Origin of the sequence: Mycolicibacterium palauense, assembly GCF_002592005.1 — a bacterium.
Taxonomy (GTDB): Bacteria; Actinomycetota; Actinomycetes; order Mycobacteriales; family Mycobacteriaceae; genus Mycobacterium; species Mycobacterium palauense.
This window is the reverse complement of sequence record NZ_NVQF01000007.1, coordinates 1-54,237: the sequence shown is the minus strand read 5'-3', so window position 1 is coordinate 54,237 and position 54,237 is coordinate 1. Positions and strand designations below refer to the sequence as shown.

Below are 54,237 nucleotides of genomic sequence, written 5' to 3'. Positions count from 1 at the left end.
TGCGGATGAGTTACACAACGCCAGCAACGGCGAGCGACCTCAAGCACCGGTTCAAGTTTCACGCTGCTGAGACGCGAGACAGGCGCGTTGCCCACGAAAGTGTGCGATCGGAGCTGTACATAACCGCATTGGAACTGGACCGGATTGTCCCACCGGGCCGTGAGAAGTCTCTGGCAATAACCAAGCTCGAAGAGGCGATGTTCTGGGCCAACGCCGCCATCGCTCGACACACAACGGAGTCCTGATGCCGATCCGCGCCGAGGACACGGTCCTCATCAAGCAGCTCGAGGATGTACTCATCGCCGAGCTTGACCGCCAGTATCTCGATGACGAGATCGAAGCCAGTGCAACCGAAGACAGTTACTTCGATGCGATAGACGGAGAGCTGAACGGCCGCCCCGACTGGTTCAAGGTCGTGACGAAGGTAATGGAAGCCTACTGGGAAGAGGAAGGTCGGTAGATGGCTGACCCAACAGCAATCGATATCGAGTACGACCCGCGCGTTCAGCGCATCTCCGGTGTTGCGACGCATGGCCTGACGCCGTTCGATGTGCCGTACATCTCCTACATCGGCGACAACCTCTGGCAGGGCGGATGCGCTGACGGGCTGATGCTCCCTGAGGACATCGATCACGTTGTGTCGGTGTACCCGTGGGAGCGCTACGAGATGGCGCGGGAGATCAGCTCAGAGCTCTATGTCGAAATGTACGACTCCGTCTACCAGGGGTTCGAGCAGATCGACGCCATTGCCACCTGGATCAACGTGTGCCGCAAGGATGGGCCTGTTCTGGTGCATTGCCAGGCTGGACTGAATCGGTCGTCCCTGGTGACAGCCAGGGCCCTCTACATGCAGGGCGGTATGAGCGGCGCAGACATCGTCGCCCATCTCCGCAATGTGCGCTCCCCCGCGGTGCTGTGCAACCCGGCGTTCGCCGCCGAGGTAGCTTCGTGGAACTGACGGAATGGCGGAAGATTCCCGGCATCCCTCACCGTTTCGAAGCGTCCAGGCATGGCGAGGTTCGCCGGCTGCCCTATGAGCTCGTCGTTCACAGCCCACACTCCGAGAATCCGTACATCCGCAGGTTCTCTGAGCAGATCCTGAAGCCGTATCTGCGGAAGCACAACACGAACATTGCGCACATGTATGTGAACGTGCAGATCCCACGGGTTGGGAAGCCCGCTGTTCCGCGTGCGCAGCGCGTGGCATTCCTGGTGGCTCTGGCATTCCATGGTGAGCCGCCGTTCGGCCGGCAAGCCTCCACGATCCGCTTCAAGGATGGGGATGTCACCAACACTGCGGCTTCGAACCTGGAGTGGATTCATCAGGTGAAGCGCCCCGGTTTCGAGGCGAACGATGCCCAGTCGGTCTATGAGCGGAACCTCACCGACTGGGAGGATCTCGACAAGTCATCTGCTGGGTTCATGAGGACGTTCTATCCGGAGCTGGCGGCGTGAGTAGGGATATATCCGTCATCCGCCTCTCACGAATCGAAGGGTACATGGTTCTATGACCAACAAGGTTGCCGTCGTGGGCGACTGGCACGGAAACTCGACGTGGGCGTCCAACATAGTCGAGTCACTCGCCTACCGAGGTGTTGAGCTGATCATTCACGCCGGCGATTTCGGATGGTGGGGCCCAGGGTTGCCGCGAGAAGCCTACCTGTCCACCCTGAACTCTGCTCTGTCCCGTCACGATATGGAGCTGTGGTGGGTCGACGGCAACCACGAGTACCACCCGGAGATCGTTGAGCGGGTCGCTGCCTCCGGCGGTGAACCTTGGTCGGATCCCGCCTACCCGAGGATCAAGCACCTTCCCCGCGGTTATCGCTGGGAGCTGGGTGGCTACATGTGGATGGCAATGGGTGGGGCCCACTCCATTGACCGGCAGCTGCGCAAGCCTGGAGTGTCGTGGTGGGATGAGGAGCACATCACCGAGGCCGAGGTGGATCGTGCAATCTCGGCCGGCCCGGTCCACGTGGTTGTGTCGCACGACTGCCCCCTCGGTGTCGACATCCCCGGAATCGCAGCGGACCCTGATGTCGACTCGATTACCAGCGGCTGGCCCCGGTCTGAGATCATCGCATCGAACGCGCACCGTGCAGTGTTGCGGAAGATCTGCGACGGGGTACGGCCAAGGATATTGATTCACGGCCACTACCACAAGCGGTATAACAGCCTTCTTCAGTACCCAGATGGCACGGCTACCAGGGTGTTCGGGCTCGCCGAGGATGGCACCCACCAGTTCAGCGACAACTTCGTCATCTGGGATTTGGGGTAAAATAGAGGGAGGAACCCTCTATGCCAACCCATTCGAAAAACGGGCCGCGTCCACGTGGCCGTGCGGGGGTTCGATTCCAGCAGGCCAAGAATCGCGTATTGCGTACGAATCAGATCTGCGCTTTCCGCGGAAACGGAAAGTATCCTGCGTGCGGCCAGCTGATCGACCTATCCCTCAAGTATCCAGATCCAATGTCCCCCACCGTGAATCACATCATCCCGGTGAAGGATCTCGCCTGGGATGACCCTCTGCAGTACAGCGTGGAGAATCTGGAACCGATGCATCTCGTCTGCAACCAGCGTCTCGGTGCGGGATCCCAGAAAAAGGCAGCTCACGTCACGTCGCGACGCTGGCGGGACTGATCCAGCAAACTCCGTGCTATACTAAACGCAGAGAGCTTGCAACATATTTCACTGTGAGGTAATGACACATGGCAACTGCTGCCACGAAGAAGGCCGAAGAGGCTCCAGCCGTTGAGGCTGTCGAGCCGGCCGTGAAGAAGCCAGTGGTGGCCGGCAGCTCGGAGGCTGCCACCATTCAGGCTGCGTCCGTTCAGCCGATCGTCGGTGCTGGACCTCATGATCCGTTTACCAACGAGGATCTCAATCTGATGGTGACCGGCCAGGCCCCAGCGAGCCGTCCGCGTCGCAAGTTCCCGACCAAGCAGTAACCCAAGCCCACAGGAGGGCCCCGGTCGGCGAATGAGCTGGCTAGGGGCCCTTTTTGTTCTCCTGTTTCACCCCGATTTTGTGCCTGTAATCTTACCTTCCGTAACCACGAAGCGGTTGCAGAAGGCCCGGGCTCGAACAAATTCCAAGCCGCTCGACCGGGCCGCCCAGACCAAGGGGTGGTGCCCTGTTCAGCCAGCGCCAGGGCTGGTGGTCGAATACCTGGCTTTAGGGTTGTCGTCCAACGGCAGGACCGTGGTCTCCAAAGCCGCTTATGGGGGTTCGAATCCCTCCGACCCTGCTCAGTACTTTGAGAACTAAATAGTGGATATCAAGTAAGTTTCATGGGGCTGTTCTGGTTTCGATTGCGAACAGAGTCCAGGGAAGCGTGCCGGGATGCAACGCCCGTAACAGTGCAAAACAAATTAAGCGCAGTCGATACTGATGCTGACTTCGCTGCCTGGGAAGCTGAGCTCGATTTCTCCGTTGAGGACATCGAGGCTGAGTTTCTCGTCGCAGCCTAGCTGAAGTCCGTTGGGGTAGAGCGGTTTACCCGTTCCGTCTACCAATCCAGCGTCGCTAATACGGGGACCGCAGGAATGGTTGGCAGACCGTAGCGCCCGCGCACCCGTAGGCTAAAATTGCAGCCCACTCGGGGGTAAATCCGAAGCAAATCCGCAGCCGTATGTCCAGTAGCTGGCTGGGATTACACCTGTCTGGACTACGCACGTAGAAGACTGAGTACGAAGAACGTAAGACGCGGGTTCGACTCCCGCCAGCTCCACTCGTGAAGCATGGTCGGGAATGGCCATAGGTAAGAGATGGTACAGAGCCCACTCCATCCGCCATGCTTCCAATCGGGATGTGGTGTAAAGGTAAACATGGCCGCTTCGGATGCGGGCGTACGCAGTTCGAGTCTGTGCTTCCCGACGCAATGAAAAAGTGTCAACTGAGTGTGTCCGTTTAGGACCGGCACGCCCACCTGTCGTCACACTGGTGGGAAAGACTTACCAAACCGGGTGACATAACAGCCACCCCGCCATCGTGCGGTCAAAAGCTCCCCCCACCTGGTTTGGCGGCAATCATTGGTTCGTGGTGTAACCGGCAACACGCTTGGCTGTTAACCAGGAAGTTCCAGGTTCGAATCCTGGCGGACCAGCGAGGGTGTAGCTCAAGATCAGCCGGCTTGATCCCCGGTAGAGCCCAGGCCCCACGTCCGGACGTGGCATTCCCTGGAGATCCTGGTTAGAATCCAGGCCCCATCAAGATTTCGGGCATGGCCGATAAGGTGCCGTAAGGCACTGAAAGGTGAGTGTGACAGCTCGCCACCCGTGAGGGCAATCCATGCAATCCACAACCCGACACCGTCCTCGAAGGGGCGGTGCGCCACCGAGGTACACATGGTCCAACGGCAACGTGCTGAGGACACCATGACCTAACGTAGGCCCGAAAGTGTTATCGACTAAGGCTGGTGTGGGTGCGGAAGGAACTGAGTCAGAGCCCTGGCAGGCGAAGGCGGGTTCCATGACCGATCTCGCGACGGGCGACGGCTCGCATGCGGTTGAGGGAGAGCGCGAAACAGGTCGCCAGCCTGAAGCGCGAGAGGCGTGAAGCATTCTGTAGCTCAAAAGGTTACGGACCTTCATGGGGAAGCACGTCTCCGGTCACAACATCTAGCTCAATTGGTAGAGCATCTGTATTGAGAACAGAAGGTCGCAGGTTCAATTCCTGTGATGTTATCCAAGCAAAAGACTTTCCCTGTCGAAGAGTTAAAGCGCCTTAATCCCCGACTGTGGAGCAGAATCGGGGCAGGACGAGCCCGCAAGGCGGATCCTGTTTGTAGGTCAGTACTGCAGCCATGGGACGGCCATCCCAACGGCGAAGGGAACGCCGCAGAGTAGCTTTCGACATGAACAGTGGTTCACAAGGACCAGGCGTACGCGCCTCCTGGAGGGATCTGGGGGACAAGCCGGGAAACGATAATCCGGTGAAATGGCGTGGTAGTGCGGTATTTGTCTGTAGGCCGCACCTCCAATCTCGTCGCGCATAGGTGAGCAACGGGGCCTGTAAAGCCCTTCCTTCGGGTGTGGAGGTTCGACTCCTCACGGCGAGACAACACACGAGAGGTACCACTCCCACCCGTGGGCACGGTGAGGGAAAGTAGGACCGTCCCCAGCCTGGGATCGTGTAGGCAGTGACGCTGGGCCTACTGAACTAAGCGTCTCCAATCTTGGGACTGACGGGGCACCCGTTCGTGGCTTGCGACACCAACATGAGGGCCCCTGCTCGCAAGGCCAGTCCTAGTGGGGAACACAGACGAGGGAGGGGCTCGACCCCGAATCGACTGCCCACCGGCCAGTGGAGAGGTGGGCCGACCGAAATGCCTTTCCAGCATTGGAGACTGGTGTAACCGGCAACACTACGGGATCTGAACCCGTCATTCTTGGTTCGAATCCAGGGTTTCCAGCGATTGTTGAGCATCAATTCAAACTGCTTCCCACCCCCGGCCCGAGCGGGTTAAAACTGGGCCGGACCGAACTAGCCGTTGGTAGATCGGATAACTACCCGCCCTGATCCCTGGTGACGTTAATTTACGGGGTCGCAGTCCGATGCCGCTGGCTGTGTTATCCAACCACGGATCCGAGATAGCGGACCTCTCGGTAGGGTGAATCGCGACACCCGAAACCGCACAATGGGGTTGTAGTTTAACAAGGTAAAACGCCGGATTCGCAGTCCAGCAGAGCCGAGTTCAAGCCTCGGTGACTCCACACATGCTGCGCCACAAGCCGGGGAGGCGCAGGGTAAAAGCAACTCGACCGGCATCTGGAGAGTGAAGCAGGGGCGAGTGCCCCGACCGGTGTCGAATACCGGGTAGCAGGTGATGCTGCTTGGGGATCAAGACCTCCGCTCTTCGCAACTGGTGGTTGGTGGTTCGAATCCACCTGCCCTCGTCGCCTGCCGTGCACGGTGGGAGCCAACACCTAGTTCGCGCGAAGGACTGTTGGTGCGTCAGGGGTATACGTCTCAACTGGCAGAGCGACCGGGAACTTTGGAGAGCTAACCAGCCAGGGAGCTGGGGCCCCCTGCTAAGGGGTGCGCGGTAGACAACCCGTGTGGATCGTGCCCACAGCCCTCCGCTTACCCCCACCCGCCTGGTGGCCACTAAGAGTGAATACAGGTTGCCAGAGGGGCTGGCATGAATGGGTGGGACTCCTCGGATCGTAGCTCAGTGAGGTGAGAGCGCCCGGTTGAAACCCGGGAGGCCCTTGGTTCGAATCCAAGCGTTCCGACGTATGAAGTGGAAACCACTCCTCGATGCCGGTGAGAGGCGAACCAATCCGGATATTGCGCGGTAGTGTAAGGGGAACATCTCGGTCTCATAAGCCGAGGCTCTGGGTTCGAATCCCAGCTGCGCAACCAGATGGAATCAAAGAAGATGGTCGCCGAGTATGCGGGGGAGTTGTTTCATGCCGAGTGTGCCTGAGAAGCATTTCTTTTATCACGCCTGTCATAGCGCTATGACGCCCGACGCTGTTAAGCGGTCGATTGACGCCCTGCTGTATGTCGCCGAGGATAGTGGGTTAAATGTTCACGGCGAGAACCTTGAGCTTTGGGTTAAGCCGGGTTGGTACCTGATTTGCGTTTCGGTTGGTTATGACGATGACGACCACCGTTCGCATCGCAGTCAGATGGAAATGGATGGGTGGCAGCGCCGTGCCTGACTTCTGGGGGCCCTTGCCTTCTACGGCTGAGGCTGAGCGTGCGTGCGCGTTCATCGGTTGGTCTTATGAGGGCGGGCATGCCACTGCTATCGAGATGTACCGTGAGAAGTTTGGTGATCTGCCGTGTTATGCGGTGGACGACCCGGATGGCGGGCTCTTAGCGGCTGCTACTTGGTTGCATCGAGCGTTGTGCTTGCTTGCTCCTGCTAGCCAGGAGCGGCCAGCAGCTAAGGAATCGCGGTTGGCCGGAAGGGTATCAAACCCTTTGCGCTAACTGCAATCTAATAAAGCAGATGGTTAAAGCTCAACTGCCTCTGTAGCTCAACGGAAGAGCGATGGCCTACGAAGCCATGCCTGTGGAGGTTCGAATCCTTTCAGGGGCGCACAAGGCCGTGGTGTAGCGGAAGCATTGCACACTGTGACTGTGCAGGGGACGGATCGTGCCCGTCCGGTCTGACCACTTAGGGGAAACGATGGCTGGCTTGCTGAAGGAAGATCCCAAGTTTCTCCAGCCGGCGATCGAATGGTTCAACAGCCATCCGGCCGTCGTGGCCCGTCGACAGCAGATAGCAGAGATCCTGCAGGCTGCCAGAGATGAGGCTGAGGGCAACGGAGAGGACGTGGATGACCTTCGTCCATGGCTTTCCTACGCCCTGCAGGTGAACGTGGCTCTGAATGGATCTCAGGGCCGCATTCCCACCATCCATGATTGGCCGGGGTGGGAACAAGCCGGGATGGCTGAGTAGTTAAGCGGCGGCCTGCAAAGCCGACCTACGTCGGTGCAGATCCGACTCCCGGTTCCAATAGGTCACAGGGGGGATCCCGAACTACGGGGGCTTCCCCGATATGCCGAGGTAGGCCATCTGGCGAGCCGCCTGACTTAGAATCAGGTGTATGCGGGTTCGACCCCCGCCCTCGGTACGCAATGGGGAGACAAAGAACATATACCGACGCCCAGGTGGCGGATGCGGTCGCTAGTTGCACGTCGATGTCAGACGTGCTCCGCAGACTAGGTATCAAGGTGGCGGGCGGTAGCCACTTCCATATGCGTAATCGTGTGGTACGCATGGGGTTGGATACAAGCCACTTTCGAAACACGACTGCCGGTCGAGGGACGTCAAACCGCCGAAAGGCGGCCACTGAGATCCTTGTGGTTCGCCCTGAGGGTAGTAACCGTGAAGATGTCAAACGCCTTCGCCGCGCACTGAGCGAGATCGGTCGTCCAGCGGTGTGTGAGCTATGCGGGTTGGATGATTCATGGATGGGGCTTCCAATCGTTCTGGAGATTGATCATATAGACGGCAACCCTCTCGATAACCGCGCCGAGAACCTGAGGTTTCTCTGTCCCAACTGTCATTCTCAGTGCGACACAAACAAGCCGTGGAAAGCTGCGGCGTAATGCTCGACTAGGCAAACCGGCAAAGCCGCCTGATTCAAACTCAGGTGCTTGCGAGTTCGACTCTCGCGTCGAGTACGCAAATCCCGACCGCCCTGACCCGGCGCGACGACGAAAGAGGTAGTAGTAGGCCATCGGGTGGCTGAAGACTACTCGGCCCCGGCCCCGTTACTGCCGGATATGGGCCTATAGCTGAAGTTGGGAATAGCACCGGACTCTTAATCCGGGGACGAGGGTTCAATTCCTTCTGGGCCTACTGGGACATAGTGAAATGGTTATCACTCCGTTCTGATAAGACGGCATCCTGGGGTCAGTACCCGGTGTCCCTACCACTTGGAGGTAGCTGTGTCATCCATGCTGCGACGTAGGACGTGTTGCCGAGGGTGTTGTGGCGGTGACATGTTGGCGTTGCGTCAGCGGGCCGCTGAGGATCGTCTGTGGCGGCGCGAGTGGGATTACGAAGAGTCCCGCGAGTATGAGGACTTGGAGATCATTAGCAAGGTCCGATGCGGCAGCACTGGACGGCCAGCCGCCTCCTAAGCGGTCGGATGGGGGTTCGACTCCCTCCTGTCGCGCAACATAATTGAATACCTATGCGTCCGTAGTGTTTAACGGTCTAGCACGTCAGGCTTCCACCCTGAAAGTTTCGGTTCGATTCCGTGCGGATGCTCCATGGCTGGTTAGTCTGAGACGAAGGTTGGCTTACATCCAACTAAGCAGGGTTTGATTCCTTGACCGGCTACCAGGCCCTTATAGCTTAGTAGGAAAAGCTCCGATCTTGTAAATCGGCGTGCGGCGTTCGAATCGTCGTAGGGGCTCAGCTCTTTTTTGCACAATAGGTCCGTCAAGAGACCTACACCAACAACTCGCGGGCGAATCTGCGAGTGCTGTGCCCCAATCATCATGCGTTGACTCCAACATACGGAGCACGCAACAAGGGGCACGGTCGTCCACATCGCCGGAAGGCGGCTTAACGGGGTGCTGTCTGGTGAGACTCCGAGTTTTGCAAACTCAGAGGCGGGGTCCGATTCCCCGGTACTCCACATTGTGTTCCGATAGGGTAATTGGTCATCCCACCTGATTTTCACTCAGGAGAGTGCGGGTTCGAATCCCGCTCGGAATGCGGGAGTTTTGGTCAAGCAGCTCCAGGGTTTGATTCCCAGAAAGTTGACCCGTGAGGTACGCGTCAAGTCCAACAATCCCGGTGTCGTCTAGCGGCCCAGGACGCCACCCTGTCGAGGTGGATACACGGGTTCAAATCCCGTCGTCGGGACGTGAGTATGGAACTAGCATTCTCGGTCACCCTTGATGACTGCCAGGTCGACACATTTCGTGCCGGCGGCAAGGGTGGGCAGAATCAGAACAAGCGGGAAACCGGTGTCCGAGTCACTCACAGGGCTTCCGGCGCCGTTGGTGAGGCTCGCGATGAGCGCAGTCAGTTGCAGAACAAGCGGTTGGCGTTCAAGCGCATGGCGCAAACCTCAACGTTCCGCACATGGGTGAAGCGTCAGTGTGGCCAGGAGACGCTTCTGAAGGCCCGAGTTGAGCGCGACATGTGGCCGGTGAACCTTAAGACGGAGGTTCGTGATGACGGCCAGTGGGTCGTCAGCAATGGTTCGTTGGTGTAAAGGCAGCATCCCAGATTCTCAATCTGTAGGTAGGGGTTCGAGTCCCCTACGAACTGCAACAGCCCCAGGTCTCTGACCTGGGGTTTTTTGCGTTCAGGAGTGAAACAGGTGGGCCCGTAATGTACTCGACATGGCAATGGGAAACCCCACTTTCTGGCGGTGGCTCGGGATGCTCATCTGGGCTCTTCTGAAGCGTCAGGGCCTTCTGTGACCGCGGTGGAGGAACGCCTCATCCCGGGTTGCTTCGATGCGATGTCGAAGCGCCTGGGGTGCAGGCTTCTATCCGAGGTTGGGGAGCGCTACGGGTCAATCTTCGATGTTGCATTCAACGGCTACTGCGAAGAGGGCACGGACTCGGTGTACTTCGAGGTGGACGTGATCTACCAGAGCGCTAAGACATCCCAGAAGGCCATTCACACGAAGACGTACCACTTCATTGGCGACATCATCAAGGAGCTGCTCGAATCGTGATCAATACCAAGAAGTTTTCCACCCGCATGAAGACCAAGAGCGGCGGCGAGGTCAACATCGACGCCATCGGCACGCGGGAGGCGGACATCCTGGTGCAGATGGATACCGACCACGCGAGGTGGGCGGCCACCCGTCTCACCGTGGGGGAGATCAAGCAGCTGCGCAAGGAGCTGAAGAAGGCCCTGGAGGTGCTGGGCAAGTGAGCTACACACTGCTGAACTCGAAGGTTGTTTCATTCGCGAGTGAGATCGATCAGGCCACCATCGAACAGGCCAACGAGATCGCCTCGATGCCGTTCGTCTACCCGCACATTGCGTTGATGCCTGATGCCCATTCGGGTAAGGGCTCTGCGGTGGGCACGGTGATCCCCACGGTTGGTGCGGTGATGCCGGCCGCGGTGGGTGTGGACATCGGCTGCGGGATGATCGCAGTCAAGACGCGCTTCACGGGCGACCGGCTGTTCGGTGCTGGGATGAGTCGCGACCTGGGGTCGTTGCGCCGACAGCTCGAAGAGGCCATTCCGCTCTCCCCCGGCAACTACAACTCGACGTTGTCGAGGTTCTCATTCACGCGGAAGCGTCACGAGGAGTTGACCCAGCTCCAGCAAGACCTGGATGTGGACCTGTCGCATTCGCCGAAGTGGATGGAGCAGCTTGGATCACTCGGCGGCGGCAACCACTTCATCGAGCTGTGCGTGGACGCCGAGGACAATGTGTGGCTGTTCCTGCACAGCGGTTCTCGTGGTGTGGGCAACAAGATCGCCCAGCGCCACATCAAGGCCGCACAGGTGTTCTGCGACCAGATTGGGGAGAAGCTGCCCCACCGAGATCTGGCGTGGCTCATGGAGGATACGCACGGATTCAACCGGTACATCAAGGATCTGGGGTGGGCGCAGCGTTTTGCCTATCTCAACCGCGCCGAGATGATGGATCGCTTCGTGCAGGTGTTCGCATGGTGGCTGGGCGTGCAGCCTCAGCGCGTCGAGCTGGAGCGCATCAACTGCCACCACAACTACACGACCCGCGTGCTGCACGGTGACAAGTACGTGTGGCTGACTCGCAAGGGCGCTATCGACGCGACCGAGGGCAAGCCGGGTGTCATCCCCGGATCCATGGGCAGCCGGTCGTACGTGGTGCGCGGCAAGGGGTACGCACCTGGCCTGTACTCGGCACCACATGGGGCGGGTCGACGGCATTCGCGCAGCCAGGCCAAGAAGCTCTTCACCGCACAGGATCTCGCTGACCAGATGCAGGGCATCGAGTGGCGGTCGGACATCGCAGAGAAGCTGGTGGACGAAATCCCCAGCTGCTACAAGGACATCGACCAGGTGATGGCCGATGCGGAACCCCTGGTCGACGTGATCACCACGCTGCGCCAGGTGCTCAACGTGAAGGGGACCTGAGATGGGCTACAGAAAACCAACCGAGCGGGACATGGCCTACGCAGCCCTGATGGACCGCGGCTGGTCTGTGCCGCACATCATCAAACACAGGTTTGGTGTGACGTGTTTTTATCGCAAGGAGGACGTGCTACTGGTCATCGGATACGACTCGAAGGACGGTCGGATCAACCAGCTTTCCTGGTTTTCGAACGACGTGCCGAGCGGGGAGACGATGGCCGCGGGTGATCGCTTCCGCCGCGCGATGGAGATGATTCACGGCACGCAAGAGGGGGGTGTAGACAACGAATGAAGTGGGATGAGGATCCGATCTGCCGACAGATCGGCACCGCGTTGTTCTACCCGCCGGCCGGGAGTGCAGGGAACTCGGCGAAGCGCGCGTGTGTGTAGTTGTGCAATGTCCGTACACAGTGCCTCGAGGCAGCCATGGCTGAAGAACGCGGCCAGTGGCGAGACATGCGCTTCGGTGTGCGCGGTGGGCTCAACGCGTCGGAGAGGTTCAGGCTTGCCCAGGACCGGGGTGAAGTGTTCGAGCAGGCAGCGTGACGGGCAATGCGTGGCCTTACTTCGTGGCCTTGGTGGCGCTGGTCGGTGTGTGTGTCGGCATTCTCGCCATCTCTGGGCATATTGACGAGCCGGCTTACTGCGGGCAGCACCCGATGATGCAGCTGTGCGAGGCCGAATGACGTTCCAAGATCGGCAGATTTCTTCTGCCGCAAGTGTATGAAGAGGATTTTAACCGTGAGCATGGATGAGTATCAGAAGCGCGCATTCGGAACCGCTATCTACCCTGGTGCTGGCGACGCCGACTCATACACCGGGTTGTCGTACGTGGCAATGGGTTTGGCTGGCGAGGGTGGTGAGGTCGCCGGCAAGGTGAAGAAGATCCTCCGCGACGACGACGGGATCATCGGGGACGTTGCGCGCGCGAAGATCGCCGACGAGCTCGGTGATGTCCTGTGGTATGTGGCCTTGCTCGCCACGCAGCTCGGCGTGAGCCTGGAATCCATCGCGTCCAGGAATTTGGCGAAGCTGTACGACCGGAAGGACCGCGGCGTGATCCAGGGGTCAGGCGACGAGCGCTAAGGCGTGAAACAGGTAGCGGGATAGGTTCGTTCACATGGGCAAACATCACATACAGAAACTCCTCGAAGAGTGGATGCGGCTAGCGCGGAGCCAAATAGTGCTCTTCAGTTACGAAAGCAGAAGCTTTTTGCGCTACACCAACACCGCCTACTCCGGGGAGGGTCTCTCGCAATGAGCTACTACTGGTTCAACAGCAACCCGGCCGTTATCGGCGAGAAGGTCAATGTCAACTATGACTTGATCGAAGCTACTCCGAACATGCGCCGCGCAAGCCTGAGCAACGCGATGCTGTTCGGTGGCCCAGCACTTCGCCAATGCCTCGAGTCTGCCCCACTGGTCGGAAACCACAAGCACATCTTCGTGGACACCAAAGTGTCGATGCTGATGCCAGGCTGGTGGCCGGCGATCCCTGGCTGGCACACGGATGGTGTCCCCCGCTACAGCGTGGATGCCGCGTCGGTCACCCCTGCGAATTGGGGGAAGCCATCTCTCCCCTTGCAGATTTCCAGGCACTTCGAGGGGTACAGGCCGATCTATCACACTGTGCATGTCGGTGTGGACTGTGCGACTGAGTTCATCGACGGGCTCCTGCATCTGCCGATCGACCACGATGAGGACGAGCAGATGTACTCGGAGATGACTCGGAAGGTCAACGAGTGCCACACGTTGCGGAAGCTGCGCGCCCCACTGGGTAAGTGGATGACGTGGGACTGGTGGAACATTCACCAGGCGACGCAGTCTGAGCATCGCGGGTGGCGTCTGCTTGTCCGAGTCACTGAGTCTGATCAACCGCCGGCCGAAGAGGATTTCATCCGCCCGCAGAATCAGGTGTACGTCCCAAGGGAGTTTGGCTGGTGAGCCAGGTCATCATAAATCTCCCAGACTGCGGGAAGATCTCGTCGTCAGGTGTATCGCACGACGTACTCACCGTCGACACCAGTGAGTGCACACCTCCCGGCCCTCCACCGATGTTTGGTACCGGTGAGATCGTCGCGACAGTCATCATTGTGCTCATCGTTGTCGCGGGCATCTCTGCTCTGTTGATCCAAGCCAGTGAGCAGAGGCCAAAGATCCTGGAGCAGAAGCGGTTGGCGCGCCAGGCTCAGATTGACGGCCGGGTGGCGCTCGCGAAGGCTCGCCGCCAGTGCCTCACCTGCGGTGCAGCCTACGACCCAGAGTTGCCCTGAGCCGTAACAACATTCACGCAGGTAGGAGTGCAACAGATGAGCAACCAGATAGCTTTCAAGGCGACACACAAGGAGTTTCCGGTCAAGGTGGGGATCGTGGTGCGGTGGGACGAAGGCGCCACCAACGAACAGATCGCGGAAACCATCACTCTCGGATACGCGACCGCGATGAAGAAGTTGGACGAGAAGGCATGAGTAAAGTCTGGTTCATTGCAGACCTACACATCGGTCACGCGAAGGTAGCCAACTACCGCACCAAGGGTTGGATCCTCCCGAGTTACCTTGGTGCCCAGGTCGACGCCCACGACCGGGCGCTCGCGAACAACTGGGACAACACAATCGGTGTGGACGACGTTGTGTGGGTGTTGGGTGACATTTCATCCGGGAGCACTGGCGGCCAGCGTGCGGCCCTCTCATGGCTCAAGGTTCGCCCCGGGCGGAAGCGCCTCATCGCCGGCAACCACGACGGTGTACATCCGCTGCATCGCGACGCCCATAAGTGGGCCGACGAGTACTCGCAGGCTTTCGAGTATGTTGCCTCAGGGGCCCGCATCAGAATTCCGCTTGCCCCGCCAGGCCACATGAGTGCCCTGCTGAGCCACTTTCCGTACACGGGTGACCACACCGATACGGACCGCCACGCACAGTGGCGTCTAAGGGATGAGGGCATGCCGATCATCCACGGACACACCCATTCAGTCACCCCACTGTCATGGAGTCTTGGGCCGGCCAGCATGCAGATCCACGTCGGTGTAGATGCACATGAACTTCACCCAGTGCCGATGTCGTGGGTGACTGAGCGGATCCAAAAGGCGTACCGATGATTTCAAAGATGTCCGCAGAGTAGTTGAGTAACAACAAGGAGATGCCGATGATGATGAAGAAGATGGCCGTGCTGGCTGGCGTGGCAGTGGCTGCCGGCGTTGGGCTCACCGCCTGTGCAACCGACGCGGACGTTGCGTCGCAGAACCTGTCGAGGGACGCCGACAACTTCAAGATCGACCGTCGGATCGTGTTCTACAACGGGATCACCGACGAGTACATGCTGACCATTGAGGGCCTGTGTTCGATCAGCGATTCCGGTGGGCAGCTCGAGGTCACCTGCAAGACTGGTCCCAACGAGTACAGGAAGCACTTCCTGGGCCTGTCGGATAACGTGACGTACGTCGCGGAGCAGCTCGAAGGTGCGGATGTGTCCACCGACCACTACAAGGTGATCTTCAAGCCCGAGTCGATCATCCCTGACATCGATCGCGGATGACGCTAGCAACCGAGTTCTTCACGGTCGTCGCCGTTCGGGGGGACGGCGCGATCGTGTCGGACACTGACATGAGCATCAACTCGCACCGAAGTGTGCGCTCCTACAAGACAATTGGTGCCGCTCGCAGAGCGATTCAGGTCGGCGCGAAGATTCCCGATGTCCAGGATTACTATGATGAGCAGTGAAGCCATCGCCCGCGCGAAAGCTATCGTCGCCGAGTCGCCAGCGATGTCGCAGGATCAGCTAGACCGCATCGGCATACTCATCGGCCTCACGCCAGTCGAAGACGACTCCCTCACCGTGGAGCGCCTTGGGCGTGGCCTTGCCCAGCGGGTTGACTGTGATGCAGCGGCATAACGTCTGGATGACGGCACGCTTGCGGTCGATGGACAGCGCGGCCCACGCGGCGTCAATATCGTCTGCGCATGCGATGTCTTCCATCACGTATGACGACGCCATGCCACGTAACGCATCCTCGACCTCATGAAGCCGCTCCTGGATCCTCAGCGTCGCAGTTTTGATCTGGCTGGCAGTCAACGTACCGTCAGCGAAATCCACAGCCAGAGCGTCGAGCCTGGACCGCAACGCGACCGACTCCTGGGTGAGTGCCTCGGCTTTCTCTTTGTTGCCTTTGTCGCCCTCCCATAGGACTGTCTTCAACTTCTCCACCATGACGTACTCCACGAACTCTTCGATCGGCTCTGCCTTCCGGGAGATCTTGTGGCACGCTGGAGTTTTGCACCGATAGATGGGTACATTCGGTTGGCGTACACCGGTCGCCAAGCCCTCACCGCAGACGCCGCAGTGCAGAATGCCACCGAGAAGCCTTGTCCGCACCCGCGGGCCCTTGAACTGCCTGCCGGGGGTTTCCAGTATCGCCTTGACGGCTTGCCACGTCTCCTCTGGAACCAGGATCGGCCAATCGCCACGGCCGACGATCTCACCGCGGTATGTGCGGTAGCCGGCGTAGCGGGGACTCTTCAGTACGCGCGCGACATTGCCGCTGGTCCAGGGTCGGTTCTTCTTCGTCGTGAACAGTTTCGCGTCATTCCACCGCCTGGCGATCGAATACAGTGACACCCCGGCGAGTACGTCTGCGTAGGCGTGCTGCACAGCGTCAGCCTCTGCTGGCACTATCCCCGGGTTGTCGTGATCCTCGGTGTATCCGAATGCCCTTGGGCCCCAGCCCTTGCCGGATCCTGCGAGCTGCTCGAATGCGCGGACCTGTCGCGCACTCTTGCGTTCAACTTCGCTGCGAGCCACTGCACCCTTGATGCGGGCGTAGAGTCGGCCGTTGTCGGTGGCAAGGTCGACCTCCTTGTCCACGCTGGCAAGGTTCAGTCGCTTCTCGTCGGCAAGGTCGATGAGATCTTCCAGCTCGCGCGGCTGGCGGTACAGGCGGTCAAGATCCCAGACGACTACGCCACCTATCTTGTCCGCTTTGATATCGCGGAGCATGCGCTGGTACGCCGGCCGCACACCCTTGCTGGCTGACTTGTCGTTGTCGACGTATTCGACCCAGTCCCAGCCCTTCGACTCGCACAGTTTGATTAGGTCTTCCCGCTGCCGTTCAACACCGAGCGTGTCACCCGCCACCTTGATGTCGGAGATGCGGAGGTACATGGCGGTCTTCATGGTGTCCGATCGTACACCAGGCAATGTTGACGTGTTCACACTCCTAATGGATTGCTAGCCTATCTAATATTCTGGAGACAGAGGAAAACCCCGGCCCCTAATTATCAGGTTGCCGGGGTTTTCGTCAGTCCCTATCCACCAGATGTGTCCACGCGTCAACCATCGCAGCTGACCACGTTCGAGGTGAGGTGGACGGAGCCGCACGCACACTTGTAGGGGACCAGTGGGGTGTAGCGGGCCTTCTTTGTGCGCTTGATTCGGCTGCGAATCCTCCGCATCTCCCGCAACGCCTCCCCCTTGTGTGCGTACCGCACTTTATTTGGTGTCGGGCAGGCCGTCACTGTCCCATCCCCTTGTATGCGTCGAGGACGGCGATGTCGTAGGCTATGCGGCCCATGTGCATGTAGTAGGTGGGCCCAGTTCCCCTCCTGCGCCGCGTCGAGAGTGCGATGCGGGTGAGGCCAAGGTACTCGGCTGCAGCTTCCTCAGAAAGCCGCACAGCGCCCGGAGTGACACCCTTGGGGGCCGGTGTCCACCTGCCGGCGAACGGGTTGATCACCTTGGGTGGAGTCACCGGCTTCGCGAGGTCGTGAAGGTTCACGACAGAACCTCCATGTCTTCCCAGTTGCGGACACCGACCCACTCCAGCAGCTTCTCCCACGTCATCGGCTTGATGCCCTGTCGCGCGGAACGCGAGCCGTCCTGTGTGACGTACCAGCCCTTGTCGAGCTTGATCGCGGCGTACAGGTAGCCGTTCCAGTTGGTGAACCGGATGACGCTCCCGATGGACTGCGGCTCGACTGGTTGCGCGTTCTCGTATTCCTCCTGCGCGACCTCGAGTTCGTGCGTGAGGTCGGCGATGCGTTCCTTGAGCATGGACACGCTGACCCCGGTGTGGGTGATGAGGGACTGAGCCACGAGCTACTTACCTTCCTTTTGTGGTTGTGCGGTTGCATGGCATGCACGGCTTGCCTGCCAAAGATCTTTCAGCACCGCTTTGACGATCAGACGCGTCGCACGGGCGTGCTGATGCCCCGCCGACAGCGGCGAACCGGGCTGCGCAGGTTTACCTTTCGGACCACACCGTTGGCATTCCACAACGTGGACAGCGTCCGCGTATCGCTCCCGGCCCGCGTCGTACACCTGTCGATACTCGCCCTTGGTTTTGATGCACGACTGCGCGACCAGCCACAACCGCATCCTGGCGTCTGGGTTCCAATTACTCTGCACCCCACGAGATCTGTGCACCGCTTTGCCGGACTTGATGGAAAGCCCGCTGAATGCGCACAGTTCATCGAATGTTCGCGGCCTGTCATACAGGTCATTCCAGTATGGGTCGCCCAGTGCCGCGAGGAGTCTGGCAGCCTGCTTATAACCCACTCCCGTAGCACCTTTCACCCATGTGCCGAGTGGGTGTCGGGCCATCACCTTCTCTAGGTGTTTGGTGGCTTGTTTCTCGGAATCCTTGAGTTGTTCCACCAGTCCGGTGAGTGCGAGCACGTCTGGGTGTTGGATGGTGAGCCCGTAGATTTCAGGGTCGGTGAGTGAGCGGAGTCGGTTCTCGTTGGCGATGCGTACCCGTTCGAGGTCGTCCACCACTTCTGCGGCGAGGGCGAGTGTCGGGTCTGCGAGTAGTGCGGACATTGTTGGTTCCCTTCCAGTTTCGTGAGTTGACGCCAAGAGTGATGGGCAAGCCCAGTTGACCGCATAATTGCGGTGGAGGTCTTCTGTCATCACTCTTGGCAAGTTGGTGCACACAGCGGGTGCCGTCACATTGTTCGCGCAATGGCGAGGCTGTGGTGCTGGCCCGCTGTGTGCAAGTTTGGTGCCGAGCCGGGTGCGCGCCACATGGCCGCAGCTGCAAACTGCGGTGGTTGGTGATTGTCCCAGCTCGGCAAGTCTCATGAAACCGGGCCCGACAGCTCACCCACCGTCGACACATCCTGATCCATCAGCGCATCAACCAAGCGTTCGTAATACGACACCTGACTGCGCACCGACTCGATATGGCGCATCCGCCCATCGATAACAACCCGCAGATCTTCGGCGGTGCACTCCCGTAGCGGCTTCCACTCATTGCTACCGACAGCCACCAGGGCGTTAAGTGCCGCCTGCCATGCGTCACGCACCCGGTCGACCTTGCTCGACTGTGGACGCCGCGATCCGGACTGTGTTCGCCGCGTCGCACTGATCGCCGCGTTTCGCTTGTTGGCCAGCGCGATTCGCACACTGGGCACCAGTGCTTCGACGTAGAACGCGCGGGCGTCATCGTCGGGGGTGAGCTTCGCGACCATCTCGGCCACATCCCACGGGTTCGACAGGGGGTGCTCTTCGATTACCTGATTGATCAGTGTGGACAGTGACATTTGTTTGATCCCTTCTGTTTTCGTGGTTGTTCCGGTAGGCGAGGGCGGTAGTGTCGACCGCGAAGTGTGCGGGGGGCATGGTCTGTCCCGCCTATCGGAAGTTTGGTGCCGGGGAGGTGGTTCTCGTTTGACCGCGGGTTGCGGGGTCCGTTCATTGTCCTCCCCTGGCAAGTCTCATTTGCCGGACTTCTCTTTCGTGATGCTCACTAACGTCTTGCCGGTTCGGTGCACCCGCGCCACCCGCTCGGGGTAGACGGACACAAACTTCTCCCCCTGGCCGTCGAGCCGCCCGCCAACGAAGGTGAGTTCATCCTTGCCCTGGGATGTCTTGCGTGCGTAGCGGAATCGGTACCGACCACGCTTGCCCTGAATGGATACCTCGGTCCCTGGGATAAGGGTCGTACGCCCAGGAATGTGGAACTCGTATATGCGGTCATCGGTCTCCGGCTTACACCTGCGCTTCGTGTTCATGTCCCGTACCCACAACCGTTGGGCCCATTGCAAACTGGCAGCCTTTGGCCAGTCTCGCCGTCGTAGACCAGTGACGGCCTCTCAGTACAGCGAGGACAGGTGGTGTCGAGAATGCGAAGTGCCTGCAGCGCCGCGGACTCCTCCTCGAAGTCGCCGCGCGCCCTGGCCCCGATAGCCTTGATCTGCCAGAGGAGGCGGTTTGATTCGCACACCTCCAGATCGCCACTACTCATGAAGCCACCAGATACGTGAGGACCGCAATCCATGCCGGCAGTGACGCATACAACGCCCACGCGTACCTCATGACGCCTCAGCTATCCGGGCAGCCACCGTCTCGCAGATACGCCCAAGTGACCGCTGCGCCTTGTAGTACGGGTCATAGCTGTACCGGACGGCCTGCGTTTCGAGCGCATACTGCACCACGCCAGCTTCCTCGGCGGTCAACTCAACCTTCACTGGTATGCCCTCCCTGTCTCCTGTAGGTAGTGAGCGAATGACTCCATGCCAGCGCAGTCCTCGCACCAATCGCCCCGAGAGATCAGGGCCTCACACCCGACGCACTCCCACATGTCATCGAACGGGTCATACGTGCAGTCGATGGACTCGTTGTGGTAGTAGCCGCATCGGTCGCAGTGCGCCCAGCTCGGCCCGTCTACATGTAGTGACATCGTTCTCCCTTCGCTTTGTGAATCTATGTCCGTACCTGTTTCACCCCGTGACCTGGTGAAACGGTCCCGAGAGACCAGAAAGCCCGCCAGTACTCGACTGACGGGCTCTCCTACCTCGCGGGGTCTAGAGCTTGGGACCGAGCACCTGCCAGCAGGCGAACACGATCCCCAACAGAATCCAGAACCACATGGAACACACCCCCTTTAAGCGATAGCCCGATTGAATTGCGCGCTCCGTCCAGCGGCGGCGCCGGCCTCCCAACCACTGCGGTTGTAGTTCGACTGCCGCTTGTCGCGAGCCTCAGGGAATGCCTTCTGAAGTGCAGCCTCGGCGCGCTGCGAGTCCCCCTTGTAGAGCACGAGGGCACCGGCCGCGGTCACAGCCTTGTCTTCCTGTTCCCGCACGCGTTGACCGATCGTGTTGGCGAACCCGGCAATCCATGCCCGCCGATAGGACTTGACACCGCCACCGTAGTATCCGGGGTGTGCCAACTTGACCTGTCGCATCATCTGCGGCTGCAGGATGCCCCACAGGAACTTCACACGCTCGATGTGCCGTTCCATCCCGAAGACGTTCACCACGTACGAACTGTTAGTGCGGGTGCAGACGCACCGGCAGTGCAGAGCTCTTGCGATTCCGTTCAGCAGCAGCAGTTGCGCGGACTGGTATGTGCCGGTGAGGTTTGCGGCCCACTGGATCGCGTCAGGCATATCGGAGATGTCTAGGTTCGCGCGCTTGGCGTCCACCTGCGCCATGTCCAACCCGTACTTCGCCAGCAGTTCGAACGCTTTGGCTTGGAACACCGACTCTTCGGGTGTCCCGGCCACGTCCTCGGCTTGGCGTAGCAGTTTGGCAACCTTGTCGGTCACCTTCTGTTTCTTGTCCAATGTTCTCCCTTTCCTAGTGTTGATGGTCGTGAATCCACCAGGCGCACAACAGGTCCGAAGAACTGCTGTGCACCCTGCCTACTCAGTAGTTGTTCCGACAATCACAATGTCGGTCACGCTCTGATAGAAGGCCGTCGAGTACAAGCCGCGCAATGACTCACCGTTGCGAACCCGGGTCCATCGTGACATGTCGGCGTTGTACTGCCTCTCTGCACGTTCGAGTGTGCTAGCCCACTGCACTGTTGCGCCCAGCTCGCCCGTACTCGAGTCTTTTATGGTCATGATTATGGCGTACGGCCACCGTTTACCCGAGCGGACAAACTCGTGGCCGCCGTGACGTGCGAAATTCCTGATAAACATTCCCTGACCCCTTCCCACTATTAACAGAGTCAGAGTCGACATAAAGGTGCCAGGTGGCGAATAACCCACCGCCGCAAGCGGGGGAAGGGGTTGCCGCGCACAGTGAGTCACTGCAAGCCACTTGGCGCCCATAAGTCGACTCTCACCCTAGGTGTGAGCACACCAGGCACACAACGAGTTACCCCCGCTGTGTCCCCTGCCTACTCACCAGTGCATTTCGTCATCACGCGTAGGTTGGGTACCTGCGTGGTGACTCTGGCCATCCCGGGTCAGCGAGCGCGTTACGCATCCAAGACCCATCGGGGAGTGCGTTGATCGCTTCGATCGCCGCGTCGTCGCCAGCTTTGGCCAGCTTCACTATCTCGATTTGTTGTGGTATGTCATGAGGAATGTCCATTTGCCGTTCCCTTCCAGTGTGTTTGACCTTTTTCGTCGGTTGCATGGCACCGATCTGATCAGTACCAATCGCCCGTCACGTTATCCTTGACGGACCACCTCTGAGTGTTCGCCAGAACGTCTATGGCTGCCATGATCTCCGGAGTAACTTCGTAAGTTTCCGGATCCTCGTCATGTTCCATGGTTAACCCCTTCCCGTGTGCGCTGCCTACCGACAGCAAAGAGCTCACCGACCATGCAGGCCGATGGGCTCTTCTCCGTGTGTAGGTGCTGTGGTGGACTTCGGTTCCCGAATGTCTACGTTCATGTTCGTCCCTTCCCGCGTGTGTGCTGCCTGAGCTGACAGCAGGGGATGCGCGGATGCAGGTCATACCCACAGCCGTGCAACCCCCTCCATGCTCAGGTGATCTCGTCATAGTCGACCAGGACATCATCGTCGCTATTCGCGCCGATCCAGCCCAATACATCCTGCAATGCCAGATAATCAGGCACCGCATAGAGCTGGCGAAGATACGCGAACGCGTCGACCTGAGTCCTGTGCGCTGTAGCGTTCAACCCGCTTGCGTGATGATTGATAGCCACTAGCCAAACAATCATGGTGACTTCCCTTCCCGTGTGTGTTGCTGTGAGTACAGCAGGCAAGTCACAGCACAAGTCTGTGACTCACCCTCCCTACTCACACTCGTTGTCTCAGTTCCTCTAGATCTTCGCGTGCCTCACGCTCGCGGATCTCTTTACACAAGTCACACAAGTCATCACCGGGAGCAGCTTCGGCTGAGTAACACTCCACGCACACCATTAGGCGTACACCCTCCCAGACTTATCGAGTTCGACTACCGCAGCTGGGACGACGTGTCGCTCGCCGGCCCAAGACTCCGCATGTAGTGCGCGGCGCTTAGACCTTGCGCCACCTCAGGCCAGACATAGCCAGCCTGTCCACTAGTGCATTGATCTCACGACCCGAGCGGTAACCCACCCGATCCCGTGTATGCGCTGCTAGACACAGCAGACGGCACGCGAACAACGATGCTCGCGTGCCATCCTCCCTGTCTAGTTGCCAATTGGAGTAACCCGATCCCTGGAAAGCTTGCCAGTGTAGCGACCGCGAACCGTTTCTTCGGTCAAGGTCACATACTTGCGTCCGATCCATCGGACCTCAGCGTATTTAACGCCGCGCATGAATAGATCAGTTTCGGGGTCAATTGACACGCGCGACGCGAACCCTCCGCGCTGAATCCACGCGTTGTAATCCTTGACAGCTTGGCTGTTTCCGGCTAATGCCTCAGCAAGTGCTACGTTCGGATCCATTTTTGTCCAGTCCCTTCCCATGTTTCCTGATTAGGTACAGCAGGGATTACCTAGGTTCGCTATACATCTGCGAGAAACTAAGTAATCCCCTCCCTATCTAATCGAGTTCCGCCGGATCAATCGACAGCATCGACAGTTCGTCGCTGTTCTCTTCCGCCCATCCCCCAACATGTTCGGGGAACAAGTCATAGTTCTCGCCGCCCCCGTAGCTGCGAGACTCAGCGCATGCACTGAGAAACGAGAATAGTGTGCGTGATGCATCGGCCACATCCACCTCAGCATCGCAGCCCGAACGAATATCGTTGTCGACATACTGCCATTCGGGTGTGGTAATGGTGTATGTGTATCGCTGACGGTAGGCGCGAAAATCAGGGTCAAAGTCCGACCCTTCATGTTCGACAGTCACCGCCGCGTCACCGATTGTGTACTCCATTGTTTCATCCCTTCCCTGTTGATGGTTTAAGTCCATCTATAGGCACACAACACCCATGTTTGTGTGCCTACCGTTGACTTAACCCAGCGGGCGGCGATTCAGTGATGCGTAGCCCAAACCGTAGTTAGCGGACATCACGTAATCGATGCCGTCTACGTTGACCTCGTAAAGCCGGTCATCAGATCCCCACGACGCAACCTCGCGGGTGTGCGCGTAATCGGTTTCCTGTCCGTCATCCCATTGAGCCATGTGTGCGGCCATCTCATCGATGCCCATGTCTGCAATTTCGTCGTAGTCGTCGCCCTGCAGGAACACAACGTCAACCCAAGGGCCCTCAGTGTTGATTGCCATTGTTCTACCCTTCCCGTGTATATTGAGGGTCGGAGCCTGGCCACGGCTGCGGTAACAACCGTGACCAGGGCCTCGCAACTACTTCCGACGGTTGAGCAGCTCGAAAGTTGCCCAGATGGCCGGCGGTAGTGCGAGAACCAAACCGATTACCTCTAGGGTCATCATCGGTTTGTCTCCTTCCCCCTCCCCAAGTCGAAAGCTCGGGGAGGTTCGTGTGTCTAATCACACCAGGGAGGTTACAGAGTTACCCCTGTAACCTCCCCTGCCTGATCAGCCCAGAATGTCGGCACCAGACGGCAATCGGTCGGACTCCGTCATGTGCACCCGGTAGCTGTACATCCCAATGGCCTTACCGGTGCGCGGTTGGTAGATGCCACCGAAGAACGTCCCCGTAACCGGGTCTAGGTCGGCGGTGTCGAAGTACCAACGGCACTCCCGGCTGAGTTGCATTAGCTCACCCAGTAGCGCGTCGCGCGTGTCGAACTCGCTAGTGACGATGTCTTCGTCGTACAGCTTGGTTGTCAGTAGGTAACGCATCGCTATCCCCTTCCCATGGTTGGTGTCTAACCGCACCAGGCGAGCAATAGTTAGGAATGCTAACTACTGCTCACCCTGCCCGGTTAGGCTGCAATCTCAGCCCAGCTATGGCCGTGCTTTACCGATCGTTGAATCGCACCGCAGGCGCACGACTGGACCCAGTAGGAACCGGTCGCAGACGTGCCGCGATGGTCTCCCGAGAGCCAGTTGTGACGCTTGTGCTGCCCATCTGGCGTGAGGTAGCGGAATCGGTCCCCTGTCACCCAGTGGAAATGATCCGCCGACAGATAGCCATGCTTGCCCGTGTGGGCATCTTGGTCCACTTCGAACAGATGTGCGAGAAAGATGCCCCACTCATCCCACGTTGCGGACTTGTAGTCCCGATGCCCCCACTGGCCGCCACTGCGCCCACTGCCGGATATGCCGAAGTCATAGGCACGTTCCCGTGACCTAGACCCGTGTCGGTGGACGCCAACGACTGTCACACCGGCAGCGATGGCCGCCTCGTAAAAGTGCTGCTCAGTCAAGACGTTGCTGTGAATGCGCATTGTCGTTCCCTTCCCTGTCGTGCCTCGTGTAGGCACGCAAAAGCGCAGGCTGACACCCGCGCTCATGCCTACCTACCCAGTAGGTGGGAAGAGTGTCCAAACCGTCACAGCAGATTCTTCCTGGTCTTCATCCTGCTGGTGGCCCCGCCGCTCAACGCGTGGTTCTTCGACCTCGTCTACGGCGCGTTCGGGCTCTCCGGGGTGCCGCCCTACCTGGCCTCGGTCGGCGGCCAGCTGACCCGTTTCTGGTCCGCCTGGGTCTGAGACCCGAGGACCCTTGCAATATATGCAGAAATCCGCATATATTGCTCGGCATGGGTGCGGGACACGATCACAGCCACGGCGATACCCGGGTGAGCCGCATGCTCATCGCGGCGGGCGTGTTGACGGCGTTCTTCATCCTCGAGCTGACCACCGCGTTGCTGATCAACTCCATCGCGCTGCTCGCCGACGCCGGGCACATGCTGACCGACCTCGTCGCGATGTTCATGGGGCTCACCGCGGTCCTGCTGGCCCGGCACGGCCCGGCCTCGGAGACGCGCACCTACGGTTGGCACCGCGCGGAGGTGTTCACCGCGGTCGCCAACGCCGCGCTGCTGCTCGGGGTGGCCGGGTTCATCCTCTACGAGGCCGTCGAACGGATCGGCGACGCCCCCGACGTGCCCGGCGTGCCGCTGATCGTCGTCGCGCTGGCGGGGCTGCTGGCCAACGCCGTCGTGGTCCTGCTGCTGCGGTCGGACTCGCACACGAGCCTCGCGGTCAAGGGCGCCTACATGGAGGTCGTCGCCGACACCGTCGGCAGCGTCGGTGTGCTGGTCGCCGGCATCGTCACCGTGACCACCGGCTGGCCCTACGCCGACGTCGTGGTGGCCGTGCTGGTGGCGCTGTGGGTGCTGCCCCGCGCGATCGGCCTGGCCCGCCAGGCCCTGCGGATCCTGTCCGAATCGTCGCCGGACCACATCGACGTCGAGGAGCTGCGGTCGGCGCTGGCCGCGGTCGACGGCGTGACCGGCGTGCACGACCTGCACGTGTGGACGCTGGTGCCGGGCAAGGACATGGCCACCGCGCACCTGACCAGCTGCGACGACGCCACTCGGGTTCTCAACGACGCGCGCGCGGTGCTGGCCGCGCGCGGCCTCGAGCACGCCACCGTCCAGGTGGAGCCACCCGAGGGCCATTGCGACAACCCACCCACCTGGTGAAGGCCGGCCCCGCCGGGACCGGCCGCAAGACCGGCCTCGAGACCAGCCTCCAGGCCACCTAGGACAGGCCCAGCTCGGTCCGCGCGGCGGGGTCGCAGTCGTCGAGCAGGTCCAGACACCGGGCGTACTCCTCGGTCTCGCCGATCGTGTCGGCGGCCCGCGCCAGTGCCGCGACGCAGCGCAGGAAACCGCGGTTGGGTTCGTGGGCGTAGGGCACCGGCCCGAACCCCTTCCAGCCGTTGCGACGCAGCTGGTCCAGGCCGCGGTGATAGCCGGTGCGGGCGTAGGCGTAGGCGGTCACCGCCTTGTCGTCGTCCAGGGCACCCTCGGCCAGCGTCGCCCAGGCGACCGAGGCCGACGGGTGCGCCGCGGCGACCGCCGCGGGGGTGTGTCCGGCGTCCAGTTCGTCCTCGGCCTCGGGGTCGCCCGGCAGCAGCACCGGGTCTGGTCCCAGAAGATCGCCCATCCGCGTCATGGCGACTATTGTGCCGTGCTGGGTGAAACGGGGTACGGCGGCCCGCGCCGCTAGTCTCGAAAATCACCGGCCTACCCGAGAGGACAGCAGCACCGATGTCGAACCCATCCGGGCCCGACCCCGAGGCCGAACACGGCGAACGCGGGGAACCCGACACCGAGGCGGCCCCGGCCCTCGATCCGCAGCCCGACCACCCGACCGAGGCGTTCGCCATCCCGGGCACCGACCCCGAGGAGGCCCCCGAGCAGCCGCCGGGCGAGCGTCGGTTCACCGCCCCCTCGGCCATGGACGCCGGGTCGACCCAGATCATCGACCGGACCCCGGATCAGCCCACCGAGATCATCGACGTCGGCGAGCCGACCACCCAGATCCCCGCCGCGGGGCCACCCGCGCCGGGCAAAGCCGTTGGACCGCAGGCGATTCCACCGCGCGGCGATGTGCCTCCCCCCGTCTCGCCCAAACGCCGGGGCTGGGGATGGGTGATCGCGCTCATCCTCGTCATCGCGGCGCTGGTCGCCGTCGCCGTGCTCGGCACGGTGCTGCTCACCCGCGGCGGCGACACCACGGCGACCCAGGAGGACCGTGTCCGCGAGACCATCCAGACCTTCGACACGGCCGTGCAGCGCGGCGACCTGGCCACGCTGCGCTCCATCACCTGCGGGGCCACCGCCGCGAGCTACAACCGCTTCGACGACAGTCAGTGGAACGAGGTGCACGCCCGCGTCGCGGCCGCCAACCAGTACCCGGTGGTGGCCAGCATCGACCAGGTCGTCGTCAACGGCGACCACGCCGAGGCCAACGTGACCTCGTTCATGGCCTACGACCCGGCCACCCGGTCCACCCGCAGCTTCGACCTGCAGTACCGCGACGACCAGTGGAAGATCTGCCAGGCACCAGTCTCCTGACGCTGTCCTGACGCCCTGTCCAGACCCTGTCCAGGCGCCGCCGTGACCGGGCGGACCGGCCGGCCGCTCAGCCCGCCGAGACGCTGCGGCCGGCGCTGTGCAGGTCCTCGCAGGCCTCGATGACGCGCACGCTCATCGCCGCCTCGGCCTTCTTCATGTAGCTGCGCGGGTCGTAGACCTTCTTGTTCCCGACCTCGCCGTCCACCTTGAGCACACCGTCGTAGTTGGTGAACATGTGCGCCGCCACGGGGCGGGTGAAGGCGTACTGCATGTCGGTGTCGACGTTCATCTTGACCACGCCGTAGTTCAGCGAATCCTCGATCTCGGACTTCAGCGAACCCGAGCCGCCGTGGAACACGAAATCGAACGGCTTGGACCCCTCCGGCAGGCCGAGCTTGGCCGAGGCGACCTTCTGGCCCTCGGCGAGCACCTCGGGCTTGAGTTTGACGTTGCCCGGCTTGTAGACACCGTGGACGTTGCCGAACGTGGCCGCCAGCAGGTATTTGCCGTGCTCACCGGCTCCGAGTGCGGAGATGGTCTTCTCGAAGTCCTCGGGCGTGGTGTAGAGCTTGTCGTTGATCTCGGCCTCGACGCCGTCCTCCTCGCCGCCGACGACACCGATCTCGATCTCCAGGATGATCTTGGCGGCGGCGGCCTGCTTGAGCAGTTCCTGCGCGATGGACAGGTTCTCGTCGATGGGGACCGCCGACCCGTCCCACATGTGCGACTGGAACAGCGGGTTCATCCCCTTGGCGACCCGCTCGGCGGAGATCGCCAGCAGCGGCCGCACGTAGGTGTCCAGCTTGTCCTTGGGGCAGTGGTCGGTGTGCAGGGCGACGGTGACCGGGTACTTCTCGGCGATGATGTGGGCGAACTCGGCCAGCGCCACCGCACCGGTGACCATGTCCTTGACGCCCAGCCCGGAACCGAATTCCGCACCGCCGGTGGAGAACTGGATGATGCCGTCGCTGCCCGCGTCCGCGAAGCCCTTGATGGCGGCGTTGATGGTCTCCGAGGAGGTGCAGTTGACGGCCGGGAAGGCGAACGAGTGCTCCTTGGCGCGGCCCAGCATCTCGGCGTAGACCTCGGGCGTGGCGATGGGCATGGAGAAAGTCCTCTCGGCGTTCCGGCTTTTTGACAGTATCTCAGGGATCGGCGCCGACTGTGAGCCACGGGACAACCTTCGCCCGGATGGTGACGCACCTCGCTCCGGTGCCGAGTGTGAGCGAAAAGGCACCGCGACCACGCCCGATTCGCTATACACCCGCAGCCGGCCTTGGAAACATCATCGTCGATGTTCACAACGGTGGGACGCTCCGCAGAGTCGCGGATCCTTGCCGGGTTCCTCGACCCGGGCCGCACCGACGCGTCGGCGCTGTTCATCGAGGGCGACGCGGGCATCGGCAAGACGACCCTGTGGCTCGACGGACTCCGGCTGGCACGGGAGCGGGGATTCACCGTGCTGGCGGCGCAGCCCGCCCCCGCCGAGTCGACGCTGGACCACGGGGTGCTCACCGACCTGCTCGACCAGGCGTATCCCGCGAGCGGGGAGGCCTGGACATCCCTGCGGGCCTCCCAGCGGCTGGCCCTTGAGCGCATCGTCCACGCCGACGAGCCCGCCCGCGGTGAGGACGCGCGGGCGGTCGCGGCGGGGTTCCTCGCGCTGATCCGGGCCCTGGCGGTCGACGCGCCGGTGCTGATCGCGATCGACGACGTCCAGTGGAGCGACCCGTCCAGCCGGGAGGCGCTGGCCTTCGCCGCGCGCCGGGTGGCGGGTCCGGTGTCGTTGCTGGTCACCGAGCGCACCACCCCGCAGGCGGCCCCGGCACGCACCCGGTTGCGGCTCCTGCAACCCGAGGCGACCCGCACGCTGGAGGTCGGGCCGCTGAGCCTGGGCGGCCTGCACGCCGTTCTCCGCGAGCGGCTCAGGCGGTCCTTCCCCCGTCCGACGATGGCCCGGATAGCCGAGGCCTCGGGCGGCAATCCCTTCTACGCGCTCGAGCTGGGCCGCGCGATGCTCGGCGGCGGCGCCGGGGACGCCGCGGCAGACGCCGTCCCGCTGCCGGGGACCCTGATCGAACTGGTCGCGGCGCGGCTCGACGCGCTGGCCCCGGAGAGCCATCCGCCCCTGCTCGCGGTGGCGTGTCTGGGGGCTCCCACGCTGAGTACCGTCGCCCGGGCGGCCGAGACCGACCCCGGGGGGCGTCGCCCGGCTGCTGGAGCCGGCCGAGGACCGGGGCATCGTGGCCATCGAGGGGAACCGGGTCCGGTTCTGTGACCCGCTGATGTCCCGCGGGGTGTACCTGCGGGCCTCTCCCGCCACCCGGCGGTCGATGCACCGGCGGCTGTCGGCCATCGTCGCCGAACCGGAACTCAAGGCCCGCCACCTGGCCTGGGCCGCCACGGAGGGCGACCCGCAGACCCTGGCTGCGCTCGACGAGGCCGCGCGCAGCGCACACGCCCGCGGGGCACCGACGACCGCGGCGGAGCTGCTCGACATCGCGATGCACCTCGGCGGCGACACACCACAACGCCGGATCCGCTCGGCGGGCCACCACCTGGCCGCCGGCGACGCGGCGACGGCGCGGCAGCTGCTCGAGACCACCGCCAACGGGCTGCCGCCCGGTGAGCTGCGCTCGAAGGCCTTCGCCCAGCTGGCGGCGGTATGCGTGGTCGACGACAACCTCCTGGAGGCCGCCGCCCTGCTCGAGCGTGCCCTCGGCGAGGCGAGGGACCCCGCCCAGCGGACCCGGATCTCGATCGCGCTGGCGTTCGCCCTGGCCAACGGGGGCCACCCGGGAGCGGCCGCCGACCGGATCGACGAGGCGACGGCGCAGGCCGAACGGCTGGGCCACCCGCCGCTGCTGTGCCAGGCCCTGACCCTGGGCGTGCACCTGCGCTTCCTGCGCGGCGGGGGTGTCGACGAATCGGCGCTGCGCCGCGCGATGACGCTGGAGGGGCGTTCGCGGGTTCCCACGGCGTTTCGCCCGAGTGTGCATCGGGCCCTGCTGTCCGCCTGGACCGGGCGGCTGCGGGAAGCGCGCGAGGAGCTGCTGGCGGTCCGCCGGGAATGCATGGACCACGGCGAAGAGACCGAGCTGATCCCGGTGACGTTCAACAGCTTCCTCGTCGAACTGTGGCTCGGGCACGTCGACGACGCCCGGGCGGTGGCCGACGACGCAATGGAGCGGGCCGCTGCGCTCGGCGGCGACCTCGCGCGCGGGCTCGCCCTGACCATGCGCGCGGCGCTGGCGGCCCTGACCGGCGACGCCGAGCAGGCACGGGCCGACACCGGTGCGGCGTTGGAGGCGACCAACCGTTGCGGCGCAAGCACATTGGCGATGTGGCCCACCAGCATCCGGGGCTTCCTCGAGCTCTCACTGCAGGAACACCGGACCGCGCTGGCGACGCTGGAGCCGATGCTGGCCGCTCTGGAGCCCTCGGCGCCGACGGAGATCATCACCGCGGTGTTCGTTCCCGACGCCGTGGAGGCCATGATCGAGACCGGCGCCCTGGATCGGGCCGAGGCACTGATCCAGCGGCTCGAGCGGACCGGCACCCGCCTCGGCCGCCCCTGGGCGCTGGCGGTGGGTGCCCGCTGCCGGAGCCTGCTGTTCGCCGCGACCGGCGACCTGGAGTCCGCCACCCGCAGCGCGCACGAGGCGCTGCGGGCGCACGCGCGGCAGGACATGCCGTTCGAGCGGGCACGCACCGAGCTGGTCCTGGGCCGGCTGCAGCGGCGCCGCCGCCAACGCGATGCCGCCGCCGCCAGCCTGCGCCGTTGCCTGGCGGTGTTCGACGAGCTCGGCGCCACGGTGTGGGCCGACCGAACGCGCGCCGAACTGGCCCGCGTCGATGTGACACCGGGCGCCGGCACGGGGCTGACGTCGTCGGAGAAGAGGGTCGCCGAACTCGCCGCCGAGGGACGGACGAACCGCGATATCGCCGCCACGCTGTTTATCAGCCCCAAGACGGTCGAAGCCAACCTGGCGCGCGCTTACCGCAAACTCGGCATCCGCTGCCGGGCGCAGCTGGCCGGATGTCTGCACTTCCCGGAGAAGGTGGGCGCCCGGTAGAGGATTCACCGGACATCCCACGCGATGCGCTGGCCGGTTCCCCTTCCGGCGACGCGGTTTTCGCCGTGTTCGCCGCCGCTCTCGGCCCAGTTCGCTGCCCAGTCCGCTGCCCAGTGCCACGCCCAGTCCGGTGAGCGCGCCGGCCCCCCCGCAACGCCTCGACCGTGTGGTCCACGCAACTCCCGGCGAGGGTGCCGGATAGGGATTTCACCGATTCGACCCTCGCCCGGGGCGCCCTAGCGTGAGGACTCGCAACAGCCGGTCCCAGCAGATCCGTGGGGCCGGTGCGGCATGTCGTTCGGTCGAGGGGCGCCCGAACACGATTACCGGGGGGAATCGAAATGGGTAAGTACTGGCTGCATCCCGATGGACATCCGGATGGGCATCCGGATGAGGTTGTCAAGGGCAAGCGGGCGGCCACGGCCGGGTCCTACGTCGGCCGCGTCGGGGGGCTTGCGGTCGCGCTGGGCGTGGGCGCCGCCCTGTTGGCGGCCCCGTGGTCGGCGGCCGCCGAGTCCGACGCATCGGGCGGGGCGGGCAGGACCGGCGGCGCGGCCTCCTCGTCGTCCTCGTCCTCGTCATCGACCCACAAGTCGTCGACCCACAAGTCGTCGTCGACATCGCCGAAGGGGCGGACCGGGTCGCCGGACGGGAAGCGGACCCGCAGAGCCGAGAAAGCCGCTTCGGGAGCCGAAGAGTCGGCGGGGCGCAAGGGCGCCGCGAAGAAAGGCACGGCCGAAAAAGACACCACGAAGACAGACACCGACAAAGTCACCACGAAAGACACCGCAGACAAGGGAACGGCGGGCAAGGACACAACCGGGGAAGTCACAACCACGAAGGACGCAACAAAGAATGACACCGAGCGGGGCGACACCGACGAGACCATGACGCCCGCGGCAGGCGACACCGCACCCGTCGACGACGCTCCCGCGGAGGTTCACGACGATCCGCCGGCGGTGAAGACCCACCGGAGCACGTCGTCGAGACCGGCACGTTCGGTGGCGATTTCGCAACCCTCCCAACCGATCTCGAAAACCCCTGGGACCCCTGGGACCCCCGAAAACACGGAAACCCCGGACACCTCACAGACCCGGGAGGCCTCGGCGGAAAGCGCCGGGGCGACGGTCGCCCGCACGGATGCCGGCATCCCGGCGGGCCGGGTCGTGGCGGAGCCCGCGCACACCTCCACCGCCACCGCGGACCCCGCGCACACCACCGAGACCCCCGGCGACTCCGGCTCGGCGGTGGAGGTGTCGGCGGCTCCCGCCAAGGCGCTGCAGTCCCGTCCGGGCACCTTCATCGAGGTGGCCGGCACCATGCTGTCGGCGGTGATGGCACCGTTCGTGGCCCCCAATCCCGCACCGGCCGGTCCCGCCCCCTCACCGGGGCTGCTGGCCGTGCTGTCCTGGGTCCGGCGTGAGGTCGAGGACACCTACGCCAACTTCAGCATCTCCATCGGCGGCACGCAGATCGTGCAGAACGGCTCGGCGTACGCCTCGTCCGAGGGTTTCGGTTCATTCGCCGTCGCGCGGGGCGAGAACGCCGTCGCCACCGCGTCGGGACTGTTCAGCTCGGCCGTCGTCCGTGGCGATGACACCACCGCCACCGCCACGGACGGAAACTTCTCCCGCGCCCGTGCCTACGGGGACGGCAACGAGGTGGTCAGCACCGGCTCCCGCAACCGCGCCACCGTCTACGGCGACACCAACTCCGTGACGCTGGCGGGCGAGAACGCCCGGGTGCGGACCTTCGTCGTCGGCGACCGCAACACCACGACCGTGACCGCCCAGGACGGCACGGCCGCCATCTCACTCGTCGGCGACGACAGCGATGCCACCGCCGCGGCCACGGACGGATCGCGCGCCGAGATCATCCTGCGCGGGGACCTGAGCTCGGTCGCCGCAAGCGCCCAGGGGGACTCGGTCGCGCGGGTCAGGGTCCTGGGCGACACGAGCACCGCCGTGGCCGAAGCCGAGACCGGCTCCTACGCGTCGGCGCGGATCAGCGGTGACTCCAGCGTGGTCTCCAGCGACGCGTCGGACACCGCGTCGGCGATCGCCACAACGTCCGGCACCGGTGACGCCGCCTCGGCCACCGCGGCCGACCACACCGTCGCCCGCGCCACGGTGCACGGCGACGGCAGCGCCGCCGACGCCACCGACGCCACGGCCAGGGTCAGCGGCGACGGCAGCATCGCCGCGGCCGCCGGGATCGGCGGCAGCGCTCGCGTGCGCGGCGACGGTAGTACGGCATCGGCGGGCGGGGGCAACGTGAACTCCGCATCCGTGGTCGGTGACGACAGCAGCGCCACCGCCGACGGCGACTACAACAGCGCCTTCGTCCGGGGCAGCGGGTCTCGCGCCACCGCCGGACCGGGCACCGACAACACCGCGCTGGCGGTGGGCGACGGCCTCGTGGCCGACACCGGCCCCGGCGACGGCAACACCGCCTACGGGCAGCCGCTCGACCCCGGCAACCACGCCCCGGTGGCGGGCACCCCGGGCGAGCCGACCGTCGACCCCGAAACCGGCGCGGTGACGGGCACGCTCGGATTCAGCGACGCCGACGGCGACCCCCTGACCTACACCGTCACCACCGACCCCGGCAAGGGCACCGTCGAACTCGACGACGACACCTACACCTACACCCCCGACCCCGACGCCCGACCCGAACCCGGCGACCCCGACGGCGTCGACTCGTTCACCGTCACCGCCAGCGACGGCCAGGCCAGCACCCCCACCACCATCGCCGTGCCCGTCGCGGCACTCCCCGCACCCGGGAACCGGGCCCCCGTCGCGGGGGATGACACCGCCGGCACCGAGGAGGACACCCCCGTGACGCTCGGCGCCGCCGACCTGCTGGCCAACGACACCGACGCAGACGGGGACACCCTGACGATCGTGGCGGTCAGCCAGCCCGGCAACGGGACGGCCACCCTGAACCCCGACGGGTCGATCACCTACGACCCGGCCGATGCGTACACCGGCACCGACTCCTTCGGCTACACCGTCTCCGACGGTCACGCCGAGAGCAACGAGGCCACCGTGACGGTCACCGTCACCGCCGTCGACACCAACACCGCCCCGATCGCCAACGCGGACGCCTACGCCCTCGATCAGGACACGACGCTGACCGTCGCCGGCCCCGGCCTGCTGGGCAACGACACCGACCCCGACGGTGACCCCCTGTCGGCGGTCCCCGGCACCGGCCCGACGAACGGCACGCTCGTGCTCAACCCGGACGGCTCGTTCACCTACACCCCCGACACCGGCTACACCGGCAGCGACACCTTCACCTACCGGGCCTCCGACGGCGATCTGACCAGTGCGGTCGCCACCGTCGCGCTCACCGTCAACGCCGACCAGCCGAACACGGTCGTCGCGACCGTCGACGTCGGGGAGAACCCCTATGCGGTCAGCGTCACCCCCGACGGCACCCGCGTCTACGTCGCCGACGCCGGGAACCTGTTCAGCCTGGAGAACGGCTCGGTGACGGTGATCGACACCTCCGATCCGGCCAATGCCACGGTGCTGCAGACGATCCCGCTGGACGTCAATCCGCGGGAGGTGGCCGTCAGTCCCAACGGGCGCTACGCCTACCTCGCCTACGACGGTGTGGTCAACGGCAACGGCCACCTGTTGGTGCTCGACACCGACCCCGCCAGCCCCACCTTCAACACCGTGATCGGCGATCCGATCGAGGTGGGCGACGGCCCGGACGACATCGTGTTCAGCCCCGACGGCACCCGCGCCTTCGTCCTCAACGGATCCAGCCTGGATCTCTCGGTGCTCGACGTCGACCCCGCCAGCCCCACCTTCAACACCGTGATCGGCGGCCCGATCGATGTCGCCAACTCCTCCCCGACCGCCCTGGCGGTCACCCCGGACGGGACGCGGGTCTACGTCACCTCACCCACCCCGGACGCCGACGTCGTCAGGGTGATCGACGTCGATCCCGCCAGCGCGGGGTTCGGCAGCATGATCGGCTCCCCGATCACCGTCGGCACCTACCCCAGCGCCGTCGCGGTCAGCACCGACGGCCTGCGCGTCTATGTGGCCAACGCGTTCAGCGACAGCGTGACGGTCATCGATGCCGATCCGGCCAGCGCCACCTACAACACCGTGATCGGCGACCCGATCCCGGTGGGCGACAACCCGCAGGCCATCGCGCTCACCCCCGATGGCACCCGCGCCTTCGTCGCCAACGCCGGCGACAACCAGGTGGTGGTGATCGACACCGATCCGGCCAGCGCCACCTTCAACACCGTGATCGGCGACCCGATCGCGGTCGGCTCGCGGCCCGACGCGCTGGCGATCAGCACCGACGGCGGCCACCTCTACGTCGTCAACGACAACGACGAGACGGTCTCGGTGATCTCGGTCTAGCGATCACCGCCCTGCGGCTGCGCCCCCGCCCCGCGGCGGGGGCGCAGTCGTCGGCCGGCGCCCCGGCCGGCTCCGGACATCGGGCCTCCAGATATCGGGCCTCCAGATATCGAGCCGATGTGCCCAGCTCCGCGGCGTGGAATACGGGCCGGTGCCGACCGGCCGGTATCTTGGGGCACCATGACCACCACCACGCTGGCGCTCATGCCGGACTTCCTGGACCCGCTGACCCTGATCGGGTACTTCGGGGCCTGGGCGCTGGTCGGTCTGCTGGTCGTGGTGTTCGTCGAGTCCGGGGTGCTGTTCCCGGTGCTGCCCGGCGACACGCTGCTGTTCGTGGCCGGCATGCTGGCCGCGGGCACCGCGGCACGCGGCGATGCGGTCGACGTCAACTTCCACCTCTGGCAGCTGCTGGTGTTCGTTCCGATCGCCGCGGTCCTGGGCAGCCAGGTCGGCTACTGGATCGGCCGCTTCATCGGGGTCGAGATGTTCAAGCCCGACGCCCGCTTCCTCAAGCAGCGCTACCTCGACGAGGCGCACCTGTTCTTCGAGCAGCGCGGCCCGTTCGCCATCGTGCTGGCCCGGTTCGTGCCGATCGTGCGCACCCTGGCGCCGATCACCGCGGGTGCCGCGCGGATGGGCTACGCGACGTTCACGCTGTTCAACATCGTGGGCGCGCTGCTGTGGGGGGTCGGTCTGACGCTGCTGGGGTACGGCCTGGGTCAGTTCGAGATCGTCCAGAAACTGCTGGAGCCGATCTTCATCCTGATCGCCGTCGCCTCCATCACCCCGATGATCTGGGAGTGGTACAAGCGGCGCAAGGCGGCCCGGGCACTGGGCGTGCCCGCCGGCGAGCCGCTGCCCGACCCCGCCGACTGATCCCACCCGCCGGTCCGCCCGGCCGCCCCGGCGCGTCCTACGCGACGAGCCGGTCGTCGCTCGCGGCGTTGCCGAACTCGTCGTCGACGAGCACGACACTGCGCCCCGGGCGGTCGAGCATCGAGGCGGCGATCGAGGCCCGGTAGCCGGACCCGCAGTGCACCCAGACCTGCCCGTCGGGCACCTCGTCCAGGCGCGCGCCGAGCTCGTGCAGCGGGATGTTCAGCGCGCCGGTCACGTGCCCGTCGTCGTACTCGTGGCGCTGCCGCACATCGAGCACCGTCACCCCGTCGGCGCCGGCCACCTCGGCCAGCTCGGCGAAATCGGCGACCCGGTAGGTGCGCAGCGCCTGCCCGGCGGCCAGCTCCTCGATGGCTCCGGCGGCGGCGCCGGAGAGTTCGTCGACCCCGATCCGGACGAGTTCGCGCCGGGCCCGCGCGATCTGGTCGGCATCCTCGCCGATCAACGTCAGCGGGGCGCCCCAGGCGTGCAGCCAGCCCAGGTAGGTGACGAACTGGGTGGACAGTTCGAAGCCCAGGCTGCCGGCCAGGTGCCCGGCGGCGAAGGCCCGGCGATGGCGCAGGTCGACGACCCACTCGCCGCGGTCGATACGTCGCCGCAGTTCCCCGGGGTCCACGGGGGTGGGCATCGACAGGTCGACCGGAGCGGGTCCGCGGGTGTTGATCACCCCCATGTGGGCGTAGTAGGCCGGGTAGGCCGACAGCCCGGCGATCAGTTCCTCGACATAGCTCTGCTCGTCCAGCGTGAGCGCGGGGTTGCTGCGTCGCTCGTCGGCGATGGTGGAGCTGTCCCCGCTGGCCGGTGTGGCCGAGCAGAAACTCCCGAAACCGTGCGTCGGATAGACCTCGACATCGCCGGGCAGTTCGTCGGCCAGCCGGCGCACCGAGTGGTACTGGGCGTGGGTCAGGGTGTCGGTGTGCTCGGCGCCCAGCAGGTCGGTGCGCCCGGTGGTGCCGTGCAGCATCGACCCGCCGGTGAACACCCCGACCGGGGTGTCGCCGTCGTGCAGCACATAGCTGAGGTGGGTGTGCGTGTGCCCCGGGGTGTGCATGGCCTGCAGCCGGAACGGACCGGCGTCGATGACGTCACCGTCGGCGATTCCGTGCCGGGCGAAGCCGACGTCGTCGGCGGCCGCGACGACGTAGTCCGCGCCGGTGGCCCGGGACAGCTCCAGCCCCCCGGTCACGTAGTCGTTGTGGATGTGGGTCTCCAGCACGTGGGTGATCCGCACCCCGCGCTCACGGGCCAGGTCCAGCACCCGGTCGATGTCCCGCTGGGGGTCGACCACCACCCCGATTCCCTCGGCACTGATCAGGTAGCTCCGATCGCCCAGACCGGAAGTCTCGATGATGGACACGTCCACAGGTTTTCTCCCCTCTTCAACAACATTTTCAGATGGTCGGCCGCGCACGGCACCTCAGCGCAGCAGGATGGTGTCGACCAGCACCCAGGCCGCCACCGCGAAGACCAGGTAGGCGAACCAACGGTGCAGCCGTTCGGTGTCCATCCGGGTTCCGAGGTGCCCGGCGACCAGCGATCCGACGATGGCGGTGGCCACGAAGGCCGCCGTGATCGGCCAGTCGATGGGCGCGCTGTGCAGGTGCGACACCACGCCCGCGGCGGAGTTGACCACGATGATCAGCAGCGAGGTGCCGATCGCGATCGGAATCTCCACCCCCAGCAGCAGCACCAGGGCCGGGATGATCAGGAACCCGCCGCCCACACCGAACAGCCCGGTCAGCAGGCCCACCGCCAGCCCGGCGGGTATCGATCTGGTCGCACAACGGCGCCAGTCGATTCCGCCGTCGGTGACCTCGCACGCGGTCCCCATCGATCCCGAGTTCGACAGCATCCGGACGCCCGCGACGACCATCACCACGGCGAAGCCGATCAGCAGCGCCGACTGCGGCAGCCGGTTGCCGATGGCCGTGCCCGCGAAGGTCGCCGGGATGCCCGACGCGGCGAAGACCGCCGCCAACCGCCACTGCACGTGGCCCGCACCGATCTTGGGCAGCGCACCGACGGCCGAGGCGATGCCCACCACCATCAGCGATACCGGGATCGCCGCCCGGATGTCGAGCCCCACCCCGTAGACCAGGGCCGGCACGGCCAGGATGGAACCGCCGCCGCCGAGCAGACCCAGCAGCACCCCGATCACCGCGCCGAAGGCCAGCGCGATCCCGATGGCCGCCGCCGTGGTGTCGGTGCCGCTTGCCGCCGCGACGCTCACGCGGCTCCCTTCACGGTCGTCCCCGCGGTGGGCGCGGACATCTGTCACCTCCTGTGTCGCGGCACGAACGACGCTCGGCATCGGATGAACGATCGGATGTACGGATGTACGTACATGTTGTACTACTCTGGTGTTGGACGGTGTGCAAGTGCGGGTAACCGCAACCGCAGACCTTCAAACCCGAGCAGCCGCCGAGGAGGTGCGCACAGGTGAGCGACGGCGATATCGGAGCCGGTGGCCACCCCACCGAACGGTTGGACCGCTCCAGCCCGCTGCCGTTGTGGGCGCAACTGCACGCAGAGCTGGTCCGGCGTATCGCCGCCGGCGAGTTCGCCGACGCCTTCCCGGGTGAGCATGCGCTGACCGCCGAGTACCGGGTCAGCCGGCACACCGTGCGGGAGGCCCTGCGCCGACTCCGCGACGAGGGCGTGCTGATCGCCGAACGGGGCCGCCCCACCCGGCTGGCCGACGTCCCGGTCATCCGGCAGCCGTTGGGCGCGCTCTACAGTCTGTTCGCCGCGGTCGAGCAGACCGGGCTCACCCAGCGCAGCGTGGTTCGCGCACTGGACGTCCGCCGCGACGACGAGGTCGCCGCAGCCCTGCACTGCCCGCCCGGCGAGCCGCTGCTGTACCTCGAGCGGCTCAGGTGGGCCGGCGATACGCCACTGGCCCTGGACTACGCCTGGCTGCCCGCCGCTCTCACCGAACCGCTGCTGTCGGCCGATTTCTCCCACACCGCGCTCTACGTCGAGCTGGACCGCCGGTGCGGCATCCGCCTGACCGGCGGACGCGAGGACATCACCGCCACCGTTCCCGAACCCGGGACGGCGGGACTCCTCGAGCTCGACGAACACTCGGCGGTGCTGTCCATCCGGCGGTTGGGCTGCATGGACGGCCGGCCGATCGAACTGCGCCGCACCCTGATTCGCGGTGACCGGTTCAGCGTGAACGCCCAGTTCTCCCCCACCGAGGGATACACCTTTCTCACCACCCCGAAGGAGTGATGCCCGATGATCGATCCCCTGAGCACCGATCCCGTTGGTGCCCAACACCTGCACGACACCTCGGAGGCCCTGCTGCTGGACGTCCGCGAGAACGACGAATGGGAGGCCGGCCACGCCCCGGGAGCCGTGCACATCCGGCTGGCCGAGCTCGACCCGGCCACCCTCGACCCGGCCCGCACCGTGGTGGCGATCTGCCGGTCCGGCAACCGTTCCGGCAAGGCCGCCGACCGGCTGGCCCGGGCCGGTGTGGTCACCTACAACATGGAGGGCGGGATGAAGCTGTGGAAGCAGCAGGGCTACAGCGTCGTTCGTGACGACGGGTCGCCCGGCGACGTGATCTGAGCCGGCTCAGCCGGCCCCTCCGAACTGCCGGCTCAGCCGGCCCCGGCCGAACTGCCGGCTCAGCCGGCGAGACCCAGCACCGCCGCCAGTTCCCGCAGCGCCGGGCGTGGATCGGCGGTCGGGCCCGCACCGAGCGCCTGGATGACGACATGGTCGGCGCCGGCGTCGAGGTGGGCGGTCACCATCGCGGCGGCCCGCTCGGCGCTGCCCATCCCGACGACACCGCGGGCCAGTCGGTCCGAGCCCCCGCGCACCAGATCCGATTCGTCGAACCCCTGCCGCAGCCAGGAGTTCCGGTAGTTCGGCAGCCCGCTGTACACCTCGAGGTGCGAGTGCGCACGCGCGAGCTGGTCGGCGTCGTCACCGCCGATGGCCACGGCCTGTTCGGAGACCACCCACTTGTCGGGGCCGAGGATCTCCCGGGTGGTGCCGGTGTGCTCGGGGGTGACCAGGTACGGGTGCGCCCCGTCGGCGTGGGTGCCCGACAGTTCGATCATCTTCGGGCCCAGCGCGGCCAGCAGGCGCGCCGGCCGACCCACCCCGGGCTCGATCTGCTCGGGCACCGCGGCCATGCGCTCCAGGTAGGTGCGCATGGTCGCCAACGGCTTGGTGTAGCTGCCGCCGATCCCCCGCTCGACCAGCGGGGCGTGGCTGACCCCGAGCCCGAGAACGAACCGGCCGGGGTGCAGCGCGGTCAGGGTGCGTGCACCGGCCTCGGCCGCCGAGGGCACCCGGACGTGGATGTTGGCGATGCCGGTGCCGATCACCAGCCGGTCGGTGGCCGCTAGGAACGCCGCCGACTGGGTCAGGCACTCCTTGCCGACCACCTCGGGCAGGAACAGCGAACCGAAGCCCAGCGATTCGATGTCGCGGGCGACCTCCTGGGCCTCCCGCATGGGCCAGGTGTCGCTGGTCCACCACACACCGATGCGGGCCGGAAAGTCGATGGATGCACGCGCAGCAGAGGTCATGAGGTCAAGCTAGCGTTCCGGCGCTCCCGCGCCGCCGTGGGGTGCGCCACTCCCCTTGACCATACGCAGTATGGCGCTAGTGTATGGTCTGAAAGAGACCCCGATCACAGCACCGGAGGCGTACCGCGATGACCAGCACCGCCAGCTGTCCCTTCACCTCCTTCGGCGAGGGCTTCGACTTCGTCGACCCCGACGTGCTGCTCCGCGGTGTGCCGCTGCGGCAGTTCGCCGAGCTGCGCCGCACCGCACCGGTGTGGTGGAACGCCCAGGCACCCGGCCGGGGCGGGTTCACCGACGGCGGATTCTGGGTCGTCAGCCGCCACGCCGACATCAAGACCGTCTCGCGCGACCCCGACACCTGGTCGGCCAACGCCAAGGGCGTGGTGATCAGTGTCTTCGACGGTGCCGAGCCCGAGCAGATGGAGGCCACCAAGGCGCTGTTGATCAATCACGACCCGCCCGAGCACTCCCGGCTGCGCAGGATCGTCTCGAAGATGTTCACCCCGCGCGGCGTCGCCGAACTGGAGGAGCGCCTGCGGGTGGCCGCCTACGCCATCGTGGAGGCGGCGGCCGCCAAGGGCTCCGGGGATTTCGTCGCCGACGTCGCCGCCCGGCTGCCGCTGATGGCGATCGCCGATCTGATCGGGGTGCCCGAGTCCGACCGGGACGAGGTGTTCCGGTGGGCCAACACCGTCATCAACCTCGAAGACGTCAACACCGACGGCGGCCCCGACGGCGAGGGGCCGATGGAGGCCAACGCCCAGCTGCTGGGCTACGCCTACGCGATGGCCGAGGACCGCCGCCGCTGCCCCGCCGACGACATCGTGACCCGGCTGGTCAACGCCGACGTCGACGGCGAGTGGATGACCGAGGCGGAATTCGGCTTCTTCGTCATCCTGCTGGCGGTGGCCGGCAACGAGACGACCCGCAACGCGATCACCCACGGGCTCAACGCCTTCCTGGACAACCCCGAGCAGTGGGAGCGCTTCAAGGCCGAGCGCCCGACGAGTGCCGCCGACGAGATCGTGCGCTGGTCGACCCCGGTGCAGGCGTTCCAGCGCACCGCCACCCGCGACACCGAACTCGGCGGGGTCACCGTGCGGGGCGGGCAGCGGGTCGGGCTGTTCTACGGGTCGGGCAACTTCGACGAGGACGTCTTCGAGCGCCCGGAGGTCTTCGACATCACCCGCGACCCCAATCCGCACCTGGGCTTCGGCGGGCAGGGCACGCACTACTGCCTGGGCGCCAACCTGGCGCGCATGGAGATCGGCCTGATGTTCGACGCCATCGCCGATGTGCTTCCCGGCATCACCAAACTCGACGAGCCGCAGCGCCTGCGGTCGGCCTGGCTCAACAGCGTCAAGTCCTTCCCGGTGCGCTACCGCTGACCGGCTGGGCGGCCACCGCCGTGCCCACCCAGCGGTCGAGGTAGGTCCGCAACCGTTCCCCGGTGCGCGGGGGGTCACCGGGGTCGACCGAGAACGACTGGACGGTACGCAGAATGAATTCGGCCAGCTCGGCCAGCGCGGTGTCGTCGTAGCCGTGCGCGGGCCAGTCGACGTCGAAGCGTTGCAGCATCGACTGCGCGAAGGCGCGCGCCTGGCCGGAGGTGATCGCCTGCTGCGAGCCCCGGTCGGCATGCACCGGGGACAGCAGCAGGCCCAGATGCGGTGTCCGCGGGAGGGTTTCGAGCACGTAGGCGGTACCCTCGGTGACCGCCTCGCGCGGGTCGGTGATCCCGCGCAGGTGGGCCTCGATCCGGTCGAGGAACGCGTCGACCGACGCGATGGCCACCGCCTTCATCAGCGCGTCGGCATTCGGGAAGTACCGGTACACGGTCTGGCGGATCACCCCGAGCGAGCGGGCCACGTCGGCCATGCTGACCATCGCGCCGGTGTCGTCGATGATGGCGATCGCGGCGCCGACGATGCGCGCCACCGCCTCCTCGTCGGACTGCGGGGGCCTACCGCCCCATCCGTGCCTGCGTGCCACCGCTCCATCTTCGCCGAGCCGGCACGTTGTGTACGCAAACCCCGGGAGGGCGTGGCAGAACTTACAGTTTCGGCGCGACCGTGGGAGCGAACCGCCCGGCGAATCCGCGCAGCGGCACGTCGGCGCTGGTGAGCAGCCCCGGGGGCGCGGCCACCACCGACGCGATGGCGTTCAGCGCCGGCAGGCCGGTGACCGTCATGCCGATGGAGGCGAAGCTGTCGGGGTCCGAGAGGTCCACGCCGGGCTTCGGGAAGATCATGTGCTTGTTGTACACGCACGGGTCACCCTTGATCTGGGTGATGTAGCAGCCCTTGATATCCCAGCTCGGGTCGGTGTGCGGGGTCATCTGCCATTCCAGGTGGGTCTCCACCCGGGGCACCCCGTCGACCATGCCCTGGTAGCGGATGTAGTTGCCGCCCAGCGAGCCCCTGGGCAGGGTGTACCAACCCAGGTCGACGTCCTTGGTGCAGGCGCCCAGCTCGTAGCCGAACCTCACCTCGTCCAGCGCCAGGTCGAAGCAGTCGGCCATCATCAGCACGCTGTCGGCGAACACCCGGGTGTATTTCTCCAGCTTGGCCGGGATCTCGGGATCGTCGACGGGCAGCCCGTAGCCGACCTCCATCCAGGTGTCGCGGGAGTGGTGGCAGGACACGTCGACCGATTCGATGGTGGTGACGTTCTCGATCTCGGCGACGTCGGCCGAGCACACCACGCCGAGGATCTGGTTGACCCCGGGGTTCATCCCGGTGCCGTAGAACGTCGACCCGCCCTTGTGGCAGGCCTGCGAAAGCAGTTGGCTGACCGGCTTTCCCGACGGATGCGGGTGGTTGGTGTCGCGGTGCCAGCCGGTGATCCAGTCGGCGGTGGTGACGATGTCGATCCCGGCCTCCAGTACCCGCACGTAGAGGTCCTCGTCGGGGAAGACCCCGTGGAAGGTCAGCACGTCGGGTTCGGCGGCGATGATCTCCTCGACGGTGCCGGTGGCGGTGACGCCGATCGGTCCGATACCCACCAGCTCGCCGGCGTCGCGCCCGATCTTGTCCGGGGAGTAGCAGTGCAGGCCCACCAGCTGCAGGTCGCGCCGGGCCCGCAGCCGTTTGATCATCTCCGAGCCGACATTGCCGGTGGCCACCTGGAACACCCGGATCGGTTGTGCGGTCATGACGTTGCACCCTCCTGCACTGCGTACACCCCGGCCCCGCCGGGGCGCTGGTCGGGATAGAACTGCCTGGCCCACGTGCGGATCGCGGTGAAGCCCTCGTATTCGCCGCCGGTCAGCGCCGGTGGATCCGAGTAGCGCTGGTGCGACCAGATGTGGATGTCCTGCTCGAACTGCCGGATGACCTCCCGGCCGAAGTCGTGGGCTCTGGCCTCGATGCGCCGGGGGTCCCGGCCGGCGCCGTCGGGTGGCCGGCCGATGTAGACCATGAACCGGACGTCGGAGGTGGACTCGTCGACGGGGGTGACGGCCGAGATCGTGCGGTTGTCGATCATCCCCCAGCTCTTGGTCACCGCGATGCCCAGACCGCCGTTGATGGCCTCCACGCCGCTGTTGACGTCCTCGATGCGCTGGCCGTCGTCGCCGGAGAAGGTGATCGTGAAGTCGACGCGGGAGACCGGACCGTCGAAGTCGTGGCGGGTGAACACCGGCACGATCGGGGTCTTGTGCACGAACGTGAAATGAGCGAAGTCGACGCCGTTCTCCAGCACGTACTGCGGGTGCAGCTCCAGCCCCTGCCGGAACAGCCGCTGCTGGGCGAAGTACCGCGCGGGGCTGCTGCCGTCGCCGAAGTCGGCGAACACGTCCGGGGCGTCGAAATACGGGGGCCGGCCGGCGACGTCGTGCCAGACGTAGACCGACTCGTTGCGTTCGGTCACCGGGTAGGTGCGCATCCGGCGGCCGCGGTTGGGCCGGTCCTCGTAGGGGATGCAGACGTTGCGGCCCTCCTGGTTCCACTGCCAGCCGTGGAAGGGGCATTCGATGACCTCGCCCTGCACGTGCCCGCCGTAGCCGAGATGGGCACCCAGGTGTTCGCAGTAGGCGTCCATCACCGTCAGCCGCCCCGACTCCGCGCGCCAGGCGATCATCTCCCGACCGAAATAGGTCATCCGGTGCACCTCGCCGACGGCGATCTCGTCGGACCAGGCGACCTGGAACCAGCCGGTCGGCGTCATCGACAGGGGCGGCTTGGCCATGGACAAAGAATCACAGTGGGTTCTGTGTAAGTCAAGAAGCGAGCCCCACCGAACGTCCACTTATCGCACGGATCGTGGCCGTTCGCGTGCCGTAAGTGGACGTTGAGCGAAGGGGGACGGCTGGCGGCCTGGGCTACCATCTGCTGCCATGGCCGTGTCTCCGGCGTCCCCGGCGCGCCGCACCAACCGCCGCGGCCAGGCGACCCGCGAGTCCATGCTGGAGGCGGCCCTGCGCTGCCTGGCCACCGGCGACCCGGCCGCCGCGTCGGCCAACCGCATCGCCAAGGAGATCGGCGCCACCTGGGGTGCCGTCAAGTACCAGTTCGGCGGAATCGACGGGCTGTGGGCCGCGGTGCTGCAGCGCACCGCCGAACGGCGCGGCGAACTGCCGGCCGCGCTCGACCCGGCCGCGCCGCTGCGGGAGCGGGTGGCCGCCATCATCGACACCCTCTACGAGGGCCTGACGGCGCCGGACTCGCGGGCCATCGAGACGCTGCGGATGGCCCTACCGCGGGACATGGCCGAACTCGACCGCCTCTACCCGCAGACCGCGGCCGAGCTGTCCTCCTGGGGGCGGGGCTGGATCGAGACCTGCCAGCGCGCCTTCGCCGACGTCGACGTCGACCCGTCCCGCATCCGTGAGGTCGCCGCCTTCATCCCCGGGGCGATGCGCGGGATCGTCTCCGAACGCCAACTGGGTGGCTACTACGACCTGGACGAGGCCCGCCGCGGGCTGACCAACGCGATCGTCACCTACCTTCAGCATTCCCGGTCGGACTGACCGCACCGGCCGGATCGGGCAGCGCGGTGTGGATCGGCCCGCTGGTCTCGGTGAGCGGGCGTCCGCCACCGCCCCACCGGTGCGCGATGATCTCGGCGGCGATCGAGACCGCGGTCTCCTCCGGGGTGCGGCCCCCCAGGTCCAGCCCGATCGGGCTGGACAGCCGGGCCAGCTCGTCGTCGGTCAGGCCGGCCTCCCGCAGCCGCTGCAGCCGGTCGTGGTGGGTGCGCCGCGACCCCATCGCCCCCACGTAGGCCACCTCCGGCAGCCGCAACGCCACCTGCAACAACGGCACGTCGAACTTCGGGTCGTGGGTGAGCACGCAGATCACCGTCTGGGCGTCGACGGCGCCCGCGGCGGCCTGGGCACTCAGGTAGCGGTGCGGCCAGTCGACGACCACCTCGTCGGCGGTGGGGAACCGCGCCGGGGTGGCGAACACCCCGCGTGCATCGCACACCGTGACCCGGTACCCGAGGAAGGCGCCCTGCGCGGCGACGGCCGCGGCGAAATCGATCGCGCCGAACACCAGCATCCGCGGCCGCGGCGCGTAGCCGGCCACGAACACCTCCATGCCCTCCCCGCGGCGCTGGCCGTCGGGCCCGTAGGTGAGCACCTCGCTGCGCCCGGCCGCCAGCAGCCCGCGGGCGTCGTCGGTGACGGCGTCGTCGGCACGCGCCGAGCCCAGCGTCCCGCCGACCCGGTCGGGACGCACCACCAGCCGCCGGCCCACCCACTGCGGGTCCGGGTGGGCGATCACGGTGGCCACCGCCACCGGGCGGTGCATGGCGATGTCGGCGGCCACCGATTCCAGCTCGGGGAACGTCGCCGGCGAGACCGGCTCCACGAAGATGTCGAGAATGCCCCCGCAGGTCAGGCCCACCTCGAAGGCGTCGTCGTCGCTGACGCCGTAGCGCTGCAGCACCGGCACGCCACTGGCGGCGACCTCGGTGGACAGTTCATAGACCGCGGCCTCCACGCAGCCGCCCGACACGGATCCGGCCGCGGCACCGTCGGGTCCGACGAGCATCGCCGCCCCGGCCGGCCGCGGGGCCGAGGCGAACGTGCGCACCACGGTGGCCAGCCCGGCCGTTCCCCCGCCGCGCCAGACCGCCAACACCTCGCTCAGCACGTCGCGCACGTCCACCACCGTAGGCGACGGGCGTCCCCCTCGTCGCGGCCGGCGCTCCTCAGCCGCGGGCGGCCTGCAGCGCCCTGATCAGGCTGGCCGCGTCCCACGGCCCCTTGTGCCGCCTACCGTTGACGAAGAACGTCGGCACCGCGTTGAGGTCCATCAGCACCGCGTCCTCCAGGTCGTCCTCGACGCGGTGGCGCACCACCGGGTCGCGCAGGTCCTCGTCGAACCTGCGGACGTCGCAGCCCGCCTGATCGGCGTAGCGGTAGAGGTGTTCCCACTCCAGGTAGTCCTGGAAGGTGAACATCGTGCGGGCCATCTCGAAGAACCTGCCCTGCAGCCCGGCCGCCTCGGCGGCCAGCGCCGCGTCCATCGACCGCGGGTGCACCTTCGGCAGCGGCAGATGCCGCCACACATACACGAGTTCGTCGCCGAAGTGGGCGCGCACCTCGTCGATGGAACCGGTGGCGCGGCTGCAGAACGGGCACTCGAAGTCGCCGTATTCCAGCAACATCAGGGGCGCCTCGGGATCACCGCGGAAATGGTCGCGCTCCGGGTCGAACGGCCGAACGAGCTTGGCGCCCACGGCGACCGGCGGGCTCAGCCGGTCGGTCACCCGGAAGATCGCCCACCCCAACAGGAATGCCAGCGCCGAGGCGATCAGCACGCCGACGCGCGCCTCGTCCTGTTTGAGCGGGCCCACCACCGCCAGGTCGACGATGAACAGCGAGATGGTGAACCCGATCCCCGACAGCGCCGCACCGCCGGCGACGCGGCGCAGCGTCAGCCCCGGGGCCAGCTGCCCGATCCCGGTCGCGCGCACCAGGGCCGTCGCGCCGGTGATGCCGACCAGCTTGCCCAACACCAGACCGGCGATGATGCCCCAGGTCAGCGGGGAACGCAGCGCCGCCGAGACCGTCTCGGAGTCCAGCCGCACCCCGGCGTTGGCCAGCGCGAACAACGGCAGCACCAGGAACGACACGTACGGGCCGAACGCCGACTGCAGCCGTTCGTTGATCGAGATCGACTCGCGCAGACTACGGCTGGCCGCCCGGGCGTAGTCGGAGTTCGGCGACTGCCGGAACGCCCGGATCACCCCGACCGCCTCCTCGACGGTGCGCCGCTGCGGGGTGAACACCGGGATCAGCAGCGCCACCCCGACCCCGGCCAGGGTGGGATGCACCCCACCGGCCGACAACGCCAGCCACAGACCCACGGCCAGCACGAGATAGGCGGGCCCGCGCCCGACCGGCAACCAGCGCACCGCGGCGATCAGCGCCAGCAGCACCACGGCCACCAGCAGCGGCAGGACCGCGACCTCGTCGGAGTAGAACAGCGCGATCACCGCCAGCGCCCCCACGTCGTCGACGACGGCCAGCGTCAGCAGAAACGTGCGCAGCCGGGCGGGATACTTCGGGCCGATCACCGCCAACGCCCCCACCACGAACGCGGTGTCGGTGGAGATGACGATCCCCCAGGCCCGGGCGTCCTCGGTGCCCACGTTGAACAGCAGGAAGATGACCGCGGGCAGGGCCAGGCCGGCCAGCGCCGCCAGCACCGGCACCACCGCGCGGGCCCGATCGGTCAGCTCGCCGATGGCCAGCTGACCGGTCACCTCCAGGCCGACGGTGAAGAAGAAGAACGCCATCAAGGCGTCGTTGACCAGATGCTTGACGCTCATCTGGACCTCGGAGTCGCCGACGACGAAGCCGACCTCGGTGTCCCACAGCGCCGAATAGCTCGCTGCCCAGGGGGAATTGGCCCACAGGATCGCCACCACCGTGCAGGCCAGCAGCAGCCCCGCCCCGGCGTTCTCCCCGCCCCGCGGGGCGGTGGGGTCCCGGCCGAACCGACCCGGCAGCAACCGGATCAGCCGGCGTCCGCCGGTGATCGATACGTCGACGGACTCGGTCACCGGCCGGCGTAGTCGGCGAAACCGGCCAGCAGCTCGGGCCGGTCCACCGACGTCGGTGAGACCACCGATGCCGGTTCGGCACCCAGCAGGATCCGCTTGATCGGGATCTCCAGTCGCTTGCCGGTCAGCGTGCGCGGAATCCCCGGCACGGCCAGGATCGCGTCGGGCACATGCCGGGGCGACGCGGCGGTGCGGATCGCCGAGGTGATCCGGGACTTGAGCTCGTCGTCGAGTTCGGCGCCCTCGGCCAGGGCCACGAACAACGGCATCCAGTAGCCCCCGTCGTCGTGCTCCACGCCTACCACCAGACAGTCGCTGACCTCGGGCATTCCCTCCACCGCGTTGTAGATCTCGGCGCTGCCCATCCGGATGCCGCCCCGGTTCAGGGTGGCGTCGCTGCGGCCGTGCACCACGACGGATCCCCGTTCGGTGATGGTCAGCCAGTCGCCGTGGCACCAGACCCCGGGGTACTTGTCGAAGTAGGCGTCGCGGTAGCGGCTGCCGTCGGCGTCGTTCCAGAAGAACACGGGCATCGAGGGCATCGGCTTGGTGATCACCAGCTCCCCCGCGGTGCCGGTCACCGCGGTACCGCCGTCGGCCCAGGCCTCGATCGCCGCCCCCAGGCACAGGCACGACAGTTCACCGGCGACGATCGGCACCAACGGGGATGCGCCGATGAACGCGGTCACCACATCGGTTCCGCCGCTGCAGGATTGGACCGCGACGGGCCGGCCCACGCCGTCCTGCACCCACCGGAAACCGGAGGCGGGCAGCGGCGAACCGGTGGAACCCACGATGCGCAGCCGGGACAGGTCGTGTTCCTTGCCGGGGTGCAGATCCTCCTTGGCGCAGGCCAGCAGGTATCCGGCGCCGGCACCGAACACGGTGACCTCGTGCTCGGCGACCACCCGCCACATACCGTCGGTGTCCGGATGGGTGGGGCTGCCGTCGTAGCAGACGATGGTGGTGCCGACCAGCAGCCCGCCGAGCAGGAAGTTCCACATCATCCAGCTGGTCGTCGTGTACCACAGGAACCGGTCCTCGGGGTGCAGGTCGAGGTGCAGGCTCAGGTACTTCAGGTGTTCCAGCAGCACCCCGCCGTGGCCGTGCACGATGCCCTTCGGGGTGCCCGTGGTGCCCGAGGAGAACAGCACCCACAGCGGGTGTTCGAAGGCGACGTCGGTGATCTCCAGCGGCACGTCGGCGGCCACCGCCGCCGCCCAGGGTGTGGTGTCCTCGGGGGGTTCCAGACCCAGCCGCGGCACCAGCACGGTCTCGCGCAGCGTGGGCAGCCCCGCCCGGATCTCGGCGAGCTCACCGCGCTTGTCGTGGCGCCTGCCGCCGTAGACGGTGCCGTCGGTGGCCACCAGCACGGTGGGCTCGAGCTGACCGAGCCGGGCGATGACCCCACCCACGGCCAGATCCGGGTTGCACACCGCCCAGGTCGCACCGATGCTGGCCGCGCCCAGGAAGGCCACCACCGTCTCGCCGATATTCGGCAGATACCCCGCCACGCGGTCGCCGGGACCCACGCCGGCGCGCCGCAGGAAGTGCGCGAACGCCGCGGTCTCGGCGCGCAACCGGTCCCAGGACCACTCGGTGGACCCGTCCTCGCCGGCCACCACCAGCGCCGGCCGGTCGGCGCTCGCGTGCCGGAACACCTGACTGACGTAGTTCAGGCTCGCCCCCGGGAACCACTGCGCCCCGGGCATATCCGTGCCCTCGATCGCGTGCGCGGCGGTGGTGGTGGCGCGGATGTCGAAGAAGTCCCAGACCGCCCGCCAGAACCAGTCGACGTCGCTGACGGAGGCCTCCCACAGGCCCGGGTAGTCGGCGTAGTCACCGCGGCCGGTCTCCCGCAACCAGGACATGAACCGTGTCACGTTGGCGTTGGCGACGGTGTGCACGTCGGGTTCCCACCCTCCGGGCTCGCTGGCCATCAGCTCTCCTCCCGCTCTGTGTGTGTTCCCTGCCCGACCCGGTGGGCGGCTTCCATCAACATCCATCCCGACAGCTGCACCGACAGGTCCCGCTCGGGCATGGCCGAGGAGTCGACCGCGCCGTCGACGAGCTGCGCCTGCCCGGTGTCGGCTCGGGGCAGTTCGGCCGCGCGGTCCCAGAACGGGCCGAACAGCGGCAGTCCGTCGACGCTCTGGCGGTACTCCCAGGCCGAGCGGGCCGAGGCGAGCACGATGTCGCGCGCGGTGCGGCGGGTCCGTTCGCTCTGCTCGGAGCTGCCGGGCAGTGCGGTGGCCGCGAACGCGAGATAGCGCGCGGTGATCCCGCCGAAGAGACCGCCGTCGCCGCCGCCGGTCCCCTTGAGCACACCGTCGGGGGCCATCCGGGCACCGATCGCGGCGACCAGCCGGTGCACCCGCCGGGCGTGGCGCTCGTCGTCGGTCCGCCCGGCCAACTCGGTCTCCAGGCCCACCACCACGCCCTGGCAGTAGGTGTACTGGGCCCGCACCAGCGAGCCCGCCTTGATGCCGTCGAAGACCAGGTGGGTCTCGGGGTCGATCAGGGTCTCGTCGATCCAGTCGGCCATCTGCTGGGCCCGGCGCAGCCGGTCGCCGTGACGGGCCAGGAAGATCCCGGCGGGGCCGTTGGCCGGTGCGTTGAAGAACTGATCCTTCTTGCGCCACGGGATGCCGCCGCCGTCCTCGGGCACCCACGCGGTGACGAGCTGCTCGGCGAGCTTGTCCAGCGCACCCTTGCGGGTCACCCCCACCAGCCGGCCGGCCCGTTCCAGCGCCAGCGCCAGCCAGGCCATGTCGTCGTAGTAGTCGTTGACCCAGGACCAGGTGTTGCGCAGCCGGTGCGCACGGATCTGGCGTTTGATCCGGCCGAGCCGCTCGAGCCGGGGGTCGCGCAGCTGGGCGTCGATCAGGCAGTCCAGCAGGTGCGCCTGCCACCAGTAGTGCCAGGTGGCGAACCGCCGGTCGCCGCCGCTCGGCGGCCAGGACACCACCCCGAGCTGGGTTCCGGGCAGCCCCCACAGCCTCTTGAGGTGGCGCGCGGTGACGGCGGCCTCGGCCGACGACGCGCGATTGGCCCAAACCTGATCCATGTCGGTCAATCCTGCCCTACCAGGCGTGGCCGAGGTCACCCCACTGCCGGATCCAGGTGTGCATCGCGATACCCGCCGCGACGGAGGCGTTGATGCTGCGTGTGGAGCCGAACTGGGCGATCGAGACCACCGCCTGCGCGCCGGACTTGGCGGCGTCGGTGATCCCGGGCCCCTCCTGGCCGAACACCAGCAGGCAATCGCGGGGCAGGGCGGTCTCCTCCAGCCGCCGCGCGCCGGGGACGTTGTCGACGGCGACGACGGTCAGGCCGGCCCGCCGGGCGAAGTCGAGCAGATCCGGCGTGGTGTCGTGGTGCTGCAGCCGCTGGTAGCGGTCGGTCACCATGGCGCCGCGGCGGTTCCACCGCCGCCGGCCGACGATGTGCACGGTGTGCACCGCGAAGGCGTTGGCGGTACGCACCACCCCGCCGATGTTGGCGTCGTTGCCGAAGTTCTCGATGGCGACGTGCAGCGGATGCCGGCGCCGGTCGATGTCGGCGACGATGGCCTCCCTGGTCCAGTACCGGTAGGCGTCGACGACGTTGCGGGTGTCACCGTCGCGCACCAACTGCGGGTCGTAGCGCGGGTCCTGCGGCGGCGGGCCGCCGTGTTCGGCGCTCCACGGTCCGACACCCGAACCGGTCTGGCCCCACTCGGTGGGGCCGGGCGCGTCGCTCACCGCCGCCACACCGCCGCGTGCGTGCCGACCACCGAGACCGTCGCGTAGAGGACCGCCTCGTTGATCTCACCCTGGGTGCACAGCGAGGCCTCCAGGTGCACGGTGTCCCGTGAGGTGTCGGGCAGCACCAGGACCGAGGACCCGTAGGCCGAGCAGGCCGGGCTGAGCCCCGGCGGCGGCATCGTGGGCGCGGCGACCAGCATCATCGGCCCGCCCCGCCGCTGCGAGTCGTCGCGGTACCGCGCGGCCTCGGCGTCCGCCTGCAGCCCGAGCAGCATGTACCCGTTGCCGGTGAACGCCGTGGGATCGCCGAGCGCGGCCGTCGACAGCGGGGTGCCGTCGCCCCGCCAGGCCTCCACGCTGGTGGTGCTGACCACCAGTCCGGTGTCGTTGGGGTTGGTCGGGTTCACCCCCACCGGGAAGGGCGCCGGATAGGCCGCCACGGTCCTGGGGATGCGGTCACGCGGTGAGTACAGGTACACGCCGCGGACCTGCGCCTGATCCTTGATCGGGCCCAGGCACACCGTCCCCGTCACCCGGGTGGGCTCCGGCGCGTAGAGCGGGGTGACGTCGGAGCCGGCCACCTGGGCGCAGCTGCCGGTCCCGGTCGCCTCGATCGGGTGGGCCAGTGCGCCGTAGAGACCGAAGCGCAGATCGTCGGGCTCGGCGGCGGCTCCCGCGGCCCGGGCATCATCGGCCAGGGCGGCGTCGACGTCGATGAGCACCCGATCGTCGGCGAAGCGCAGGTTGGCCACCGAGACGTTCCACCCGAGCACCGCCTGGGACTCACCGAGCCGCGCCGTGCCGGCGCCGTACACGGTGGCGGGGCCCCCGGAGTCCGAGCACCCGCTGACCGCCAGGGCCGCGGCGGCCAGCGCCGCGGCGAGCCGGCGGCACCCGCCCACCCGCCACCGCTTCACCGTGAATT

The 54,237-nt window shown here is 65.7% G+C and carries 60 protein-coding genes, 18 tRNA genes, 1 other RNA gene and 1 pseudogene; 53 read left to right on the top strand and 27 right to left on the bottom strand.

Annotation, left to right across the window (positions count from 1 at the left end; all coding sequences use genetic code 11):
• Positions 1-5: 5 nt before the first annotated feature.
• The 42 genes and pseudogenes from CSR00_RS31895 to CSR00_RS04505 all read left to right on the top strand — a co-directional run bounded on the left by CSR00_RS31895 (position 6) and on the right by CSR00_RS04505 (position 15,281).
• Complete coding sequence (locus CSR00_RS31895) at positions 6-245, top strand: Acb2/Tad1 domain-containing protein (RefSeq protein ID WP_099021299.1); 240 nt, start codon at positions 6-8, stop codon at positions 243-245.
• Positions 245-460 carry a hypothetical protein gene (locus CSR00_RS04680; RefSeq protein WP_099021221.1) on the top strand — a complete coding sequence of 72 codons (216 nt, stop codon included), beginning with the start codon at positions 245-247 and terminating at the stop codon, positions 458-460. Before CSR00_RS31895 ends, CSR00_RS04680 begins: the two co-directional genes overlap by 1 nt.
• Entirely contained in the window at positions 461-958 is a 498-nt protein-coding gene (locus CSR00_RS04675; protein WP_099021220.1) for a protein-tyrosine phosphatase family protein, read from the top strand.
• Complete coding sequence (locus CSR00_RS04670; RefSeq protein ID WP_099021219.1) at positions 949-1,455, top strand: hypothetical protein; 507 nt, start codon at positions 949-951, stop codon at positions 1,453-1,455. The genes CSR00_RS04675 and CSR00_RS04670 overlap by 10 nt, the downstream gene beginning before the upstream one ends.
• 52 nt (positions 1,456-1,507) lie before the next feature.
• Positions 1,508-2,278 carry a metallophosphoesterase family protein gene (locus tag CSR00_RS04665; protein WP_099021218.1) on the top strand — a complete coding sequence of 257 codons (771 nt, stop codon included), beginning with the start codon at positions 1,508-1,510 and terminating at the stop codon, positions 2,276-2,278.
• Positions 2,279-2,298: 20 nt separating this feature from the next.
• Positions 2,299-2,640, top strand: coding sequence for an HNH endonuclease (locus tag CSR00_RS31740; protein WP_099021217.1), 342 nt, complete (start codon positions 2,299-2,301; stop codon positions 2,638-2,640).
• A gap of 68 nt (positions 2,641-2,708) precedes the next feature.
• Positions 2,709-2,948, top strand: coding sequence for a hypothetical protein (locus CSR00_RS30015; RefSeq protein WP_141564270.1), 240 nt, complete (start codon positions 2,709-2,711; stop codon positions 2,946-2,948).
• 228 nt (positions 2,949-3,176) lie between these two features.
• Positions 3,177-3,247: transfer RNA gene (locus tag CSR00_RS04655), tRNA-Trp, on the top strand.
• 45 nt (positions 3,248-3,292) lie between these two features.
• Positions 3,293-3,733, top strand: a transfer-messenger RNA (tmRNA) gene (gene ssrA, locus CSR00_RS04650).
• Between the two features lie 71 nt (positions 3,734-3,804).
• Positions 3,805-3,876: transfer RNA gene (locus CSR00_RS04645), tRNA-Pro, on the top strand.
• Positions 3,877-4,032: 156 nt separating this feature from the next.
• A tRNA-Asn gene (locus tag CSR00_RS04640) sits at positions 4,033-4,105 on the top strand.
• A gap of 508 nt (positions 4,106-4,613) precedes the next feature.
• Positions 4,614-4,689: transfer RNA gene (locus CSR00_RS04635), tRNA-Ser, on the top strand.
• A 951-nt stretch (positions 4,690-5,640) separates the two neighbouring features.
• A tRNA-Ala gene (locus CSR00_RS04630) sits at positions 5,641-5,714 on the top strand.
• A gap of 447 nt (positions 5,715-6,161) precedes the next feature.
• Positions 6,162-6,236: transfer RNA gene (locus tag CSR00_RS04625), tRNA-Phe, on the top strand.
• A 56-nt stretch (positions 6,237-6,292) separates the two neighbouring features.
• Positions 6,293-6,366, top strand: a tRNA-Met gene (locus CSR00_RS04620).
• Between the two features lie 56 nt (positions 6,367-6,422).
• Positions 6,423-6,668, top strand: coding sequence for a hypothetical protein (locus tag CSR00_RS30010; protein ID WP_141564269.1), 246 nt, complete (start codon positions 6,423-6,425; stop codon positions 6,666-6,668).
• A gap of 310 nt (positions 6,669-6,978) precedes the next feature.
• Positions 6,979-7,051 (top strand) — tRNA-Arg (locus tag CSR00_RS04615).
• 90 nt (positions 7,052-7,141) lie between these two features.
• A complete protein-coding gene (locus tag CSR00_RS30005; protein ID WP_141564268.1) occupies positions 7,142-7,414 on the top strand; it encodes a hypothetical protein in 273 nt (90 codons plus the stop codon).
• A tRNA-Cys gene (locus tag CSR00_RS04605) sits at positions 7,397-7,471 on the top strand. The genes CSR00_RS30005 and CSR00_RS04605 overlap by 18 nt, the downstream gene beginning before the upstream one ends.
• A gap of 45 nt (positions 7,472-7,516) precedes the next feature.
• Positions 7,517-7,589, top strand: a tRNA-Leu gene (locus CSR00_RS04600).
• A gap of 4 nt (positions 7,590-7,593) precedes the next feature.
• Positions 7,594-8,067, top strand: a complete 474-nt coding sequence (locus CSR00_RS31530; protein WP_099021215.1) for an HNH endonuclease signature motif containing protein — start codon at positions 7,594-7,596, stop codon at positions 8,065-8,067.
• Position 8,068: 1 nt separating this feature from the next.
• Positions 8,069-8,142 (top strand) — tRNA-Leu (locus tag CSR00_RS04590).
• Positions 8,143-8,246: 104 nt separating this feature from the next.
• A tRNA-Lys gene (locus tag CSR00_RS04585) sits at positions 8,247-8,320 on the top strand.
• Positions 8,321-8,572: 252 nt separating this feature from the next.
• Positions 8,573-8,639: transfer RNA gene (locus CSR00_RS30570), tRNA-OTHER, on the top strand.
• Positions 8,640-8,659: 20 nt separating this feature from the next.
• Positions 8,660-8,737: transfer RNA gene (locus tag CSR00_RS04580), tRNA-Gly, on the top strand.
• Positions 8,738-8,810: 73 nt separating this feature from the next.
• Positions 8,811-8,882 (top strand) — tRNA-Thr (locus CSR00_RS04575).
• Between the two features lie 231 nt (positions 8,883-9,113).
• Positions 9,114-9,187: transfer RNA gene (locus CSR00_RS04570), tRNA-Glu, on the top strand.
• A gap of 77 nt (positions 9,188-9,264) precedes the next feature.
• Positions 9,265-9,337: transfer RNA gene (locus CSR00_RS04565), tRNA-Asp, on the top strand.
• A gap of 43 nt (positions 9,338-9,380) precedes the next feature.
• Positions 9,381-9,537: pseudogene (locus CSR00_RS31735) on the top strand (peptide chain release factor family protein); the annotation flags it as partial.
• 140 nt (positions 9,538-9,677) lie between these two features.
• Positions 9,678-9,748 (top strand) — tRNA-Glu (locus CSR00_RS04555).
• 151 nt (positions 9,749-9,899) lie between these two features.
• Positions 9,900-10,163, top strand: a complete 264-nt coding sequence (locus tag CSR00_RS04550) for a hypothetical protein (RefSeq protein WP_099021213.1) — start codon at positions 9,900-9,902, stop codon at positions 10,161-10,163.
• Complete coding sequence (locus CSR00_RS04545) at positions 10,160-10,366, top strand: hypothetical protein (protein WP_099021212.1); 207 nt, start codon at positions 10,160-10,162, stop codon at positions 10,364-10,366. Before CSR00_RS04550 ends, CSR00_RS04545 begins: the two co-directional genes overlap by 4 nt.
• Positions 10,363-11,565, top strand: coding sequence for an RtcB family protein (locus CSR00_RS04540; protein WP_099021211.1), 1,203 nt, complete (start codon positions 10,363-10,365; stop codon positions 11,563-11,565). Before CSR00_RS04545 ends, CSR00_RS04540 begins: the two co-directional genes overlap by 4 nt.
• A 31-nt stretch (positions 11,566-11,596) precedes the next feature.
• Positions 11,597-11,854 carry a hypothetical protein gene (locus CSR00_RS04535; RefSeq protein ID WP_218014418.1) on the top strand — a complete coding sequence of 86 codons (258 nt, stop codon included), beginning with the start codon at positions 11,597-11,599 and terminating at the stop codon, positions 11,852-11,854.
• A 250-nt stretch (positions 11,855-12,104) separates the two neighbouring features.
• Positions 12,105-12,248, top strand: a complete 144-nt coding sequence (locus tag CSR00_RS30565; protein ID WP_176561906.1) for a hypothetical protein — start codon at positions 12,105-12,107, stop codon at positions 12,246-12,248.
• A 61-nt stretch (positions 12,249-12,309) separates the two neighbouring features.
• Positions 12,310-12,648, top strand: coding sequence for a nucleoside triphosphate pyrophosphohydrolase family protein (locus tag CSR00_RS04530; protein ID WP_218014423.1), 339 nt, complete (start codon positions 12,310-12,312; stop codon positions 12,646-12,648).
• A gap of 171 nt (positions 12,649-12,819) precedes the next feature.
• Complete coding sequence (locus CSR00_RS04525) at positions 12,820-13,506, top strand: hypothetical protein (RefSeq protein WP_099021209.1); 687 nt, start codon at positions 12,820-12,822, stop codon at positions 13,504-13,506.
• Positions 13,503-13,835, top strand: coding sequence for a hypothetical protein (locus tag CSR00_RS04520; RefSeq protein WP_141564266.1), 333 nt, complete (start codon positions 13,503-13,505; stop codon positions 13,833-13,835). Before CSR00_RS04525 ends, CSR00_RS04520 begins: the two co-directional genes overlap by 4 nt.
• 36 nt (positions 13,836-13,871) lie before the next feature.
• Positions 13,872-14,030 (top strand): hypothetical protein, encoded by a 159-nt coding sequence (locus CSR00_RS30560; protein WP_176561905.1) that lies wholly within the window; start codon positions 13,872-13,874, stop codon positions 14,028-14,030.
• Positions 14,027-14,659: a metallophosphoesterase family protein gene (locus tag CSR00_RS04515; RefSeq protein WP_099021207.1), complete on the top strand. Its 633-nt coding sequence runs from the start codon at positions 14,027-14,029 to the stop codon at positions 14,657-14,659. Before CSR00_RS30560 ends, CSR00_RS04515 begins: the two co-directional genes overlap by 4 nt.
• Positions 14,660-14,706: 47 nt before the next feature.
• Entirely contained in the window at positions 14,707-15,096 is a 390-nt protein-coding gene (locus tag CSR00_RS04510; protein WP_245905835.1) for a beta-sandwich lipoprotein, read from the top strand.
• Positions 15,093-15,281, top strand: a complete 189-nt coding sequence (locus CSR00_RS04505; RefSeq protein ID WP_099021206.1) for a hypothetical protein — start codon at positions 15,093-15,095, stop codon at positions 15,279-15,281. The genes CSR00_RS04510 and CSR00_RS04505 overlap by 4 nt, the downstream gene beginning before the upstream one ends.
• 58 nt (positions 15,282-15,339) lie before the next feature.
• Here CSR00_RS04505 and CSR00_RS04500 read toward each other — a convergent pair whose 3' ends face one another.
• The 13 genes from CSR00_RS04500 to CSR00_RS30550 form a co-directional block, all read right to left on the bottom strand.
• A complete protein-coding gene (locus tag CSR00_RS04500) occupies positions 15,340-16,731 on the bottom strand; it encodes a recombinase family protein (RefSeq protein WP_099021205.1) in 1,392 nt (463 codons plus the stop codon).
• 337 nt (positions 16,732-17,068) lie between these two features.
• A complete protein-coding gene (locus CSR00_RS04495; protein WP_099021204.1) occupies positions 17,069-17,332 on the bottom strand; it encodes a hypothetical protein in 264 nt (87 codons plus the stop codon).
• Entirely contained in the window at positions 17,329-17,649 is a 321-nt protein-coding gene (locus tag CSR00_RS04490; RefSeq protein ID WP_099021203.1) for a hypothetical protein, read from the bottom strand. Before CSR00_RS04490 ends, CSR00_RS04495 begins: the two co-directional genes overlap by 4 nt.
• Positions 17,650-17,652: 3 nt before the next feature.
• On the bottom strand, positions 17,653-18,375 hold the full coding sequence (gene tas / locus CSR00_RS04485; protein WP_099021202.1) for a TIGR-Tas system RNA-guided endonuclease: 723 nt from the start codon (positions 18,373-18,375) through the stop codon (positions 17,653-17,655).
• A 257-nt stretch (positions 18,376-18,632) separates the two neighbouring features.
• The gene (locus CSR00_RS04480; protein WP_099021201.1) at positions 18,633-19,097 is read right to left on the bottom strand and encodes a hypothetical protein; all 465 of its coding nucleotides are present in this window, start codon (positions 19,095-19,097) and stop codon (positions 18,633-18,635) included.
• Positions 19,098-19,271: 174 nt separating this feature from the next.
• Positions 19,272-19,568, bottom strand: a complete 297-nt coding sequence (locus CSR00_RS04475; protein ID WP_218014417.1) for a DUF7246 family protein — start codon at positions 19,566-19,568, stop codon at positions 19,272-19,274.
• 300 nt (positions 19,569-19,868) lie between these two features.
• Positions 19,869-20,024: a hypothetical protein gene (locus CSR00_RS30555; RefSeq protein ID WP_176561904.1), complete on the bottom strand. Its 156-nt coding sequence runs from the start codon at positions 20,022-20,024 to the stop codon at positions 19,869-19,871.
• A 416-nt stretch (positions 20,025-20,440) separates the two neighbouring features.
• Positions 20,441-21,124, bottom strand: a complete 684-nt coding sequence (locus CSR00_RS04465; protein ID WP_099021199.1) for a DUF2786 domain-containing protein — start codon at positions 21,122-21,124, stop codon at positions 20,441-20,443.
• Positions 21,125-22,279: 1,155 nt separating this feature from the next.
• A complete protein-coding gene (locus CSR00_RS04460; protein WP_099021198.1) occupies positions 22,280-22,462 on the bottom strand; it encodes a hypothetical protein in 183 nt (60 codons plus the stop codon).
• An 823-nt stretch (positions 22,463-23,285) separates the two neighbouring features.
• Positions 23,286-23,621, bottom strand: coding sequence for a hypothetical protein (locus CSR00_RS29995; RefSeq protein ID WP_141564265.1), 336 nt, complete (start codon positions 23,619-23,621; stop codon positions 23,286-23,288).
• Between the two features lie 78 nt (positions 23,622-23,699).
• Positions 23,700-23,972 carry a hypothetical protein gene (locus CSR00_RS04455; protein WP_141564264.1) on the bottom strand — a complete coding sequence of 91 codons (273 nt, stop codon included), beginning with the start codon at positions 23,970-23,972 and terminating at the stop codon, positions 23,700-23,702.
• Positions 23,973-24,242: 270 nt separating this feature from the next.
• Positions 24,243-24,509, bottom strand: a complete 267-nt coding sequence (locus CSR00_RS04450; protein ID WP_099021196.1) for a hypothetical protein — start codon at positions 24,507-24,509, stop codon at positions 24,243-24,245.
• 83 nt (positions 24,510-24,592) lie between these two features.
• The gene (locus CSR00_RS30550) at positions 24,593-25,057 is read right to left on the bottom strand and encodes a hypothetical protein (RefSeq protein WP_176561903.1); all 465 of its coding nucleotides are present in this window, start codon (positions 25,055-25,057) and stop codon (positions 24,593-24,595) included.
• A gap of 138 nt (positions 25,058-25,195) precedes the next feature.
• Between CSR00_RS30550 and CSR00_RS31525 the strand changes: the two genes are divergently transcribed.
• Together CSR00_RS31525 and CSR00_RS04440 are read left to right on the top strand one after the other, a co-directional pair.
• Positions 25,196-25,321 (top strand): hypothetical protein, encoded by a 126-nt coding sequence (locus CSR00_RS31525; RefSeq protein WP_281259670.1) that lies wholly within the window; start codon positions 25,196-25,198, stop codon positions 25,319-25,321.
• 50 nt (positions 25,322-25,371) lie between these two features.
• On the top strand, positions 25,372-26,259 hold the full coding sequence (locus tag CSR00_RS04440) for a cation diffusion facilitator family transporter (protein ID WP_099021195.1): 888 nt from the start codon (positions 25,372-25,374) through the stop codon (positions 26,257-26,259).
• A 58-nt stretch (positions 26,260-26,317) separates the two neighbouring features.
• Here CSR00_RS04440 and CSR00_RS04435 read toward each other — a convergent pair whose 3' ends face one another.
• Positions 26,318-26,734: a DUF3151 domain-containing protein gene (locus CSR00_RS04435; protein WP_176561902.1), complete on the bottom strand. Its 417-nt coding sequence runs from the start codon at positions 26,732-26,734 to the stop codon at positions 26,318-26,320.
• Between the two features lie 95 nt (positions 26,735-26,829).
• Between CSR00_RS04435 and CSR00_RS04430 the strand changes: the two genes are divergently transcribed.
• A complete protein-coding gene (locus tag CSR00_RS04430) occupies positions 26,830-27,639 on the top strand; it encodes an Rv0361 family membrane protein (protein ID WP_099021194.1) in 810 nt (269 codons plus the stop codon).
• A 67-nt stretch (positions 27,640-27,706) separates the two neighbouring features.
• On the opposite strand, the gene fbaA is transcribed toward CSR00_RS04430, so the two are convergent.
• Entirely contained in the window at positions 27,707-28,744 is a 1,038-nt protein-coding gene (gene fbaA, locus CSR00_RS04425; RefSeq protein WP_099021193.1) for a class II fructose-bisphosphate aldolase, read from the bottom strand.
• Positions 28,745-28,945: 201 nt separating this feature from the next.
• Here fbaA and CSR00_RS04420 point away from each other — a divergent pair, with 201 nt between their 5' ends.
• The 4 genes from CSR00_RS04420 to CSR00_RS04395 all read left to right on the top strand — a co-directional run bounded on the left by CSR00_RS04420 (position 28,946) and on the right by CSR00_RS04395 (position 36,982).
• Positions 28,946-29,917 (top strand): AAA family ATPase, encoded by a 972-nt coding sequence (locus CSR00_RS04420; RefSeq protein ID WP_176561901.1) that lies wholly within the window; start codon positions 28,946-28,948, stop codon positions 29,915-29,917.
• Positions 29,883-31,715 carry a helix-turn-helix transcriptional regulator gene (locus CSR00_RS04415; protein ID WP_099021191.1) on the top strand — a complete coding sequence of 611 codons (1,833 nt, stop codon included), beginning with the start codon at positions 29,883-29,885 and terminating at the stop codon, positions 31,713-31,715. Before CSR00_RS04420 ends, CSR00_RS04415 begins: the two co-directional genes overlap by 35 nt.
• 341 nt (positions 31,716-32,056) lie before the next feature.
• The gene (locus CSR00_RS04400) at positions 32,057-36,103 is read left to right on the top strand and encodes a cadherin-like domain-containing protein (protein WP_141564262.1); all 4,047 of its coding nucleotides are present in this window, start codon (positions 32,057-32,059) and stop codon (positions 36,101-36,103) included.
• 180 nt (positions 36,104-36,283) lie between these two features.
• Complete coding sequence (locus CSR00_RS04395; protein WP_099021187.1) at positions 36,284-36,982, top strand: VTT domain-containing protein; 699 nt, start codon at positions 36,284-36,286, stop codon at positions 36,980-36,982.
• Between the two features lie 37 nt (positions 36,983-37,019).
• Here CSR00_RS04395 and CSR00_RS04390 read toward each other — a convergent pair whose 3' ends face one another.
• The gene (locus CSR00_RS04390; protein WP_099021186.1) at positions 37,020-38,366 is read right to left on the bottom strand and encodes an MBL fold metallo-hydrolase; all 1,347 of its coding nucleotides are present in this window, start codon (positions 38,364-38,366) and stop codon (positions 37,020-37,022) included.
• A 54-nt stretch (positions 38,367-38,420) separates the two neighbouring features.
• Positions 38,421-39,233 (bottom strand): sulfite exporter TauE/SafE family protein, encoded by an 813-nt coding sequence (locus CSR00_RS04385; protein ID WP_245905834.1) that lies wholly within the window; start codon positions 39,231-39,233, stop codon positions 38,421-38,423.
• A 209-nt stretch (positions 39,234-39,442) separates the two neighbouring features.
• On the opposite strand from CSR00_RS04385, the gene CSR00_RS04380 reads away from it, so the two are divergent.
• Positions 39,443-40,237 carry a GntR family transcriptional regulator gene (locus CSR00_RS04380; RefSeq protein WP_245905833.1) on the top strand — a complete coding sequence of 265 codons (795 nt, stop codon included), beginning with the start codon at positions 39,443-39,445 and terminating at the stop codon, positions 40,235-40,237.
• Between the two features lie 6 nt (positions 40,238-40,243).
• Positions 40,244-40,579, top strand: a complete 336-nt coding sequence (locus tag CSR00_RS04375; protein ID WP_099021184.1) for a rhodanese-like domain-containing protein — start codon at positions 40,244-40,246, stop codon at positions 40,577-40,579.
• A 59-nt stretch (positions 40,580-40,638) separates the two neighbouring features.
• Here the strand turns inward: CSR00_RS04375 and CSR00_RS04370 are convergent, their stop codons facing one another.
• On the bottom strand, positions 40,639-41,550 hold the full coding sequence (locus tag CSR00_RS04370) for an LLM class F420-dependent oxidoreductase (RefSeq protein WP_099021183.1): 912 nt from the start codon (positions 41,548-41,550) through the stop codon (positions 40,639-40,641).
• 128 nt (positions 41,551-41,678) lie between these two features.
• Here CSR00_RS04370 and CSR00_RS04365 point away from each other — a divergent pair, with 128 nt between their 5' ends.
• Positions 41,679-42,938, top strand: a complete 1,260-nt coding sequence (locus CSR00_RS04365; RefSeq protein ID WP_099021182.1) for a cytochrome P450 — start codon at positions 41,679-41,681, stop codon at positions 42,936-42,938.
• Here the strand turns inward: CSR00_RS04365 and CSR00_RS04360 are convergent.
• The 3 genes from CSR00_RS04360 to CSR00_RS04350 all read right to left on the bottom strand — a co-directional run bounded on the left by CSR00_RS04360 (position 42,910) and on the right by CSR00_RS04350 (position 45,738).
• Positions 42,910-43,542 carry a TetR/AcrR family transcriptional regulator gene (locus CSR00_RS04360; protein ID WP_099021181.1) on the bottom strand — a complete coding sequence of 211 codons (633 nt, stop codon included), beginning with the start codon at positions 43,540-43,542 and terminating at the stop codon, positions 42,910-42,912. The genes CSR00_RS04365 and CSR00_RS04360 overlap by 29 nt on opposite strands.
• Positions 43,543-43,603: 61 nt before the next feature.
• Positions 43,604-44,704 (bottom strand): NAD(P)H-dependent amine dehydrogenase family protein, encoded by a 1,101-nt coding sequence (locus tag CSR00_RS04355; RefSeq protein WP_099021180.1) that lies wholly within the window; start codon positions 44,702-44,704, stop codon positions 43,604-43,606.
• Positions 44,701-45,738 carry an aromatic ring-hydroxylating dioxygenase subunit alpha gene (locus CSR00_RS04350; protein WP_099021179.1) on the bottom strand — a complete coding sequence of 346 codons (1,038 nt, stop codon included), beginning with the start codon at positions 45,736-45,738 and terminating at the stop codon, positions 44,701-44,703. Before CSR00_RS04350 ends, CSR00_RS04355 begins: the two co-directional genes overlap by 4 nt.
• A 148-nt stretch (positions 45,739-45,886) precedes the next feature.
• Between CSR00_RS04350 and CSR00_RS04345 the strand changes: the two genes are divergently transcribed.
• Positions 45,887-46,519: a TetR/AcrR family transcriptional regulator gene (locus CSR00_RS04345; RefSeq protein ID WP_099021178.1), complete on the top strand. Its 633-nt coding sequence runs from the start codon at positions 45,887-45,889 to the stop codon at positions 46,517-46,519.
• On the opposite strand, the gene CSR00_RS04340 is transcribed toward CSR00_RS04345, so the two are convergent.
• Genes CSR00_RS04340 through CSR00_RS04315 form a run of 6 tightly spaced genes read right to left on the bottom strand, consistent with a single transcriptional unit; the run spans position 46,488 to position 54,229 of the window.
• Positions 46,488-47,657, bottom strand: a complete 1,170-nt coding sequence (locus tag CSR00_RS04340; RefSeq protein ID WP_099021293.1) for an XdhC family protein — start codon at positions 47,655-47,657, stop codon at positions 46,488-46,490. The genes CSR00_RS04345 and CSR00_RS04340 overlap by 32 nt on opposite strands.
• Positions 47,658-47,706: 49 nt before the next feature.
• Positions 47,707-49,542, bottom strand: coding sequence for a Na+/H+ antiporter NhaA (nhaA, locus tag CSR00_RS04335; RefSeq protein ID WP_407662396.1), 1,836 nt, complete (start codon positions 49,540-49,542; stop codon positions 47,707-47,709).
• Positions 49,543-49,562: 20 nt separating this feature from the next.
• Positions 49,563-51,506: an acetoacetate--CoA ligase gene (locus tag CSR00_RS04330; RefSeq protein WP_099021177.1), complete on the bottom strand. Its 1,944-nt coding sequence runs from the start codon at positions 51,504-51,506 to the stop codon at positions 49,563-49,565.
• On the bottom strand, positions 51,506-52,633 hold the full coding sequence (locus CSR00_RS04325) for a glycoside hydrolase family 76 protein (protein ID WP_099021176.1): 1,128 nt from the start codon (positions 52,631-52,633) through the stop codon (positions 51,506-51,508). Before CSR00_RS04325 ends, CSR00_RS04330 begins: the two co-directional genes overlap by 1 nt.
• Before the next feature lie 16 nt (positions 52,634-52,649).
• Positions 52,650-53,309 (bottom strand): TrmH family RNA methyltransferase, encoded by a 660-nt coding sequence (locus CSR00_RS04320; protein ID WP_099021291.1) that lies wholly within the window; start codon positions 53,307-53,309, stop codon positions 52,650-52,652.
• On the bottom strand, positions 53,306-54,229 hold the full coding sequence (locus CSR00_RS04315) for a hypothetical protein (RefSeq protein WP_407662395.1): 924 nt from the start codon (positions 54,227-54,229) through the stop codon (positions 53,306-53,308). The genes CSR00_RS04320 and CSR00_RS04315 overlap by 4 nt, the downstream gene beginning before the upstream one ends.
• Between the last annotated feature and the right edge of the window lie 8 nt (positions 54,230-54,237).

What these genes read in the sequence shown, in the direction of transcription:
- CSR00_RS31895 (WP_099021299.1), top strand. Translation starts at nt 6, where the DNA reads ATGAGTTACACAACGCCAGCAACGGCGAGCGACCTCAAGCACCGGTTC.
- CSR00_RS04680 (WP_099021221.1), top strand. Translation starts at nt 245, where the DNA reads ATGCCGATCCGCGCCGAGGACACGGTCCTCATCAAGCAGCTCGAGGAT.
- CSR00_RS04675 (WP_099021220.1), top strand. Translation starts at nt 461, where the DNA reads ATGGCTGACCCAACAGCAATCGATATCGAGTACGACCCGCGCGTTCAG.
- CSR00_RS04665 (WP_099021218.1), top strand. Translation starts at nt 1,508, where the DNA reads ATGACCAACAAGGTTGCCGTCGTGGGCGACTGGCACGGAAACTCGACG.
- CSR00_RS31740 (WP_099021217.1), top strand. Translation starts at nt 2,299, where the DNA reads ATGCCAACCCATTCGAAAAACGGGCCGCGTCCACGTGGCCGTGCGGGG.
- CSR00_RS30015 (WP_141564270.1), top strand. Translation starts at nt 2,709, where the DNA reads ATGGCAACTGCTGCCACGAAGAAGGCCGAAGAGGCTCCAGCCGTTGAG.
- CSR00_RS30005 (WP_141564268.1), top strand. Translation starts at nt 7,142, where the DNA reads ATGGCTGGCTTGCTGAAGGAAGATCCCAAGTTTCTCCAGCCGGCGATC.
- CSR00_RS31530 (WP_099021215.1), top strand. Translation starts at nt 7,594, where the DNA reads ATGGGGAGACAAAGAACATATACCGACGCCCAGGTGGCGGATGCGGTC.
- CSR00_RS04535 (WP_218014418.1), top strand. Translation starts at nt 11,597, where the DNA reads ATGGCCTACGCAGCCCTGATGGACCGCGGCTGGTCTGTGCCGCACATC.
- CSR00_RS04530 (WP_218014423.1), top strand. Translation starts at nt 12,310, where the DNA reads ATGGATGAGTATCAGAAGCGCGCATTCGGAACCGCTATCTACCCTGGT.
- CSR00_RS04525 (WP_099021209.1), top strand. Translation starts at nt 12,820, where the DNA reads ATGAGCTACTACTGGTTCAACAGCAACCCGGCCGTTATCGGCGAGAAG.
- CSR00_RS30560 (WP_176561905.1), top strand. Translation starts at nt 13,872, where the DNA reads ATGAGCAACCAGATAGCTTTCAAGGCGACACACAAGGAGTTTCCGGTC.
- CSR00_RS04515 (WP_099021207.1), top strand. Translation starts at nt 14,027, where the DNA reads ATGAGTAAAGTCTGGTTCATTGCAGACCTACACATCGGTCACGCGAAG.
- CSR00_RS04510 (WP_245905835.1), top strand. Translation starts at nt 14,707, where the DNA reads ATGATGATGAAGAAGATGGCCGTGCTGGCTGGCGTGGCAGTGGCTGCC.
- CSR00_RS04505 (WP_099021206.1), top strand. Translation starts at nt 15,093, where the DNA reads ATGACGCTAGCAACCGAGTTCTTCACGGTCGTCGCCGTTCGGGGGGAC.
- CSR00_RS04500 (WP_099021205.1), bottom strand. Translation starts at nt 16,731, where the DNA reads ATGAAGACCGCCATGTACCTCCGCATCTCCGACATCAAGGTGGCGGGT.
- tas (WP_099021202.1), bottom strand. Translation starts at nt 18,375, where the DNA reads ATGTCCGCACTACTCGCAGACCCGACACTCGCCCTCGCCGCAGAAGTG.
- CSR00_RS04480 (WP_099021201.1), bottom strand. Translation starts at nt 19,097, where the DNA reads ATGTCACTGTCCACACTGATCAATCAGGTAATCGAAGAGCACCCCCTG.
- CSR00_RS04475 (WP_218014417.1), bottom strand. Translation starts at nt 19,568, where the DNA reads ATGAACACGAAGCGCAGGTGTAAGCCGGAGACCGATGACCGCATATAC.
- CSR00_RS29995 (WP_141564265.1), bottom strand. Translation starts at nt 23,621, where the DNA reads ATGGAGTACACAATCGGTGACGCGGCGGTGACTGTCGAACATGAAGGG.
- CSR00_RS04455 (WP_141564264.1), bottom strand. Translation starts at nt 23,972, where the DNA reads ATGGCAATCAACACTGAGGGCCCTTGGGTTGACGTTGTGTTCCTGCAG.
- CSR00_RS04450 (WP_099021196.1), bottom strand. Translation starts at nt 24,509, where the DNA reads ATGCGTTACCTACTGACAACCAAGCTGTACGACGAAGACATCGTCACT.
- CSR00_RS30550 (WP_176561903.1), bottom strand. Translation starts at nt 25,057, where the DNA reads ATGCGCATTCACAGCAACGTCTTGACTGAGCAGCACTTTTACGAGGCG.
- CSR00_RS04440 (WP_099021195.1), top strand. Translation starts at nt 25,372, where the DNA reads ATGGGTGCGGGACACGATCACAGCCACGGCGATACCCGGGTGAGCCGC.
- CSR00_RS04435 (WP_176561902.1), bottom strand. Translation starts at nt 26,734, where the DNA reads ATGACGCGGATGGGCGATCTTCTGGGACCAGACCCGGTGCTGCTGCCG.
- CSR00_RS04430 (WP_099021194.1), top strand. Translation starts at nt 26,830, where the DNA reads ATGTCGAACCCATCCGGGCCCGACCCCGAGGCCGAACACGGCGAACGC.
- fbaA (WP_099021193.1), bottom strand. Translation starts at nt 28,744, where the DNA reads ATGCCCATCGCCACGCCCGAGGTCTACGCCGAGATGCTGGGCCGCGCC.
- CSR00_RS04400 (WP_141564262.1), top strand. Translation starts at nt 32,057, where the DNA reads ATGGGTAAGTACTGGCTGCATCCCGATGGACATCCGGATGGGCATCCG.
- CSR00_RS04395 (WP_099021187.1), top strand. Translation starts at nt 36,284, where the DNA reads ATGACCACCACCACGCTGGCGCTCATGCCGGACTTCCTGGACCCGCTG.
- CSR00_RS04375 (WP_099021184.1), top strand. Translation starts at nt 40,244, where the DNA reads ATGATCGATCCCCTGAGCACCGATCCCGTTGGTGCCCAACACCTGCAC.
- CSR00_RS04370 (WP_099021183.1), bottom strand. Translation starts at nt 41,550, where the DNA reads ATGACCTCTGCTGCGCGTGCATCCATCGACTTTCCGGCCCGCATCGGT.
- CSR00_RS04365 (WP_099021182.1), top strand. Translation starts at nt 41,679, where the DNA reads ATGACCAGCACCGCCAGCTGTCCCTTCACCTCCTTCGGCGAGGGCTTC.
- CSR00_RS04355 (WP_099021180.1), bottom strand. Translation starts at nt 44,704, where the DNA reads ATGACCGCACAACCGATCCGGGTGTTCCAGGTGGCCACCGGCAATGTC.
- CSR00_RS04350 (WP_099021179.1), bottom strand. Translation starts at nt 45,738, where the DNA reads ATGGCCAAGCCGCCCCTGTCGATGACGCCGACCGGCTGGTTCCAGGTC.
- CSR00_RS04345 (WP_099021178.1), top strand. Translation starts at nt 45,887, where the DNA reads ATGGCCGTGTCTCCGGCGTCCCCGGCGCGCCGCACCAACCGCCGCGGC.
- CSR00_RS04330 (WP_099021177.1), bottom strand. Translation starts at nt 51,506, where the DNA reads ATGGCCAGCGAGCCCGGAGGGTGGGAACCCGACGTGCACACCGTCGCC.
- CSR00_RS04325 (WP_099021176.1), bottom strand. Translation starts at nt 52,633, where the DNA reads ATGGATCAGGTTTGGGCCAATCGCGCGTCGTCGGCCGAGGCCGCCGTC.